This window comes from Streptomyces cucumeris (genome assembly GCF_024295805.1).
Classification (GTDB): Bacteria; Actinomycetota; Actinomycetes; order Streptomycetales; family Streptomycetaceae; genus Streptomyces; species Streptomyces cucumeris.
This window is the reverse complement of the sequence record NZ_JANCLX010000006.1, coordinates 183,325-237,409: the sequence shown is the minus strand read 5'-3', so window position 1 is coordinate 237,409 and position 54,085 is coordinate 183,325. Positions and strand designations below refer to the sequence as shown.

Sequence of the window (54,085 nt, the reverse complement as noted above, 5' to 3'; positions counted from 1 at the left end):
AGGCCGAGCGCGTTCTGCACGGGCTGTGCGAAACCCTCGCGACGGCCGGGACCACCGCCGGGGGCGGTGAGACCGCCGGACTCGCCCGCGCCCTGGCCGAGCTGCGGTCCGCGTACGCCGGGGCCCGTGAGGCGGCGGCGGACGGTCATCCCGCCCGCGAGGCGCTGGACCGGGCCGGGCGCGAGTACGAGCGGCGGCTCGCCCAGCGTCAGGAGGCCGAACGGCGGGCCTCCGCACGCACCTCGCACCGCGAGGCGCTGCTGCGCGAACGTTCCGCGCTGCGCACCGAGCTGGAGCGGGCCCGGGGTGGCGCCGCCACCGTGGCGGAGCGCGCGGAGCGGCTGGAGCGGCAGGCCGCCCTGCTGGCGCGTACCGCCGAGGCGGCCCTCGCGGCCGAGTCCGCCGCGCGGCGGCTGAAGGACGCCGACGCCCGGCTCGCCGACGCCGCCTACCGCGCGGGCTTCGACACGCCCCAGGCCGCCGCGGCCGCCGTGCTGCCGCCCGAGCGGCAGCGTGAGGCGCGGCTGCGCGTCGAGCGGTGGCAGTCGGAGTCCGCGGCCGTCGCGGCGGAACTGGCCGATGAGCGCGTGCGCGCCGCCGCGCGGACACCGCCCGCCGACCCCGACGGCGCGCGCGCCGCCGCAGAGACGGCCACGAGGGCGCTGCGCGACGCCTCGGCCGCGGATGCCGCGGCCCGCGCCCGCTGCACGGACCTGGACGCGCTGTCGCGGCAGGCGGTCGCCGACGCCCACCGCGTCGCCCCGCTGCGCGAGGAGTACGACCGGGTGGCCCGCCTCGCCACGCTCACGGCGGGCACCGCGACCGACAACGAGCGCAGGATGCGGCTCGAGGCGTATGTGCTGGCCGCCCGGCTGGAACAGGTCGCCGCCGCGGCGAGCGTCCGGCTGGCGCGGATGTCCTCGGGCCGCTACACCCTGGTGCACTCCGACGCCCGCGCCGGCGGCCGCGGCCGCTCCGGCCTCGGACTGCATGTCATCGACGCCTGGACCGGCCGCGAGCGCGACACCGCCACCCTCTCCGGCGGGGAGACCTTCTTCGCCTCGCTCGCGCTGGCCCTGGGCCTGTCCGACGTGGTCACGGACGAGGCGGGCGGGGTCCGCCTGGACACCCTCTTCATCGACGAGGGCTTCGGCAGCCTGGACGAGCAGACCCTCGACGAGGTCCTGGACGTCCTGGACTCGCTGCGCGAGCGGGACCGCACGGTCGGGATCGTCAGCCACGTCGCGGATCTGCGTCAGCGGATCCCGGCCCAACTGGAGGTTCTCAAGGCCCGTCAGGGCTCGACGGTCCGCCACCGCCTGACGACGGGGACCTGAGCCCCCCCCCGCGTCGGCACCGGCCCTGGCGGCTGCCGGGGGCGTCGGTCAGCGGGCGGCGGCCGCCGCCAGCGACATGAACAGCGGGCGTGGATCGGTGTCCCGGGGCAGACCGCTGACCTGTCCGTCGCCGACCTCCACCACGCGCCACCGGCCGTCCTCCCGGAGCGCCAGGTCCGTGGTGATGAAGCGGCAGCCCAACTCCCTTACCGCCGGGCCGATATCGGTCAGATCCGGTACGGGACGGAGGGCGGGTGAGTCGGGGTGGGGGCCGATATGCACCGGTTCACCGTCGAGCCACCAGACCCGTGCCTCGCCCACCGGCCGGAAGCGTTCGAAGCGGCGCAGCACCACGCCCCCGGTGAGGAAGTCGTCCTGGAGCTCGACGAAACGGGCGGCGACCGCCGCGAGGTGCTTGGTGTCGGCCAGGTCGGGGATGTAACACGCCTCGTCCCACTCGTGTTTGCGGGATTTGACCCAGTCCTTCACCACGGCCGGACCGGTACCGCCGAGCCGGGCCGCCGTCCCGGCGAGCGCCGCTTCCACCAGGGCCCGGCCCGGGGCGGTGGGCAGCCAGGCGCTGGGCGGGGTCAGGGGCGCGAACACCGCGTACCAGCCGGGGAGTTCATGGGCGCTGCGGTAGCGCTCGGGCGAGGTGAGCAGGGTGCGGCCGCGCCCGGCCAGCGCGGTGGCCAGCTCGGCGTAGCGGTCGCCCGGCAGCATCCAGCCGCGGTACCAGGCGGGCCCGCTCTCCCGCGGCACCCGGGCCACCGCGCCCGCCGTGTCGCCGGAGACCAGGGCCTCGTGGTCGATCAGGGCGACTGCGGCTCCGGCCGTGCGCACGGCCCGCGCCTCGTCGGCGAATTCGGGGTCGACCCGGCGCGGTACGAGCGGATCGCGGGAGAAGAGGAAGACGGGGCCCATGGGCGGACCCTAGTGCCGCGTCAGCCAAGGTTCGCCCCGCTCGCCGCCCTGGCACGGCCGCCCCCGGCTACCGCCGGGAGGTGCCCCCTGCGGCGTTGCCGAACCGGCCGAGTAGGCCCGCCCCCAGACTTCGTCCGGGGGTGCCCCCGCGAGGCCGATCCGGCGCCTTGCAGCTGACCGCACCAGGACGCCTCGCTATCGGGCAAACCCCGGCTGACGCGGCACTAGGAAGCGGGGCGGCCCGGCCACAAGCCGGTTTCCCGGCCGGGCCGCCCCCGTGCGCCTACGCGCCCGCCGCGTCCGTGGAGCCCTCGGGGCTCACAGCGCCGACAGCTCCTCGACCAGGTCGTCCAGCCCCAGTGACCCCTGCGAGAGCGCGGCCATATGCCACTTCTTGGCGTCGAAGGCGTCGCCGTGGGCCTTACGGGCGGCCTCACGGCCGGTCAGCCAGGCGCGTTCGCCCAGCTTGTAGCCGATGGCCTGGCCCGGCATCCCGAGGTAGCGGACCAGCTCGCTGTCGAGGAACTCGGCGGGGCGGCCGCAGTGCAGGCCGAAGAACTCCCGGGCCAGCTCCGGGGTCCAGCGCTCACCGGGGTGGAACGGGGAGTCGCCGGGGATCTCCATCTCCAGGTGCATCCCGATGTCGACGATCACCCGCAGCGCCCGCATCATCTGGGCGTCCAGATAGCCCAGCCGCCGCTCCGCGTCGGAGAGGTAGCCCAGCTCGTCCATCAGCCGCTCCGCGTACAGCGCCCAGCCCTCGGCGTTGGCGCTGACCATGCCGACGGTGGCCTGATAGCGGGAGAGCCGGTCGGCGACATGGGCCCACTGGGCGAGCTGGAGGTGGTGGCCGGGTACGCCCTCGTGGTACCAGGTGGAGACCAGGTCGTAGACCGGGAAGCGGGTCTCGCCCATGGTCGGCAGCCAGGTGCGGCCGGGCCGGGAGAAGTCCACCGAGGGCTGGGTGTAGTACGGCGCGGCGGCGCCACCGGGCGGGGCGATCATCGACTCGACCCGCTTGACCCGCTCGGCCAGGTCGAAGTGGGTGCCGTCGAGCTGCTCGATGGCCTCGTCCATCAGCTCCTGGAGCCAGACCCGGGTCTCCTCCACGCCCTCGATATGGGTGCCGTGCTGATCGAGGTGGCGCAGTGCCTCCCAGGGGGTGGCACCGGGGAGGATCTTCTCGGCCTCGGTGCGCATCTCGGCGTGGATGCGGTGGAACTCCGACCAGCCGTAGGCGTACGCCTCGTCCAGGTCGAGATCGGTGCCGTTCCACATCCGGACCCAGCGCCGGTAGCGCTCGCGCCCGACGACGTCCGGGGCGTCCTCGACGGCGGGCGCGTAGGTGTCGCGCAGCCAGTCGCGGAAGGTGACCAGCGCCCCGGTGGCCACCTTCGCGGCCTCGTCCAGCTCCTCGCGCAGGTCCTTCGGACCGCCCGCGGCGAACTCGGCGAACCAGCCGCCGTCGGTGCCGATCCACTCCGCGAGCTGCTCCAGCACGGTGGCCACCTGCCGGGGCCCGGCGGGCAGCTCCCGGCGCAGCCCCTCGGCGAGCGCGGCGCGGTAGCCCTCGAGCGCGGCCGGTACGGCGCGCAGCCGGGCCGCGATGGCCGCCCAGTCCTCGTCGGACCCGGTGGGCATCACGGTGAAGATGCCGCGCACCGAGTGCAGCGGGGAGTGCAGATTGCTGACGGCCCGCAGTTCCTCATGGGCGTCGTGGACCGCGAGCTCTGCGGTCAGCCGCTCCCGCAGCAGCCGGGCGCAGCGCCGCTCGGCGTCGCTGTCCGCGCCGGGCCGTGCCTCGGCCTCGGTCAGCCGGTCCAGGGTGGTGCGGGCCAGCTCGGCGAGGGCGCCGGCACCGGCCGGGGAGAAGTCCGGGAGGCGGCGGGAGCTCTCCGGAACGCCCATGTAGGTGCCGGTGATCGGGTCGAGTTCGATGAGGGCGTCGACATAGGCATCGGCGACGTCACGGGGCAGCGGAGCGTTCTTGGTGTCGGACATGCGGCCATCCTCGTACGCACGGGGCCACTGCGTCAGCAGCATATCCGGTGACGTACCTGAACCCGCCGGTCACGGTGGCCGGAAGCGGCGGCAGGACAGGGCCTAGCCGACCGGTGCGCCACCGTGGGCAGGGGGCAGCATGGGCCCGCAGGCCCACTGCTGGAAGATCAGCCGGGTCTCCACCCGGGTCACCTCACGGCGTGAGGTGAACTCGTCCAGCACCAGCCGCTGGAGATCGGCGGTGTCGGCGACCGCGACATGCACCAGGTAGTCATCGGGTCCGGCGAGGTGGAACAGCGACCGGGACTCCGGCAGCGCCCGGATCCGTTCGACGAACGGTCCGACCAGCTCACGGCGGTGCGGCCGGAGCTGCACCGAGAGCAGCGCCTCCAGACCGCGCCCCATCTTGGCGGGGTCGAGCCGGAGCTCATGGCCGAGAATGACTCCCGAGCGGCGCAGCCGGGTGACCCGGTCCAGGCAGGTCGAGGGCGCCACACCCACCTGGGCTGCGAGGTCCCGATAGGTGGTCCGGGCGTCGTTCTGCAAGAGCCGCAGAATCTGGAGATCCACCGGATCGAGAGCGACTGTTTCGGCCATCGGCCGAACGTAGCACGAACATCAGTCGTATTGAATCGGTGCTTGTTCACCCTTCACCCATGGACTTCACGGAGAGCACGGAGACCACGGAGAGCACGCGGTACGGCGGGAGCCACGCACTCGCCACCGAGGCCGTCCACGCCGGTCGCGAGGACCTCGCGGCCATGGGACTGCACGCCGTGCCACTGGACCTGTCGACGACCTACCCCTCGTACGACAGCCGCCAGGAGGCCGCCCGGATCGACGACTTCGCCACCACCGGGGCCCGGCCGGACGGCCCGCCCGTCTACGCCCGCCTCGACAATCCGACCGTCGGCCGTTTCGAGACCGCCCTCGCCCGGCTGGAGGGCACCGAGAGCGCCGTCGCCTTCGCCAGCGGGATGGCCGCGCTCAGCGCCTGTCTGCTGGTGCGGGTGGCCCAGGGGCTGCGGCATGTGGTCGCGGTCCGTCCGCTGTACGGATGCAGCGACCATCTGCTGGACGCCGGACTCCTGGGCACCGAGGTGACCTGGGTGGACCCGGCCGGGGTGGCCGACGCCATCCGCCCGGACACCGGTCTGGTGGTGGTCGAGTCCCCGGCCAACCCGACCCTGCGCGAGCTCGATCTGCGGGCCATCGCCCACTCCTGTGGCACGGTGCCGCTGCTCGCCGACAACACCTTCGCCACCCCGGTCCTCCAGCGCCCGGCCGAACAGGGTGCGAACGTGGTCCTGCACAGCGCCACGAAGTACCTCGGCGGCCACGGCGACGTCCTGGGCGGTGTCGTCGCCTGTGACGAGGGCTTCGCCCGGTCGCTGCGCCAGGTGCGGTTCGCGACCGGCGGGGTGCTCCACCCGCTCGCGGGCTATCTGCTGCTGCGCGGGCTGTCCACGCTGCCGGTGCGGATGCGGGCCGCCTCGGCGACCGCGGCGGAGCTGGTCCGGCGGCTGGAAGCCGACCCGCGGGTGGCGCGGGTCCACTATCCGCGGCTGGGCGGCGCCATGGTGGCCTTCGAGACCCACGGCGATCCGCACGAGGTGATCGCCGGGGTCCGGCTGATCACCCCCGCGGTCAGCCTCGGCAGCGTCGACACCCTGATCCAGCACCCCGCCTCCATCAGCCACCGCATCGTGGCCGAGGGCGACCGGCACTCCCATGGCATCAGCGACCGGCTGCTGCGGATGTCGGTCGGTCTGGAGGACGTCGAGGACCTGTGGGGCGACCTGGACCGGGCGCTCAGTGCCCGTGCGGCCGGGCCGGTGACGGAAGCGGTGCCGCAGCAGCGGCGGGCGCCGGTGCCGGGCTGAGCCGGGCGGTGATCACGAGGGTGCCCTGTTCGATCTGGTAGTCCAGCGGCAGTTCGAGGGCGCGCATGGCCGCGACCATGCCGGTGTTGGCCGACTGGGTCACGGCGTAGACGCTCTCGCAGCCGGTCTCGGCGGCCATCGCCACCAGCCGCCGCAGCAGCCGGCCGCCGACACCGCGCCGCTGCCAGTCGTCCTCGACGATCAGCGCGACCTCGGTCTCGTCGCCGTCCCACAGCAGATGGCCGAGGGCCACCAGCCGCCCGGAGGCGGTGTAGGCGGCCAGTGTCCGGCCGAAGCGGGGGCTGAGCAGATGGCCGAGGTAGCGGTCCGCGTCGCCGATCGGGCCGTGGTAGCGCAGACCGAGCGTCGCGGGGGAGCAGCGGCCGTGCATCGCGCGGGCGGCGGGCAGATCGCCGGTGCCCGCGCGGCGCACGGTGATCTCGTTGCCCTCGGGCAGGGTCAGCACATCGCTGCGGTGCGGTATGCGCGGACCGAGCCGGGCGTCCAGCTCCACCAGGGCCCGGGCCCGGGCGAACTCGGTGGGGGTGAACGGCAGATGCGGCCGTTCGATGGTGATCGCGCCACCGGACGGGTCGCGCAGCCGCATCACGGTCTCCTCCAGTACGCCCTCGACCGGCGGGGTGCCGTCCAGCCGGCGGCCGGTGAGGGACTTCGCGGGCAGTGAGTGGATCGTGCAGCGGCCCAGGAGCTGCCGCAGCGCCAGCGGGAGTTCGGCGCCGTCCAGCGCGGTGCGGGTGGCCAGGTTCAGCACCCGGGTGGGGGCGTCCACCAGATCGTGGGCGTCGGCCCGTTCCAGCCAGGTGTCGCTGCCGCCCCCGGCCCCGACCGCGCGGGTCAGCTCGGCCGCGGCCACGGACTCCGGGGCGCGCAGCAGGAACTCGTCCACCGTGCCGTCCGCGAGCGGATGGGTCTGGAGCGCCAGGATGTCCACCCGGTACCCGGCCAGCGCCGCGCACAGGGCGGCCAGGGTGCCGGGCTGGTCCCGGACGGTGGTGCGCATCCGCCACAGCGCGGTGGTCTCGGGGTGCTCGGTCGCCGGGGCGCCCGCGGGGGCGGCGGTGGGCCCGCCGCCCGCGGGCGAGGGCGAGCCGTCCGGTGGCCGGTGACCGTTGCGTCGTGACCACCGCACGGGCAGGGCGGCCGCCACCGCGCCGAACGGGGCGGCCAGTTCGGCCCGGGTGCGCCGCCAGTTGCGGCGGAGGCGGGACTCGTGCGGGGAGTTCGCTCGTGAGGTCATGGAAAACACCTTCGCGCAGGGGTGTTGCCTGATCACGAACACCATGTGTCCGGAGGGTTAAGTAAGGCTTTGCCGTGAGAAGTTCGCTTTGTCCGGCATGCAATCATTGAAGATGGAATCTCCGATTCCTGGAAGGGTCGTCGTGCTGGGTGGCAAGCCGCCGCAGCACCAGGCCGCAGCGCCGTGCGTAGGCCCGCTGGAAGACCGGTACCAGTGGCCCCACCAGACGCGTGTACCACTCTGCCGGGCGACTGAACGCCGTCACCGTCAGGATCACGGAATCGTCCGATTCCCGACCCACCACGAACGATTCCTCGCCGCGCTCCGGATGGCCCGGCAGCGTGCCGTAGGCGAAGCCGGTGCGGGTTGCGTCCGTGACCGTCCACACCACCTCGCACGGCGCCCGCAGCCGCAGCCGCCCGATGCCCAGACCCACCACGACCGGCCGCCCCGCGGTGGCTTCCGGGTCCCAGGAGCGGACGGAGACCCCGACCGCCCGGTGCATCCGCCAGTCCAGCACCGCCCGCCCGGCCCGCTCGAACACCGCGGGCCCGTGGCCGAGGACGGTGCGCACCCGCAGATGGTGATAGCCGTCCGGCAGCGGCCACCGCCGGGTGGCGCCCACCTCCGGATAGGTGAGCCGGGTGACGGGGGCGCCGGGACCGCCGGGGGTCGTCATGCCCGTACCGTACGCCGCGCGGCGGGCGGCCGCGCGGCGTACCCCGGGGTGGTTACTGGCCGACCAGGCCCGGCCGCAGCACCTTGGTGTAGAGCACCGCTCCGCCGTCCTCGCACAGCCGGACGGTCATCTCGCCGCTGTCCCCGTCGATGTCCACCTCGCCGTAGAACTGGAAGCCCTCGGCGGGTCCGACGTTGGCGCGGGGCGGAGCCTTGACGAAGGGCTGCTCGGGTCCGAAGGTGCCGTCCAGCTTCAGCGCGGGGTAGGCACCCGCGTTGAGCGGCCCGGAGACGAACTCCCAGAACGGGGCGAAGTCCTTGAACGCCGCCCGCGCGGGGTCGTAGTGCTGGGCCGAGGTGTAGTGCACATCGGCCGTCAGCCACACCGTGCCGGTGATCTTCCCGTGCTTGATGTGCCGCAGCAGTTCGGCCAGTTGGAGCTCCCGGCCCAGCGGTGCGCCGGGGTCGCCCTGCGCCACGCCCTCGATGGCGGTGGTGCCGTCCGGGACCACCAGGCCCAGCGGCATATCGCAGGCGATCACCTTCCACACCGCGCGCGACCGCGACAGCTCCCGTTTGAGCCAGGCCAGTTGTTCCGCGCCCAGGATGCCCTGGGTGTTCTCCGGTTGGCGGCCGGGCGAGTTGGCGTCCCGGTAGGTGCGGCAGTCCAGGACGAAGACGTCCAGCAGCGGACCGTGGCGCAGCACCCGGTAGACCCGGCCCTGAGCGTCCGGGCGCAGGGTGCCGACGGGGGAGTACTCGGCGAACGCCCGCCGGGCGCGGGCCGCCAGTACGTCCACGTTCTTCTCGGTGTAGCGGGCGTCGGTGAGGATCTCGCCCGGGTACCAGTTGTTGAGGACCTCGTGGTCGTCCCACTGGCTGATCACCGGCACCTGGGAGTGGAACCGGCGCAGGGCGGTGTCCAGCAGGTTGTAGCGGAAGGCACCGCGGAACTCGTCCAGGCTCTCGGCCACCTTGGTCTTCTCCGGGGTGACCACGTTCCGCCAGGTGGAGCCGTCGGGCAGGGTGACGCTCTCGGCCAGCGGGCCGTCGGCGTAGATGTTGTCACCGCTGCACAGGAAGAAGTCGGGGTCCCTGCGGCGCATCTCCTCGAAGATGCGGAAGCCGCCGTGATCGGGGTTGATGCCCCAGCCCTGGCCCGCCAGATCGCCGGACCACACGAACCGCACCCCCTCGCGGCGGCGGGCGGAGACGGTGCGGAACGTGCCGTACACCGGCTCTCCGGTGCGGCGCGGGTCATCGGGGTCGGCCAGCAGCACCCGGTAGTGCACCTGGCTGCCGGAGGGCAGTCCGCGCAGTGCCGTACGGCCGGTGAAGTCGGTGCCGGGGCCCACCACCGGGCCGTGCCAGCGGTGCGGGCGGGAGAAGGACTCGGTCGCGGCGGTCTCGACGATCATCCGGGCCGGGCGGTCGGAGCGCACCCACACCAGCCCGGACGAGGTCGTCACATCGCCCACCTGGACGCCCCACCGGGCGTTCGGCCGCCCGGACAGCGCCTGCGCGGGCGCGGCCGGTGTCACGGAGGGCAGGGTGAGCGCGGCCGAGGCGGCCGCCGAACCCCGCAGTACCGCCCGCCGCCCCATCCGCCTGCCGGAATCCCGCGCCATGTGGAACCTCCCGTGAGAATCGAAGAACCGCCGTACCGTGCGTGGCCGCTGTGCTGCCGTACCCCTGTCGTTGCTATCGGTGCGAGATGCCCCGCGCCCGAACGGACAGTGAACAACCGGCCGCGGTGCCGGGGGAAGTGGGCTGCGCCGGCGATTCCCCCGGCCGCCGGACACCGCCCGCCCCGGCCGGCGGCATCCGGCGAGCGGTCATGGATCAGCGGCTGCCGTCCAGGATCACGCGGGCCACCAGCGCGGGGTCGTCGTTCATCGGGACATGGCCGCAGCCGGGCAGCCGCACCAGCCGTGCTGCGGGGATCACCTGCTTGGCCCGCACGCCCTGACGGCGCAGCAGCAGCCGGTCGCGCGACCCCCAGCCGATGGTGACCGGCACATCGGGTACGTCCTCGGTGAACAGCCCGGTGCCCCCGGCCGCGAGCGTCGCCTCGAACCCCACCGCCTCCCGCATCGCCCGGGTCTCGGCCACCACGGCCTGGGGCGAACGCCGCCCGGGGCGGGCGTAGATGGTGCCGGTGAGCGCCGCCCGCCCGGCCGCGCTGCGGGCCAGCCGCTCCACCAGTGAGGGCGGCAGCCGCCGCGCGCCCACCCGCATCGCGTTCAGCACCCCGAAGGCGTAGCGGCGCTCGGCCTCGTTCCAGAACCGGGCCGGGGAGAGCGCGGTGACGGACCGTACGAGACCGACCCGGCCCAGCTCCAGGGCGAGCAGTCCGCCCAGCGAGTTCCCGGCGACGTCCGGGCGCTCGACCTCCAGCGCCTCGAAGAGCGCCCCGAGCACCGGCACCACACCGTCCAGGTTGTAGGGGACGCCCTCCGGCAGCGCGGGTGAGGCGCCGAACCCCGGTAGGTCGACGGCGATGACCTCGCGCTCCACGGCGAGGATGTCGAGCACCGGCTCCCATGCCTGCCAGTGGTGGCCGATCCCGTGCAGCAGCACCAGCGGACGTCCCGTGCCGCGCCGTTCGTGGACCATCCGCGCGGTGCGGGGGCCGCCGGGGGTGTCGACGGGGAAGGAGATGGTCGCGGCCATGGGAGGGCTCCTCGGGTCGGTTCGTCATGATCTGCCGGGCAGACGTATGAGACAGCATGTCAGCAAGAGTTACCGCCGGGTAGACCTGTTGGGGCACCGGGTCGGAACCGCCTGGACAACGCGCCGGGCGTCGGGTGGGATGGGGCCGTGGCCACCGATACCGCGAGCGACGTCTTCGAGACACACCGATCCCTGCTGACCGGAGTGGCCTACCGGATGCTGGGCCGGGTCGCCGACGCCGAGGATGTCGTCCAGGAGAGCTGGCTGCGCTGGTCCGGCACCGATCGCGAGCGGGTCCGCGATCCGCGCGCCTTCCTGGTGCGCGTCACCACCCGGCTGGCCATCGACCGGCTGCGCCAGATCACCTCCCGCCGGGAGTCCTATGTCGGCCCGTGGCTGCCCGAGCCGATCGCCACCGACCTCGGCCGCACCACCCCGGACGCCGCCGAGCGTGCCCTGCTCTCCGAGACCGTCTCGCTCGCGGTGCTGGTCGTCCTGGAGTCGCTGTCGCCGCTGGAGCGCGCGGTGTTCGTGCTGCGCGAGGCGTTCGGCTTCCCGTACGGCGAGATCGCCGAGACGCTGGACCGCAGCGAGGCGGCGGTGCGGCAGCTCTCCGGCCGGGCCCGGCGCCATGTGGAGGAGCGCAAACCGCGTTTCGAGGTGGACCAGCGGCAGCGCCGGGAACTGACCGAGAAGTTCCTCGCCGCCTCCACCGGCGGCGACCTCGGACAGCTCCTCGCACTGCTCGCCCCCGACGCCCGCCTGATCGGCGACAGCGGCGGCAAGGCCAAGGCGCCGCTGCGGGTGCTGGAGACGGCCGACAAGGTCGGACGCTTCCTGCACGGGGTGGCCCAGCGGCCCGTCGAGGAGGCGGAGTTGCGGATCACGGAGATCAACGGCGGGCCCGGGCTGCTGATCCTCTCGCGCGGGGTGCCGGACTCGGTGATGAGCCTGGACGTGGCGGACGGCCGCGTCCAGGCGGTCTACATCGTGCGCAACCCCGACAAGCTGGCCGCGTTCGCCCGCTGAGGCCGAGACCGCTCACCCGGGGTGGCGCGGACTCACATCCCGCCCGCGACCCGCAGCACCGCACCGGTGGTGTACGACGCCTCCGGCGAGAGCAGCCACGCCACCGCGCCCGCGATCTCCTCCGGTTCACCCGGCCGCCCCAGCGGCACCCGGCCCGCACCCTTCCAGGGCCGCTCCGGGTCCCCCATCTGCGCATGGATGTCGGTCACCGTCATCCCGGGCTGGACCGAGTTGACCCGGACGCCCTCCGCGGCGAGTTCCTTGGACAGCCCCACGGTCATGGTGTCCACGGCCGCCTTGCTGGCCGCGTAGTGGACGTACTCCCCGGGGCTGCCGGTGGTCGCCGCGCCCGAGGAGATATTGACGATGGCGCCGCCCCGGCCGCCGTGGCGCGTGGACATCTCGCGCGCCGCCCGTCGTGCGCACAGCAGCGCGCCGGTCACATTGACGTCCACCACCCGGCGCATCACCTCGGGCGAGGTCTCGGTGAACCGGCCCAGACGCCCGGTGATCCCGGCGTTGTTGACCAGTCCGGTGATCGGGCCCAGCTCGGCGGCTGCGGTGTCGAACAGCGTCTCGACCTGCTCCTCGACGCTGGTGTCCAACTGGACGACGACCGCGCGGACCCCCTCGGCGCGCACCGCCTCCGCGCTGCGCTCGGCCGCGTCCCGCGCGCGCTCGTAGCCGATGGCGATGTGGTGTCCGGCGCGGGCGAGCCGCACGGCCACCGCCGCCCCGATGCCTCGACTGCCGCCGGTGACCACCGTGACCTGGTCCATCGATCCACTCCCGCCCCTAGTCGCCCTCCGCTCCGGCTCGGTGCCGGCTGCAAAGACTAGTGATCACTGACCCTAGCTGACCATGGATTGGTCTTGACCAACCAGGCAGGCCGCCTTATCGTCGCATTGATACTGCAACAACCTTTAATAAAGAAGCACGCAGAACCAAGCACACATGACCGGTGCGGGAACAGGGGGACAGGGTGGGGACCACGGAGCTGGAATCGGTGCCGGAGCCCAAGTACTGGCACCTGAAGACCGTGCTGACCGACGCGCTCGACACCGAGTTCGCCGTCGGGGAGATCCTGCCCAACGAGCGTGAGCTCGCGGCCCGTTTCGGAGTCGCCCGCGCCACCCTCCGGCAGGCCCTGGAACAGCTCGAGCTGGAGGGCAGGCTCCAGCGCCGCCGCGGCGTCGGCACCACTGTCGCCCCGCCCCGCGTCGGGGTGGCCGTCGGCGACTCCACCCACGGCTGGACCGACGGCGGCGCGGACGCCTGGCAGTCGGTCGACAGCGTCGAGGCGGTCCCCCCGGCCGCCGTCGCCCGGCTGCTCGAGACCGACCCCGACACTCCCGTGCACCGCGTCCGCCGCACCCGGATCAGCCAGGGCCAGCCGCTCGCCGCCGAACTGCTCTACGTCCCGGCCGAGTCGGTGCCCGGTCTCGCCGCCATCGACACCACCAGCGGGCTGGCCCGCGCCCGCGCCGTGCTGCGTGAGCTGCGCCGCCTGGAGCTGGAGGGCAATGACCAGTCGGTCGAGCTCGGTTCGGCCCGCGCCGACGACGCCAAGGAGCTGGACCGGCTGCCCGGCGCCCCCGTACTCGTGGTCACCACCCGCTATGTCGCGGCCGGACGCACCGCCGCCGTCGCCGTGGCCACCTACCGGGCCGACACCTGCCGCCTCACCTTCGGCGAATCGCACGACTCCGGGGAACTGCTGGCGGGCTGAGCGGGCCCGCCGACGGTCATCGGCCCGCGCGGCGGGCCGTGACCGTGCCCTCCACCGCGAACAGCTCCGCCTCCACATGGTCCAGGGCCAGCCGCAGCGCGCCCGTGCTCACCGCCGCCTCACCCAGCACCGACAGCGCCACTTGCGGCGGCCGCAGACAGTAGCGGGCCAGCTCCTCGCGCAACGGCTCCAGCATCCCGTCGAGCCCCGCGGCCCAGCCGCCCACCACCACGACCTCGGGATCCAGCGCCAGCACCAGCGCCGCCACGTCGTGCACCAGCCGCCGGACGAACCGGTCCACGGCGGCGCGCGCCCGCGCGTCCCCCTCCCGGGCCAGCGCGAAGACCCGGGCGACCTGCTCCTCGTCCAGCGGGTTCAGCGGCTCCCCGGTGGTGGACAGCACCTCTTCCGGAGTCGCCTCCCGGCCCAGCAGATGCAGTGCCCCGATCTCCCCGGCCGCGCCCCCGAACCCCCGGTGCAGCCGCCCCCCGATCAGCGAACCCGCGCCCGGACTCAGCCCGGCCAGCACGAACACCACATCGTCCGAGCCGAGCGCCGCGCCCTTCCAGTGTTCGGCCACCGCGGCCGTGTTGGCGTCGTTCTCCACCAGCACCGGACAGCGGAACGACCGCCGCAGCCGCTCCCCGAGCCGCAGCCCGGTCCACCCGGGCAGTGCGGTGCACAGATGCACCGCGCCGTCGTCCTCGACCACCCCCGGGCTGCCCACCCCGACCGCGCGCAGCGAGTGGCGTGCCACCCCGGCCCGTCGCAGCAGATCGGCGACGGCACCGCGCACCCGCTCCAGCCGCTCGTCCGCCGACGCCTTCTCGGACACCTCGCGCACCGTCGAGCCCAGCAACCGGCCGTCGAGGTCCGACAGCAGCGCGGCGATCCGGTGCGCGCCTATCTCGATGCCCAGCAGATGTCCGGCCTCGGCCCGGAAGCGGAAGCGGCGTGCGGGACGGCCCTGGCGGCGCACCCCGCCCTCCTCGGCGGGCACATCCGCCGCCAGCCCGATGCCGATCAGCCCGTCGATCACGCCCTCGACGGTGGGGCGGGACAGTCCGGTGACCCGGGTGAGGTCGGTGAGGGTCGCGGCCCCCGGGCCGCGGGCGGCGTCCTGGGATCCGGCCGCCGTCGCGGCGCGCAGCGCGTGCAGCACCACCGCGGAGTTGATACGCCGCAGCAGGGACGGGTCCCCGCCGGTGAGCCGCCCCACGTCGTCGGCCTCCCTCGCTGTCCGTGTCTGGCGGATCGTATCCGCTGGGGACGTACGCGGCGAGTGGCCGGGGCACCGGGCCGGGAGGGCGAGCCCGCGCGCGGGGGCGCGGGGCGGGAGGTCCGTTCCCTGACGGAGGGCCACATGTCCGACCCGCGTTGTTTACTGACAGCATGACCAGCAGCACCACCGCCCGCCATCTGGCCACGATCGACCGGCTGCGCGCCGATGCCCTGCCCGCGCAGCGCGGTTCCGGGTGCCGTGTCGCCGACCTCCGGGTGAGCGAGGAGTTCTGGGAGGCGGACGCGGTCCGGATACGGGAGGCGGAGGAGGAGTTCGAGGCCGAGCTGTACGCCCTCGTCCGGGTCCTGTCCTTACGGTGGGGCGATCCCGAGGTGCTGGACCTCACCGGGCACCTGGAGCGTTCGGCCATGGGCGAGCCGGTGCCGCCCCCGCTGGACGTCCTGTGCGGCTATGTCCCCCAGCTGTGCGTCTGGCGGGTGGACGGGCGGTGGGTCGCGCTGGGGGTGGGACAGGCGGGCCGGGAGCTGCCGTTCCAGCTCGTGGTGGCCATGGCGGAGGATCCGGACCTGGGCGCGGATCCGCGCTGAGCGCCCCGCCGGGCGCTCAGCCCTCCGCCTCCGCCGCTGCCCGCAGCCTGCCGAACTCCTCGGCCATGGTCGCCAGGGTCCAGTGCGCGTTCAGCCCGCTCGGATTGGGCAGGGCCCAGATCCTGGTCTCCCCGATGGTCCGCGTCTGGGGACCTATGGCCGCTCGCTTGTCCCCGAAGGCGACCCGGTAGGCGGTCACTCCGGCCACCGCCAGCCAGCGGGGCCGCAGCCGCAGCACCTTCTCCTCCAGGACCCGGCCGCCCCGGCGGTACTCCTCGTCGCTCAGCTCGTCCGCGCGGGCGCTGGCCCGGGCCACGACATTGGTGATGCCAAGACCGTACTCCACCAGCTCCGCCTGCTCGGACGGGGCCAGCCGCCTCGGGGTGAACCCCGAGGCGTGCAGAACGGGCCAGAAGCGGTTGCCGGGACGGGCGAAGTGGTGGCCCGTCGCGGCCGTCATCAGCCCGGGGTTGATCCCGCAGAACAGCACCCGCAGACCGTCCGCGACCACGTCCGGCACCAGACGGTCGCGGGCGGCCTCCAGCTCCTCGGGCGTCAGCGAAGGGGACACCGGGTCGCCGCCGGGGTCAGAGGATGGACCCGGGCGTGTACGCCGCGGCCTCCGGATGCCGCTTGGCGATTTCCTCGATCCGGGCGACCACCGCACCGACCTGGTCGGCCGCGGCGCCGGTGAAGGACAGCTTGTCCGCCATCAGCCCGTCCAGCGCGGCCCGGTCCAGCGGGATCCGCTCATCGGCGGCGAGGGAGTCCAGCAGCTCGTTGCGTTCGGCGCCGCGCTCGCGCATCGCCAGCGCCGCGGCGACCGCGTGCTCCTTGATCGCCTCATGCGCCACCTCGCGGCCCACCCCGGCCCGCACGGCGCCCATCAGCACCTTCGTCGTCGCGAGGAAGGGCAGATAGCGGTCCAGCTCACGGGCGACCACCGCGGGGAAGGCACCGAACTCGTCGAGCACGGTCAGGAAGGTCTCCAGCAGACCGTCGAAGGCGAAGAACGCGTCCGGCAGCGCGACCCGGCGCACCACCGAGCAGGACACATCGCCCTCGTTCCACTGGTCGCCCGCCAGCTCCCCGGCCATCGAGGCATAGCCGCGCAGGATCACCGCGAGGCCGTTGACGCGCTCGCAGGAGCGGGTGTTCATCTTGTGCGGCATCGCGGACGAGCCGACCTGGCCGGGCTTGAAGCCCTCGGTCACCAGCTCGTGCCCGGCCATCAGCCGGATCGTCTTGGCCAGCGAGGACGGCGCGGCGGCGAGCTGCACCAGGGTGGTCACCACGTCGTAGTCCAGCGACCGCGGGTAGACCTGGCCGACCGAGGTGAACGCCTGCGCGAAGCCCAGGTGACCGGCGATCCGCCGCTCCAGCTCGGCCAGCTTCCCGGCGTCCCCGCCCAACAGGTCCAGCATGTCCTGCGCCGTGCCCACCGGGCCCTTGATACCGCGCAGCGGATAGCGGCCGAGCAGCTCCTCCAGCCGCGCGTAGGCCACCAGCAGCTCGTCCGCGCCGGTCGCGAACCGCTTGCCGAGCGTCGTGGCCTGCGCCGCGACATTGTGCGAACGGCCCGCCATCACCAGCTCGGCGTGCTCGGCGGCCAGCTTCCCCAGCCGGGCCAGCACGGCCACCGTGCGGTTGCGCACCAGCTCCAGGGAGAGCCGGATCTGGAGCTGCTCAACATTCTCGGTGAGGTCGCGGGAGGTCATGCCCTTGTGCACATGCTCATGACCGGCGAGGGCGTTGAACTCCTCGATCCGGGCCTTCACATCGTGGCGGGTGACCTTCTCGCGCTCGGCGATCGAGGCCAGGTCCACATCCTCCAGGACCCGCTCGTAGTCGGCGAGGGCGGCCTCCGGCACCTCGATCCCGAGGTCCTTCTGGGCGCGGAGCACGGCGAGCCACAGCCGCCGCTCCAGTGTCACCTTGTACTCGGGGGACCACAGGACGGCCAGCTCCGTGGAGGCGTAGCGGCCGGCCAGGACGTTCGGGATGCGCGGCTTAGCAGTCACGTGCACAGAGTCTACTGGCGATCCGCGCAGGCCAGACCGGTCCCCCGGTCGGCCGTGGGGTCAGCCCTCGTCCGGCGCCGGGTAGGGGAGCAGCTCCGCCCGCTTGGGAAGGCGTCCGTCACCCGAGGAACGGCCCGTCAGCCGCCGCACGATCCAGGGTCCGAGGTGCTCCCGGGCGAACCGTGCGTCGGAGGTGCGCCGGGCGACCCAGCCGGGCCGGACCGGGGGCCGCAGCGGGGCGTTCCAGTCGGCCTCGGGTTCGTGCCCCAGCGCCTGCCACACGGCCTCGGCCACCCGGCGGTGCCCCTCGGCGTTGAGGTGCAGCCGGTCATCGGCCCACAGCCGGGAGTCGCCCAGCGCCTCGGAGGCATAGAGGTCCACCACGGTCGCGTCATGCCGCGCGGCCAGGTCGTCGATGAAGGAGAAGAGCTGCTCCATGCGCGGCTGGAACCGCGCCAGCACCGGTCCGCGCCGCCCCGGGCTGCGCATCAGCACCAGCCGCTTGCAGCTCGGTGCCAGGCGCTCGGCCGCCTCCTCCAGCAGCGCGCACACCCGGTCCACGTCGCACGTGGGCCGCAGGACGTCGTTCAGTCCGCCGACCAGTGTCACCAGGTCGGCGCCCATGGCGGCCGCGGGACCGGTCTGCTCGTCGACGATCTGGCCGATCAGCTTGCCGCGCACCGCGAGGTTGGCGTAGCGGAAGCCGGGGGTGCGGGCGGCGAGCCGCCCGGCGAGGAGGTCCGCCCAGCCGCGGTAGGCGCCGCCCGGGAGCTCATCGGACATGCCTTCGGTGAAGGAGTCGCCCAGCGCGGCGAAGCTGGTGTACGTGAGGTTCGTCTGCATGGCGCGACGATCCTATCCGGATCTCCAGACCGCCCGGTCGGTACCCACCTTGCCCGGGTGTTCCCGTGCCGGTGTGCTGCGCGGGCGGCCGGGCGCGAGCATGATGAGCCGCATGGCGATGACCCACATCTACTTCGAGGGCGGCGCGCGGAACGGGACGACCGTCAGCTGGAATGTGGAGCCCGGCGCGGACATCTTCGACGACAACATCTTCCGGCCGCCCGAGCTGTACCGGCGTACGACCAGGGTCAAGGTGCTCGGCCGGATCGAGTACGTCGTCTTCCGCTACGACCCCTCCGCCCGCCGCCCCGGGCCGCGCCCCCAGGGGTGATACCCCGGTTGGACCGGGTGGGGTTCCGCCCGGGGTCCGGCGGGGCAGGGTGCTCGGCGTGGATGCCTTCGAATGCGACCGTACGACCATGGCCATCGTCGCCGCCGCGCTCGCCGACGACGGGGAGGGCGCGGCGGCCCTGCTGGAGCCGCTGGAGAGACGTGATGTGAGCCGGGTCGCGGTGCGGCTGGCCGCGATGGCCGCCGACGCGCTGCTGGCGGTCGCCGAGGAGAGCGGCGGCGGCCGGGCCGAGGCACTGGCGCACTGGCAGGCGTGCATCATCGCCCATGAGTCCAGACGCACCGACGAGTGAGGGGGCGGGGCCATGACCGACGCCCCCGCCCGTACCGGGCGTGGTACGACCTAGGCGACCAGCTCGCGCAGCACGTCCTCCATGGTCACCAGCCCCTCCAGCCGCCCTTCGGCACCGATCACCGCCGCGAGGTGGGTACCGCTGTCACGCATCGCGGTGAGCACGTCGTCCAGTGCCGTCTGGGACCGCACCCGGGGGATCGGCCGCAGCTGGTCGGGGCGGAACGGGACATCGCGCGGCCGGGCGTCCAGCGCGTCCTTCACATGGAGGTAGCCCACGATCCGCCCGGAGTCGTCGACCACCGGGAACCGGGAGAAGCGCGAGCTGGCCGACAGCTCCTCCAGCTCCTCGGGGGTCACCCCGAGCCGGGCGGAGACCACCCGGTCCATGGGCAGCACCACGTCCCGCACCCGGCGGCGGCCCAGCTCCAGGGCCTCCCGCAGCCGCTCGGTGGCCCGGTCGTCCAGCAGTCCGGCCTCACTGGAGTCCGCGACCATCCGGGCCAGTTCGGTGTCGGAGAAGGTGGCCGCGACCTCGTCCTTGGGCTCCACCCGCAACAGCTTCAGCAGACCGTTGGCGAAGGCGTTGATCGTGAAGATCACCGGACGCAGCGCACGGGCGAGCCCCACCAGCGGCGGGCCCAGCACCAGCGCGGTGCGGACCGGCGCGGCCAGGGCCACGTTCTTCGGCACCATCTCGCCGAAGAGCATGTGCAGATAGGTCGCCAGGCTCAGCGCGATCACGAACGACACCGGGTGGATCAGACCCAGCGGCAGCCCCACCGCGTGGAAGACCGGCTCCAGGAGATGGGCGATGGCCGGTTCCGCGACGGCACCGAGCACCAGCGTGCACAGCGTGATGCCGAGCTGTGCCGCCGCCAGCAGCGCGGAGACGTGCTCCAGACCCCACAGCACCGCGCGTGCCCGGCGGTCGCCCTGTTCGGCATGGGGCTCGATCTGACTGCGCCGGACCGAGATCAGGGCGAACTCGGCGCCGACGAAGAACGCGTTGACGACCAGGGTCAGCAGACCGATGATCAACTGGATCGCGGTCATCGGCCCGCCCCCTTCTCGCCCTTGGTGTGACCGGCGCCCCTGCGGCCCCGGCCGTGCATCCGGCAGCCGGCGCCGCCGTCCTCGGCCGCCCCGGCGTCCCCGGCGTTCTCGTCCTCATCGGGCAGCGGGGCCCGCAGCCGGACCCGGGCGGCCCGGTGACCCGCCGCGTTGACCACCTCCGAGCGCCAGCCCGCCAGCTCGACGGTGTCGCCCGCGGCCGGGATCCGGCCCAGTTCGGTCGCGATCAGCCCGGCCAGCGTCTCGTACGGTCCCGGCGGCACCCGCAGTCCGACCTGCTCCAGCTGGTCGACGCGGACCGAGCCGTCCACGTCGTACAGCGCGTGGCCTTCCGCGTCCTCGCCCGCCGGGGCCAGGTCGGGGGTCTCCTGCGGATCGTGCTCATCGCGGACGTCACCGACCACCTCCTCGACGATGTCCTCCAGCGTCACCACACCGGCCGTGCCGCCGTACTCGTCGATGACCACGGCCATGCTGCGCTTCGCGGACAGCCGGTCCAGCAGCCGGTCCACGGTGAGCGACTCCGGGACGAACAGCGGCTCGCGCATCAGCCGGGAGACCGGATGCCGCATCCGCTCGTCGGCGCGGATCGCCAGCACGTCCTTGATGTGGACCACTCCGCCGACGGTGTCCAGACTGCCCCGGTAGACGGGGAAGCGGGACAGCCCGGTGGCGCGGGTCGCGTTCGCCACGTCCTCGGCGGAGGCCCGTTCGTCCAGCGCGATCACCTGCACCCGCGGGGTCATCACGCTCTGTGCGGTGAGTCCGGCCAGGCTCAGGGTACGGACGAACAGCTCGGCGGTGTCCTCCTCCAGCGCCCCCTCCTTCGCGGAGTGCCGGGCGAGCGCCACCAGCTCCTGCGGTCCGCGCGCGGAGGCCAGCTCCTCAGCGGGCTCAAGACCCATCCGGCGGACGGTGCGGTTCGCCGTGTTGTTGAGGTGGGTGATCAGCGGCCGGAAGGCCGCGCTGAAGATCCGCTGCGGAGTGGCCACGGCCTTGGCGACCGGCAGCGGCCGGGAGATCGCCCAGTTCTTCGGGACCAGCTCACCGATGACCATCAGCACCACGGTCGACAGGGCGGTGCCGGTCACCAGGGCGACCGAGGAGACCGCGGACTCCGGGACGCCGATGGCGGTGAGCGGCCCGGCCAGCAGGACGGCCACCGACGGTTCGGCGAGCATACCGACGATCAGGTTGGTGACGGTGATACCGAGCTGGGCGCCGGAGAGCTGGTAGGTCAGGCTCCGCACGGCCTTCAGGGCGCTCCCCGCACCCCGTTCCCCGCGCTCCACCGCCCGCTCGAGCTCGCCGCGCTCGACCGTGGTCAACGAGAACTCCGCCGCGACGAAGGCGCCGCAGGCGAGCGCCAGCAGGAGCGCCACGACCAGGAGGAGGACTTCGGTCATCGGTTCACCTCCGTCCCATGATCCAGCAGGGAGGGAAGGAACGCGCGATGTCGGGTCCGGGGACTACTGGGAGGCTCGCCCATGGGCGGACGCTCACACCTTTCGACGGGAGGGGTGGAAGTCCACGGCGCACCGGGGCGCCGTGTCCTGCATCCATGGTAAAGGGTCGGCAAAGTGCCCGGTGCGGGTGGCCGGGCTCGTTACGAGTCCAGTGGTTTGACCCAGCGGCTCCACTGGGGCTGGGGGCTGTAGCCGGCCGCCTGCCACGCGCTGTGGGCCGGCGCGTTCTCCTTGAGCACCATGGCGTCCCCACGGCGTCCGCCCAGGGCTGTGAACCGCTCCTCGGCCGCCGTCAGCAGCGCCGTCGCCACGCCTCGCCGGCGCTGGGCGGGGTGGACGGCCAGCCGGTACAGATGGCAGCGCCAGCCGTCGAAACCCGCGATCACGGTTCCGGCGAGCATCCCGTTCCGCTCGGCCAGCAGCAGCGACTCCGGGTCCCGGCGGAGGAGCCGGGCCACCCCGTCCCGGTCGTCGCTGATGCTCGTCCCCTCGGCCGCCTGCCGCCAGAAGGTGAGCACACGGTCGAGGTCGTCGGGGGTCGCGGCCCGTATCCGAAGGTCGTCCATATCCCGCATCCCATCACCGGACGGCCCGCGGGTCGACGGGTTTCCCGTCGTCCGGGGGCTGATGGTGGGTCAGCCCAGCGGGTCCGGCGCCGCCCCGGTCGCGGAGGTCTGGCTGAAGATCTGCATCCGTTCCAGCACCGCTTCGGCCGTGGGCCGCTCCATCCGGTCCACGATCCGGCCGTCGCCGAGGAAGATCACCAGATCGGAGTGGGCGGCGGCGCCGGGGTCATGGGTCACCATCACCACCGTCTGCCCGAGTTCGTCGACCGCCTCCCGCAGGAACCCCAGCACATCGAGGCCGGACCGCGAATCCAGGTTGCCGGTCGGTTCGTCGGCGAAGATCAGGTCGGGGCGGGAGGCCAGTGCGCGGGCGCAGGCCACCCGTTGCTGCTGACCGCCGGAGAGCTGCGCGGGACGGTGCTTCAGCCGGTCCCGCAGCCCCAGGGTGTCGATCACCCGGTCCAGCCACGCGGGATCGGGCTTCTGCCCCGCGATGTCCATCGGCAGCGTGATGTTCTCGGCCGCGTTCAGCGTGGGCAGCAGATTGAACGACTGGAACACAAAGCCCACCCGGTCCCGCCGAAGCTGGGTGAGCTGCCGGTCGTCCAGGCCCGTGATCTCGGTGTCGCCCAGCCACACCTGCCCCGAGGAGACGGTGTCGAGCCCCGCGAGACAGTGCATCAGGGTGGACTTGCCGGAGCCGGACGGGCCCATCACCGCGGTGAATCTGCCCTGTTCGATCTCCACGTCCACCGCGTCCAGGGCGATCACGGCCGTCTCGCCGGTGCCGTACGCCTTGGTGAGGGAGCGTGTGCGGGCCGCCGTGCGGGCTCCGCCCTCCGCCGATCCGTCCGTCTTCGTCGCCGCCGGTGTGGACACCCTGCCTCCCGTGTCGGAACGGTTCAGACCTCGATGGTAGGGATCCGGCCGCTCCGGCGCGCCCTTGAATGCGCTAGCAAATCTGCGCTAGCGTGACCGTGTGGCGAAGACACAGCTGAATGTGCGGGTCGACGAGACCACCGCCGAGAAGGCCCGGGAGCGCGCCCTCCAGCGGGGAATGAGCATGAACCGCTATATCGAGGAGCTGGTCCGGCAGGACGCGGGCGAGGCGGGCCACACCTTCGTGGAGGCCGCCGCCGACTTCATGAAGCAGTACCGGGCCGTGTTCGACGAGGAGTTCGGCAAGGAGGGCGAGCCCCGCCCTTGACCGTGCGTATCGACCTCGCCTGGCTGCTGATGATCGCCGAGCATCACACCCCCGGCGATCCGCGCGTCACCGACTACGGTGCGCTGGTGGCCGCCGTGAGCCGCCATGAGGCGGAGATATTCGGCATCCCCGTCTACACCGACCCCCAGGAGCGGGCCGCGGCCCTGCTCCAACTGCTGCTCCTGGTCCCGGCGCTGGAGCGGGGCAACGCGCTGTTCGCCTCCGCCGTCGCCTACGCCTATCTCGTGGCCAGCGGGCTGAAGATCACCACCTCGCCGGAGCGGGTGCGGGACCTGGCCCGGCTGGTCCGGGACGGCCGCGCCGACGTCCGTGCCATCGCCGACGAACTGCGCCGCTGGAGCGTCTAGGCCGGGCCCGTCCCCGCCCCGGGGTCCGGAAGCGGCGGACGGCGGACCGTGCCCAGCACACAGGAGGAGGTCGGCATCGGCAGCCCCCGCTCGGGCACCCGCAGCAGCCGGTGCCCGACCGGTTCGAAGCCCGCCGCCGCCAGCTCCGCCCGAACCTCCCGCGCGGTGTGACAGCCGCCGAACACCAGCGGCCACATGGTGCGGTCCAGCACCCGCTGCGTGGTGGCCATCATCCGGCCGTCCGCCCGGCCGTGCTCCAGGAAGCGCAGTTCGCCGCCGGGTTTGAGCACCCGCGTCAGCTCGGCCAGCGCGCGCCGCACATCGCGCACCGAACACAGCACCAGACACGCCACCGCCGCGTCGAACGCCTCGCTCTTGACCGGCAGCGCCTCCGCGACCCCCGGCACCACGTCCACCGGAACCGCCGCCCGCAGCCCGGCCCGCGCGGCCAGCCGCCGCAGATGGCGCTCCGGCTCGATGGCGACGACCTCGGAGACGGTCTCGGGATAGTGCGGGAAGTTGCGGCCGTTGCCCGCCCCGATCTCGATCACCCGGCCGGACAGCCCGGTCAGCAGTTCACTGCGCAGCTCCGCCACCCCGGCCCGCTCGTCGGCCACCGCGGAGAGCCGGTCCCAGCAGCGGGCGAAGAGCGGGTGGTGCACGGCGTCGGGCGGTGCGGTGCGGCGGCGTACGGGCATGGGGGACCCCCTCGGATACGAACGACACGGTCCAGGACCGGTACCGGGAGTCTGCCCAGGGCGAGGGTGCGGCTACGCCGGGAAGGCCGCCGCGTTCCAGACGCCGTCCAGCTCCGGGGCCAGCCAGCCGGGAGCCGCGGCGCGGAAGGCCGCCGGGCCGAGGGCGGCGGCCCGCTCCGGGAGGGCGCCCAGCAGCGGTACACCCGCCGACGCGGGCAGATCGCCGACGTTGCAGAGGGAGGCGAGATCGGGCTCGGCGGGCCAGCTCCCGATGACGATCCCCGGGCAGTCCAGCCCGCGGGCGGTCAGCGCCTCGGTGGTCAGCGTGGCCATGTTCAGGGTGCCGAGGCCCGGGTGCGCGACGACCAGGACGGGGGCCGCCAGCAGCCGGGCCGCGTCGGCGAGCGTCGAGCCCTCCTCGTCGAAGCGCACCAGCAGTCCGCCCGCGCCCTCGACGAGCACCAGATCGTGCTCGGCGGCCAGTTTCCCGGCCGCCTCCGCCACCTCGTACGGACGGACCGTCGGCAGCCCGGAGCGGCGGGCCGCGGTGTCCGGGGCCAGCGGCTCGGGATAGCGGGCGAGTTCGAGGGTGGTGATCTCTCCGGCGAGCCGGGCCACCTCGGCGGCATCGCCCGCCTCCTCCGCGCCGACGCCGGTCTGCGCGGGTTTGAGCACCGCCACCGACCGGCCGCGGGCCAGGGCACAGGCGGCGACGGCAGCCGTGGTCACGGTCTTGCCGATCTCGGTGCCGGTGCCCGAGACGACCAGTACTGACATGGTGTTTCCGTGCCTTTCGCTGGGTTCCGCGGGCCGCTGCCCGAGGGTGGTCCCCCGGACGGCGGCCCGCGGCCTTCGGTTCAGCGGCCCGCCGCGGCGGCGGCCGCCCGCACCGCCGTGCAGATCCGGGCCAGGTCGTCATCGCCGGTGATGTACGGCGGCATGACGTACAGCAGATCGCGGAACGGCCGCAGCCAGACGCCCTCGCGGACCGCGGCCCGCGAGGCCGCGGACATGCCCGCCGCGTCGAGCGGACGGTCGAGCTGGACCACGCCGATCGCGCCCAGCACCCGTACCTCCCGGACGTTCGGCAGTTCGAGCGCTTCGGCGAGACCGTCGCGCAGCCCCGCCTCGATCCGCTTGACCTCCTGCCGCCAGTCGTAGCCGAGCAGCAGCTCGATCGAGGCGTTGGCGACCGCCGCGGCCAGCGGATTGCCCATGAAGGTCGGGCCGTGGGCCAGCACCGGCACCTCGCCGCGCGAAATGCCCTCCGCCACCCGCGTGGTGCACAAGGTGGCCGACATGGTGAGGTATCCACCGGTCAGCGCCTTGCCCAGACACATCACATCCGGGCTCACGGCCGCGTGACCGGCCGCGAAGAGCTCGCCCGAGCGGCCGAAGCCGGTGGCGATCTCGTCGAACACCAGCAGCACGTCGTGCTCGTCGCACACCTCGCGCAGCAGCCGCAGCAGCGCGGGGGAGTGGAAGCGCATCCCGCCCGCGCCCTGGACCACCGGCTCCACGATCACTCCGGCCAGCTCATGGGCGTGCCGGGCCATCAGCTCGCGCACATGGGCCTCGTAGGCCGGGTCGGCACCGGCGTCGAATCCGGCCGGCGGGGCGTCCGCGAAGACCTGTTCGGGGAGCACCCCCGACCACAGCTGGTGCATTCCGCCCTGCGGGTCGCACACCGCCATCGGCTGCCAGGTGTCGCCGTGGTAGCCACCGCGCCAGGTCAGCATCCGGCGCTTCTCCGGACGGCCGAGCGACCGCCAGTACTGGAGGCACATCTTCACCGCCACCTCGACCGACACCGAACCGGAGTCGGCGAGGAAGACATGGCGCAGCGGTTCGGGGGTGATCTCCACCAGCTTGGCGGCCAGCCGTACGGCGGGCTCATGGGTGAGTCCGCCGAACATCACATGGCTCATCCGCCCCAGCTGGCCGCGTACGGCCTCATTGAGCACCGGGTGGTTGTAGCCGTGGATCGCGGACCACCACGACGACATGCCGTCGACCAGTTCCCGGACGCCCTCGACCGGTTCGGCCAACCGCAGCCGGACCCCGGACGCGGACTCCACCACCAGCGGGTCCTCGCGTCCGGGCATCGGACCGTACGGGTGCCAGACGTGCTGGCGGTCCAGCTCCCGCAGCTCACCGGGGGTCAGCGGCTCAGGCATTGGGCGGCAGGTCCGTCCCCACGCCCCGACGGCGCACCGCGACCAGATCGGCGTGCGAGTCCTCGCGCGCCGCCACCGCCGCGGGCTGCGGCTCGGCCCCGGCCTCCGCCTCGGGCGCGGTGTCGCCGCCGCACGGACCGCAGCCGCCGCCCTCCGCACCGTGCGAACCGCAGCCGCCGGCCGCTCCGGTGTGTGAACCGCAGCCCCCGGCCGCCGCGGCGAGCGCGTCGGCGCGGTGCTCGGGCAGGGTGGTGGTGTCGGTGCCCTCCACCTCGAAGCCCGCGTCGGCGATCATCGCCAGGTCGTCCTTGCCGGCCTGGCCCTCGGTGGTCAGATAGTCGCCGAGGAAGATGGAGTTCGCCAGGTTCAGGGCCAGCGGCTGGAGGGTCCGCAGATGGATCTCCCGTCCGCCCGCGAGTCGCACCTCCACATCGGGGCAGACGAACCGGACCATGGCCAGGATCCGCAGACAGCGCTGCGGGGTGAGGTTCCAGTCCCCGGACAGCGGGGTGCCCTCGATGGGGATCAGGAAGTTGACCGGCACCGAGTCCGGGTCCAGCTCGCGCAGCGAGAAGACCACATCGACCAGGTCCTCGTCCGACTCGCCCATGCCCGCGATCAGCCCGGAGCAGGCGGACATGCCCGCCGCCTGCGCCTGCTGCACCGTGGAGACGCGGTCGGCGTAGGTGTGGGTGGTGGTGATGTCGCCGTAGGTGGCCTCGGAGGTGTTGAGGTTGTGGTTGTAGGCGTTGGCGCCGGCGTCCCGCAGCCGCTCCGCCTGACCTTCGGACAGCAGTCCCAGACAGGCGCAGATCTCCACGTCCTGGTGCTGGTCCTTGATGGCGGCGATGGTCTTGGAGACCCGGTCCACGTCCCGGTCCGTCGGGCCGCGTCCGCTGGCCACCAGGCACACCCGCTTGGCGCCGCCCGCCACCCCCGCGGTGGCGGCGGCCGCCGCCTGGTCGGGCTTCAGCCAGGTGTACTTCAGGATCTCCGAGGTCGAGCCGAGCCGCTGCGAACAGTACGAGCAGTCCTCGGGGCACAGGCCCGACTTGAGGTTGACCAGGTAGTTGAGCTTCACCCGCCGCCCGAACCAGTGGCGGCGCACCTTGCCCGCGGCGGCCACCACATCGAGCACATCGTCATCGGAGGTCGCCAGTACGGCGAGCGCCTCTTCGCGGGTCGGCGATTCGCGCCGCAGCCCCTTGTCCACCAGCGTGTTCAGCAGGTCCATGGCGCCGATCCTGTCCTACGCCGCCGCTCCCGGCAAAGGAGGAACCGTACAAGACCGCGATGTGAGGGTGTGGGTATCGCCACACCCTGCCCCTGCATGGAGAGGACTACGTTCTATCCGGACCCCACAGTTGGTACCCCGTGGAAGGCGAGGACAGCGCATGGCCGAGGACCGGCAGGACGACCCGTTCGGGTGGATCGACGGCGAGCGGGAGCGGCGTTCGCGCGCCGGACTGGTCCGCCGGCTGAGCCCCCGCCCCGCCGACTCCCCGCTGCTGGACCTCGCGAGCAACGACTATCTCGGACTGGCCCGGCATCCACAGGTCACGGCCGCCGCGGCGGATGCGGCGCGGCACTGGGGCGCGGGGGCCACCGGCTCCCGGCTGGTCACCGGCTCCACCGAGCTGCACGCGGCGCTGGAGGAGGAACTCGCGGCGTTCTGCGGTTTCGAGGCGGCTTTGGTCTTCTCGTCCGGCTATGCCGCGAATCTGGCCGCCGTCTCCGCGCTCAGCGACCGTGATGCGCTGGTGGTCTCCGACGCGGGCAACCACGCCTCGCTCATCGACGGCTGCCGGCTCTCCCGCGCCGATGTCGAGGTGGTGCCGCACGCGGACCCCGCCGCCGTGCGCAAGGTCCTCGACGCCGAGGGGCGCGAGTCCGGCGGTGGCCGGGGCCGCCGCGCCCTGGTGGTCACCGACTCGGTCTTCTCGGTCGACGGGGACGCCGCCCCGCTGCCCGCCCTCGCCGCGGCCTGCCGGTCGCACGGCGCGGCGCTGGTGGTGGACGACGCCCATGGGCTGGGGGTGCTCGGCGAGGGCGGACGCGGGGCGGTGCACGCGGTCGGACTCGCGGGCGCGCCGCAGGTGGTGGTCACCGCCACGCTGTCCAAATCGCTTGGCAGCCAGGGCGGGGCGGTGCTGGGGCCCGCCCGGGTGATCGAGCACCTGGTCAACGCCGCCCGTACCTTCATCTTCGACACCGGTCTGAACCCGGCCGCGGTGGGCGCGGCGCTGGCGAGTCTGCGGCTGCTGGCCGCGGAGCCGGAGCGGGCGGTCCGTGCCCGCGCGGTCGCCACCGCGCTGCACGGGCGGCTGACCGCCGCCGGGCTGTCCGCGGTGCGGCCGGACGCGTCGGTGGTGTCGGTGCGGGCGCCGTCACCGGAGCAGGCGGTGCGCTGGGCCGCCGACTGCCGCGCGGCCGGGCTTCAGGTGGGCTGCTTCCGCCCGCCGTCCGTCCCCGACGGCATCTCCCGGCTGCGGCTGACCGCACGCGCGGATCTGACGGACGAGCAGATCGAGCGGGCGGTCGGCGTGATCGTGGGGACCGCGCCGACCGCCTGAGCGGATCAGCTCCCGGTGGTGTGGGACCTGCCGGGGCCGAACCCGCCGCCGGTCAGGCCGTCGAGGAACGAGGCCCAGCCGGACGGGGTGAACCGCAGGACGGGACCTGCCGTGTTCTTGGAGTCGCGCACGGCGAGCAGCCCGGAACCGAGCCGGGCGGTCTCGACGCAGTTGTTCATCCCGACGCTGTAGCTGCTGCGCAGCCAGCCGCCGGGTCCGACGGATGGGGTGGAAAGAGCGGTCACGGCCGATGCGGCCGGCAGTGCGGACATGGAGCCCCCTCAGGCGCCGCCCCCGATTTCGCTGATGAAGGTGAGTGATTCCTCAGGTGCCAGGGCGTGGGTGCGCAGCACGTCGAAGGCCGCGCTGTACGCCCGGAGGTCTTCTTTCCGCTCCAGATAGAGGCTACTCGTCAAGTGGTCGAGAACTACCACGTCGAGGTCAGTAATGTGCGGAAAAGAGAAGATAATGAAAGGACTGGTAATGCCAATGGGCATTCCAGCGGAATATGGCAGCACCTGCAAGCACACCTGAGGGAGCTCTCCCAGTGCGGCCAGATGTCTGAGCTGGGCCGCCATCACCTCCGGTCCGCCGACCGCGCGGCGGAGCACCGCCTCGTCCAGCACCGCGTGCAGCCGCAGCGGTTGCGCGCCGTGCAGCACCGACTGCCGGGCGATGCGCACCTCCACCAGCGCGTCCACCCGCGCCTGCGGCAGATCGGCCAGCGCCGCCCGGGTGACCGTCCGGGCGTAGTCCGGGGTCTGGAGGAGTCCGGGCACCACCGTGGTCTCCAGGGTGCACGCCCCGGACGCCTCCGCCTCCAGGCTGATGAAGTCCCGGTAGGCGGGCGGCAGGAGATCGCGGTAGGCGTGCCACCAGCCGCGCCGTGACCCCTCCGGATCCGAGGCACCTCCGCCGCACAGCGCCTCCAGCAGCGCCCGCAGCTCCGGGTCGGCGACCTTGTACAGATCCAGCAGCCGGGTCACATCCGCGGGTCTGGCCCCGCTGCGGCCGGTCTCGATCCGGCTCACCTTCGACTGGTGCCACCCCAGCAGCCGTGCGGTCTCACCACTGGTGAGCCCGGCCAGATCGCGCTGACGGCGGAGCTCCGCGCCCAGCTTGCGGCGGCGCACCGCCGGGCCGTACCGCATCCGTTTCTCCCTCCTGCCCGCGCGCCCCCGCGCGCGCCCTCTGCCGCGCTTCGCTCCCCAGTCTGCCGCCCAAATCCGGTCTTCCGTAGCAGAGTTCACCGCTTCGGGCGACAGATATATGCATAACCCGGTGGATCGGCCCCGTCACGGAGGGCATCGATGGCACTCTGACGCTGAGCCCGCCGAAGCCGCCGGGAAACCCCCGGCTGCGCGGCACCACCCCGACGCGTCCGCGCCGCGCCCCCGGCGGAAAGGGACAGGCCGCCATGGCAGACCAGCAGGAAGCATCCGTCACTCTGCCGAGCGCCCCGGCCTCGGTCCCCGCGGCCCGTGCCTATGTGACGGACGTACTGGCCGAATGGGGGCTCGGCGCTCGGGCGGAGGCCGCCGACACCGTCCGGCTCATCGTCTCCGAACTGGCCACCAACGCGGTCCAGCACACCGTGGGACGGTCGCCCACCTTCACCGTCGACCTCCGGCTCGACCACACCCGGCGGCTGGAGATCGGCGTCACCGACAGCCACCCCCGGTGGCCGGTCCGGCCGCCCGCCGCCACCCAGCAGGACCACGGCCGTGACCACGGCCGCGGTCTGGTCATCATCCGTTCCCTGGCCGCCGAATCCGGCGGTGACGTCTTCATCATGCCCACCGCCGACGGCGGCAAGACCGTCTGGATCGCGCTGCCGTGGACCGCCGGGGTCAACTGACCCGCGCCCCGGCTACAGCACCCGCTCGACCCGCCCCGTGGCCGAACGCGCCCCGGCCAGCTCCCGGATGCGGGTGAACACCCGCCCCGCGGCCGGGCCGATCAGATAGTGCGGCATGTCCCCGCGCTCGATCACCCCGTACGGACTCGCGCCCATGAGGTACGAGGAGTAGAGGATCAGCCCGTCGGCACGGCCCAGATCGATCCCCAGCGCCGAGAACCCCGGGAACCCGTCGGTCTGGTAGACCAGCAGCCCGTCCGCCTCCGCGCCGTAGCGCTCCTTGAACCGGCCGAACCGCTCCAGCGAGTCCTTGATCTTCCGCGCCATGTCCTCCTCGTACTGGCGCGAAAGGGTGTCCGCCGCTTCCGAGGACGGGTCCAGCAGATAGCAGCGGTAGGTGACGCCCCGGCGCAACAGCCCCAGCACCGCGTCCCGGTAGCGGGCCGGACGCTCGGTGGTCACCAGACGGCTGGAGGAGGTGCGCAGCGCCGTCCCCATGTCGAGGACCTCCTCGGCGGCCGCGTCCAGCAGCCGAGCCTTCTCCTGTGAACTCGGCCGCTCGGGATAGGCGTGCACCGGTGTGCCCTCGGCCAGCCCCCGGCCCGCGAGCCACGCCTTGGCCGCCACCTCCGGTCCGCCGTCGCCCGCCATCAGATAGACGTCCTTGCCCTCATGGCGTCCCACGGGCGCGAACAGCTCCGCGTACGGACCGGCTGTGCGGTAGACGTCCTCCGACACCGCCAGACAGTCCGGCGGGGTCACCTTCTCCAGATGGGCGGCGAGATTGATGTCGGGGGAGTGGATCGCACCGGTCCGGCCCTCGGCGCTGTGCCGGATCGCCCCCTTGTGCACCGCCATCCGCACATGCAGCTCACCGTCCACCCCGGCCTGCGCGAACTCGTCCCGCAGATGGCGCAGATCGAGGGTGAGGAAGGTCCGCGCGGCCTCCAGCGCCACATCGCGGGCCACACTCTCGCTCTCGTCGTGGACCGCGAAGAACCCGCCGTCACCGCGCCAGCTCCACAGATCGCTGCGCGCGCACCGGTACTGCGCGGAGAGCTGGGCGATCCGCGCCCGCATCCGCTCCCGGAGCAGGTCGAAGGCGTGGGCGGCCCGGTCCCTGGGGTTGGAGCGCACGATCGTCGAATACCCGGAGGTGTCGACGAAGACGAGATACACCTGGTCGTAGGTCCGGTCCGGCTGGAACTGCTCGGTCACCACGCGCCCCCTCCCGGTGCCGGCCCGCGCACGGCCGGCACCGGTTCACGCTAGCGCCTGGTCCCGATCGGCTCCAGACGGCGGAGGGCCATGGCTCCCGGCCGGGGAGACGGCCTAGGAGCCCACCAGACCGCGCTCCACCGCGCTGCGCTCCACACAGAACTCATTGCCCTCGGGGTCGGACATCACCACCCAGCCCATGCCGTCGTCCGTGCGCCGGTCGTCCACGACCTTCGCGCCCAGTCCGATGAGCCGGTCCACCTCGGCGTCCCGGGTGCCCGACGGCGGCTGGATGTCGAGGTGGACCCGGTTCTTGACGGTCTTGGCGTCCGGCACCCGCAGGAACAGCAGACCCGGGACACCGGGCTGGTCCGGCGCGATCAGCACCTCGTCATCGCCCGGGTCCGAGTCCTCCAGCGGATAGCCGGTCAGCCGCGACCAGAACTGCGCGAGCTGGTACGGATCATGGGCGTCGAAGGTGATGTGCCGGACCGGGTTGAGGTAGGACATGCGGTCTCCGAAGGTCGACGGGGTGGTGCCCCTGCCCCGTCAACCTACCCCCGGCCCCCGACGTAGCGGGGGCCGCCGGCCCCGGGGCGGGGGCCGCCAACCCGGCCCGGATCAGCGGACCTTGCCGTAGGAGACCTGGCGGGTCCAGATCCGCTCCAGCCGCACCACGGTGCCGGTCTTGGGCGCATGCCAGATCCGGCCGCCGCCCGCGTACAGACCGACGTGGTAGACACCGCCGCTGCCATGGAAGAACACCAGGTCACCATGGGTGCGAGCGGAAGCCTTGATGGGGCGCGCGCGGTTGTACTGCGCCGCCGCGGTCCGCGGCAGCCGCTTCCCGGCCCGCTTGTACGCGTACTGCGTCAGCCCCGAGCAGTCGAAGCGGTGCGGGCCCGCCGCGCCCCAGACGTACGGCGCGCCCTTCTTCGACGCGGCGATCCGGAGCGCCTTGACCGCGACGGTCGCCGCTTCCGCCTCCGGGGTCGCCCCCGGCACCGCGACGGTCGAGCCGACAGCGGCGACGGTGAGAGCGGAGACGGCACTCGCCCGGGAGACCATCCTGGGGATCCGAATGTGCGCAGTCATCGCGCACCCCCTTCATCTGCCGACCCCACCCCGGATGCTGCGGCGGGGTCCTGTCGTCCCCGAGATCGTCACGCATCGCGGCGGCCGGTTCCGCGTCGGGACGCCCCGGTGTGACGGTGCTCACGGATGGTCCGTTCGGGTGACAGGACCTCTCTGACGCCAGAGCTCTGACCAGCGACGATCCCCGCTTCACCGAGCTGCGGCGGTGCTCGGCGCAAGTGGGCGGCACGTCCTCCTGCCGGGAGCGGTTACGCCGGTCGGGGGACACACCGCGACCCGGCCGCCGGGGACCGGCGACCGGGTCGCAAAGGGCGCACTACGGGACCGGCGCGCGGCCGGTCCCGTACGGGCCTAGGAGCTGAGCGTCCAGATCGCGTTGGCGATCGCGTCGGTGTTCAGGTCCAGGGCCTTGTCGTCGATGTTCGACGTCTTGTCGCACGCGGAGTGGTAGCACGGGTCGAACGGCTCGCCCGCCTTGCCGCCCCACTTGTCCGCCTGCTCCTGGCTCTTGGTGGCCTCGGCGCCGGTGAACAGACCGCCGACCCGCACGCCCGCGTCCTTGAACGGCGCGTGGTCCGAGCGGCCGTCGCCCTCGGTCTCCGGGTCGGTCTTGATGTCCTTGGCCGCGAACCAGTCGGTGAAGACCTTCTCCAGCTCGGTGTCGTCGTCGTAGACGAAGTACCCCGGGTTGGGGGAGCCGAGCATGTCGAAGTTCAGATACGAGTCGATCTTCGACTTGTCGCCGGACTCCAGCTTCTCCACGTAGTTGGTGGAGCCGACCATGCCGTCCTCCTCATCGCCCCACCAGGCGAAGCGCAGGTGCTTGGCGGGCTTGAGGTCGGCCTTGGCCGCGGCGAGCGCGACCTCCAGGATCGCGGCGGAGCCCGATCCGTTGTCGTTGATTCCGGGACCCTCGGAGACCGAGTCCAGGTGGGCGCCGGCCATGACGACCTTGTCCTCGCTGCCGCCCGGCCAGTCGGCGATGAGGTTGTAGCCCTTCGCCCCGCCGCTGTCGAACTCCTGGATGGCGGTCTTGAACCCGGCGTCGTCGAGCTTCTTCTTGATGTAGTCCACGGACGCCTTGTAACCGGGCTGGCCGTGGGCACGGTTGCCGCCGTTACTGTCCGCTATGGACTGGAGTTCCTTCAGATCTCCCTTGACCGCCTCGACGTCGATGTCGGGCGCCGCCACGGTGGCGGTGTCGGAGATGTTGGCCTGGGCCATCGACGCGCCGGACAGCAGGGCGGCGGCGAGGGCGGCACTGGCGCCCGCCGCGAGAACTCCACGGCGGACGGGCACTATTCGCTTCACAGTTTGGCTCCGTGTGATGTGGGGGGATGTTGCGGAGCGGTGGATCATTTGTGCGCACATGAGAATCGACGTTCAACAGGGCCTCCGTCAAGGGCAAATATCGGACGGCGTGCTCCGCCGAGCGGAGCAACCCCCTCCCACCTGCGACAACGCATCGCCATACGGATGTTGGTGTGGGGCGAACACAGGGCCGGGAGACACCTGGGGCGGCTGGGCTGATGTTCACGTGTTGATAAAGAAACGGTGGTTTGCCCTGTACTTGGCGGTAAGCCAGACACAAGAATCCTCCTGACACTCTGTGACCATCGCCGCCACGAGCGGCGCAACCATGCAGGGGGATAACTACGTGAGACGCACAGCACTCTTCGGCGTGGCCGGTGGTGTGATGACCGGTGCGCTGATAACCGGGGCGCTCGTCGCCCCGACCGCGGGAGCCTCGGAGCCGGTGCCGGGTGGCGCCGCCGAGGCCCGCGGTGTCGCCATCGCCGCGGCCAAGGCCGCGAAGAAGGGCATCGACTGGAAGGACTGCCCGGCCGACTGGGGTCTGGCCAAGCCCATCCAGTGCGGTTACGTCACCGTGCCGCTGAACTACGCCAAGCCCGAAGGCCGCAAGATCAAGATCGCGGTGGACCGTATCGGCAACACGGGGTCGCCCTCGGAGCGCCAGGGTTCGCTGGTCTACAACCCGGGCGGTCCGGGCGGTTCGGGTATGCGCTTCCCGACCCGCGTCACCAACAAGAACCCGGTGTGGGCGAACGCCGCGAAGGCGTATGACTTCGTCGGTTTCGACCCTCGCGGCGTCGGCCACTCCGCCCCGATCTCCTGCGTGGACCCGCAGGAGTTCGTCAAGGCACCCAAGATGGACCCGGTGCCCGACAGCGAGGCGGACAAGCGCGTTCAGCGCAAGCTCGCCAAGGCGTACGCACAGGGCTGCAAGGAGCGCAGCGGCCGGATGCTGCCCCATATGACGACGCCGAACACCGCGCGTGACATCGACGTCATCCGGGCCGCCCTGGGCGACAAGAAGCTCAACTACCTCGGCGTTTCCTACGGAACGTACATCGGCGGCGTCTACGCGACGCTGTTCCCGAACCATGTGCGCCGTCTGATCGTCGACAGCGTGGTCAACCCCTCGCGGGAGAAGATCTGGTACCAGGCCAACCTGGACCAGGACGTCGCCTTCGAGATGCGCTGGAACGACTGGAAGGCGTGGGTCGCCAAGAACGACGCCGCCTACCACATCGGCAACACCTCGGCCAAGGTCCAGAAGCAGTGGAACACGCTGCGTGCGGCCGCCAAGAAGAGCCCGATCGGCGGGGTCGTCGGCCCCTCCGAGCTGCTCGGATTCTTCCAGAGCGCCCCGTACTACGACTCCGCGTGGACCCAGGTCGCGGAGGTGTGGAGCGCCTACCTCGCCGGTGACGACAAGCCGCTGATCGAGGCCGCGGGCCCGGACATGTCCGACACCGCGGGCAACATCGCCTCGGAGAACGGCAACGCCGTCTACACCGCCGTCGAGTGCGCCGACACCAAGTGGCCGACGAGCTGGGCCAAGTGGGACCGGGACAACACCCGTCTCCACCGGGACTACCCGTTCCTGACCTGGTCCAACGCCTGGATGAACCTGCCCTGCGCCACCTGGGGTGCCAAGCAGCACACCCCGCTGGAGGTCGGCGCGTCCAAGGGCCTGCCCAAGACCCTCATCGTGCAGAGCACCCGCGACGCCGCCACCCCGTACGACGGTGCCGTGGAACTGCACAAGCGGCTCAAGGGCTCGCGTCTGATCACCGAGAAGGACGCCGGTTCGCACGGTGTCACCGGACTGGTGAACGGCTGCATCAACGAGCGGGTGGACGCCTACCTGCTCAAGGGCACGGTGGACGCCAAGGACGTGACGTGCGCCCCGCACGCCACGCCGGTGCCCGCGAAGTCCGACTCGGCCGCCAAGGCGGCCAAGGCGGCGAAGGTCGCGAAGGCCACCGCCGTCAAGTGACGGCCGCCGGGCCCGGTTCCGTACGTGTCGGCGCGTACGGAACCGGGCCCGGTCCGTTTCCGGGGTGGTGGTCAGCGAGCCCGGCCGCCGGTGCCCAGCCACGCGTCCTCGGCCGCGTAGTCGAACAGATCGACCCTCGGGCCGTAGGCCGCGGCCATCTCCGGGAACGCGGCGGGCCAGCCCCCGCCGTCGGTGAGCCGCCGGGCCAGCCACTCCACCGTCCGCGGCAGTGACTCGGCGTAGCCGGTCACCGGGCGGTAGCCCAACTCCCGCTCCGCCGCCGTCATGTCGTAGACCACGGGGTGGGGGAGGCTCCACGGGGTGACGCCCACGTTCGGGCGCGGCGGCGGGCCGTCGATCAGTACCAGCTCCGAGCGCTCCGCCAGCACGGCGTCCACCGCGGCGGCGATGTCGGCCACCGTCGGTGCCTGCGGATCGCCCGCGTTGAGCACCCGGGAACCGGGCCGGCGGGCGGCCAGCCGCACCAGCTCGGCGAGGTTGTCCACGTGCACCGGGTGGAACCGGCTGCCGCCGCCGTAGGCCAGCACCCGCACCGGCCGCCGGTCGAGCGCCCGCTTGACGAAGTACAGCTCCCGCGGGGTGCGGCAGTGCGGTCCGTGGATCGCCCCGGCCCGCAGCAGGGTCACCGGCAGCCGGTCGCCCGCGGCCAGCAGCTCCCGCTCCAGTGCGACCTTGCGGTTCCCGGCGGTGTCCCCCGGGGGCACGGTGCGCTGGGACTCGGGGATCGGCACCGGGTACTCGGGTGCGCCGTCCGGCTGGTCCTGGGTGTGGAAGCCGCGGCCCCGGTCGTCCTCGTACACCGCGCCGGTGGAGATCACCACCGCCGAGCCGATCCGGTCCGCCAGAGCGGTCAACTGCCGTGCGTGCGCCCGGCCGTTGGCCACGCAGTCCAGCAGCACCTCGCAGCCGTCCCCGACCAGCGCGGCCACCGCCGCGCCGTCCTCCCGGTCCAGGGCCATGCACTCCACGTCCCCGGGCCAGCGCTCGTCACGGCCCCCGCCGCGGGAGGCCGCGCGCACCCGCAGGCCCTCCTCGGCCAGCACGCGCACCGCCGCCCGGCCGATCTGTCCGGTCGCCCCGATCACACATACGTCTGCTGTGGTCATGCCGGGACGCTACGGTCCGCCGGCCGGGCGGACCAGGGCATTCGGCCGGTGGCAGATTCGCCGTCAGCGTGGCGTCCGGGAGCGGCGCCGGGACTGCCCGGCCTTCACATCCGAGGCGTAGGCGTCGACGTACTCCTGTCCGGACAGCCGCAGGATCTCGTACATGATCTCGTCGGTGACGGCCCGCAGCACGGTGCGCTCCTCCTCCAGCCCGGCGTAGCGCGAGAAGTCCAGCGGTGCGCCGAAGCGGATGGTCACCCGGCGGATCCGGGGCACCACACGGCCGGGCGGCTGGATCTCGAAGGTGCCCACCATGGCGCACGGGACGACCGGGGCCCCGGCGGTGAGAGCCATCGCCGCCACCCCGGTCCGCCCCTTGTAGAGCCGTCCGTCGTGCGAGCGGGTGCCCTCCGGGTAGATCCCCAGCAACCGGCCCTTGCGCAGCACCGCGAGCCCCGAACGCAGCGCCGCCTCGGCCGCCTTGCCGCCCGCGCGGTCCACCGGGATCTGTCCGGCACCGCGGAAGAATGCCGCGGTCAGCCGCCCTTTGAGACCCCGTCCGGTGAAGTACTCCGCCTTCGCCAGGAACGTGATGCGGCGCGGCACGATCGCGGGCATCAGGAAATGATCGGAGAACGACAGATGATTCCCGGCGACGATGGCGGCCCCCTCGGCGGGGATGTGCTCCAGCCCCTCGACCCGGGGCCGGAAGAGAAGTCTCAGCAACGGCCCCAACAGTACATATTTGAGCACCTGGTAGAACACGTGACCGCCCTCCACGCCGTTGTGGTCAACCGACTGACTCTACAACCCGGGTACCCCATCGGGGAGTCACCGCACAATGTCCGCAATCACCGTGAATCAACCAGCTTTTGCGGGTGTGGGGTTTCGGAGCGCAGAGGGAATTGAATGAATCTGATCGATTCCCTACGTTGAATGAATTCGCTCGCCAGTGCAATTCCGAGAAAAAAGCATATTCGTCTTGGTGTCCGGTGAAACCGCTAAGCTCCAGGGCCCATAGCGAGCTCCTCGCACGCATTTTCTTCCGCTCTTCTTAAGGAAGCCAATGGTTTTCGCTGGCGCCTCACCCGGAGGCCGACGGCCCGCCTCCGCGCTCGTATGGGTCCTCCCTCCCGCCGCCATGGCGGTCTGCGCGGCCCTCGCCGTGACGGCCGTCCCGGCCGCGGCACGGGCGGCGGTCGCCTGGTGCGGGGTGGTGGCGACGCTGATGGTGACCGCGGCGGCGGCCGAGTCGAGGCGCCGCGGCCGGCTGATCGCCACACTGCGCGAACGGCACGGCGCCCAGGAGGACGTCCTTCGCCGCCGGCTGGTGGAGCAGGAGGAGGAGACCCGGCGGCTGGCCCGCGATCTGCTGCCCGCCGCGGTGGCACGGTTGCAGCGCGGCAGCATGGTCGACGAGGTCATGAAGGACATCGACCACACACCCGCCCTCGACCCGGACTTCGAATCCGCACACCGGGCGCTGCTGCGGGCGGTGCTGGAGACCGTGCGGGCCGAGGAGGACCTGCGGGACGCCGCGCAGCGCGCGTTCGTCAACATCGCCCGCCGGGTGCAGGCCATCGTCCACCAGCAGGCCCAGGATCTGCGGGAGCTGGAGGACAAACACGGCGCGGACCCCGAGGTCTTCGAGGACCTGCTGCATATCGACCACGGCAATGCGCTGGTCGGCAGGCTGGCGGACAGCATCGCGGTGCTCGGCGGATCCCGCCCGGGACGCCAGTGGCAGAAGGAGGTGCCGCTGTTCAACGTGCTCCGCGGCGCCATGTCGCGCATCCTCGAGTACCAGCGGGTGGACCTGCACTCGGTGGCGGACGTCGCCATCGTCGGCCCCTCGGTCGAGCCGCTGATCCACGCCCTGGCCGAACTGCTCGACAACGCCACCCGCTACTCCCCGCCCAAGACCCGGGTGCACCTCACCGCGATCGAGGTCCAGTCCGGTATCGCGATCGAGATCGAGGACGCGGGCGTCGGACTCTCCGCGGAGGCCCGCCGCCGCACCGAACTGGTGCTGGCCCAGGCGTCGACCGGACTGGACCTCAACGATCTGGGCGAGACGCCCCGGCTGGGCCTCGCCGTGGTCGGGCGGCTCGCGCTGAGGTACCGGTTCCAGATCTCCCTGCGGCCCTCGGCCTACGGCGGGGTGCGCGCCGTGCTGGTCGTACCGCAGGACATCACCTGCCCCACCCCCGCGCCCGGCGGGGCCATCGCCCGCGCGGCCAAACTGCCCCCGCCCAAACCGGTCAGGCGCGCGACGCCGACACCGATGCCCGCGCGGGCCCCCAAACCCGCCCCGGACCACCCCGGGTTCCGCCAGAACACCGCCGGGCTGCCGCAGCGCCGCCGTCGGATGCCGGTGGTCACCCCGCCCATCCGGATCGACGCGGAACCCCCGGCCGCGGCGCCCGCCGCCGACCGGCCCACCGCACCGGTCACCCCGCCGGTACAGCCCGGGATGTGGCTGGCCGCGTTCCACAAGGGCCTCTCCGGTGAGTCCCCGGACCCGGACTGCACCGCCGTCTTCGACACCACGTCACACCCCTCGAAACACTCAGACCACTCGGACCCCTCGAACAAGGATGAATAGCCAAGTGAGGCAAGCGCGGTTCAACATGGACTGGATGCTCCGGGACCTGGCGTCCAGCGTTCCCCAGACCCGCCACGTGGTCCTGCTCTCCTCGGACGGCCTGTGCATGGCACAGGTCGGCACCGACGAGGACACCGCCGACCGGCTGGCCGCCGCCTGTGCGGGATTACAGAGCCTGTCGACGGCGATCGCCGCCGAATTCCCCGAAGGCGACGGGCGGATGCGGCTGGTGGTGATCGAGGTCGGCGGCGGGTTCTTCTATCTGATGGCGGCCGGAGTCAGCTCGTATCTGGCGGTGCTCGCCGAGGAGAGCGTGGACGCGGGGCTGATGGGCCAGTGCATGAGAGACCTGGTCGCCCGGCTCGGAGAACATCTGAGCAGCGCGCCCCGCGCCGACGGACTGACATGAGCGGGCAGGGCAGCGGCGGACCGGCCACGCCCTGGGACGAGGGCGGTCCCGAGCGGCTGTACACGGTCAGCCGTGGCCGTGCCGGCCGACACGACCGGACCTCCGTCGAACTGGTCACCCTGATCGTCGCGCGGACCGAGCCGGAGCCGGGCATGCAGCCCGAGATCGCCGCTGTGCTGAGGATGTGTCAGTTCCCGCTCTCCGTCGCCGAGATCTCCGCGTATCTGGTGCTGCCGGTCTCCACCGTCTCGGTGATCCTCGCGGGACTGCTCAAGGAACGCCGGGTGGAGGCGCGGGCGCCGGTCCCCGCCGCCGTACTGCCCGACACCGAACTGCTGCAGGCGGTGATGCATGGACTACAGAATCTCTGATGACGACGGCGGCACCAGCGGTGTCGGTGGGGTCGGTGGGATCACCGGACCGCGCCGCGAGGACGTCCTCCCCGCCTCCGCCGCGGCGGCCGTCAAGGTGGTGATCGTCGGGGGGTTCGGCGTCGGCAAGACCACCATGGTCGGCTCGGTGAGCGAGATCCGTCCGCTGACCACCGAGGAGACCATGACCCAGGCCGGGGTCGGCGTGGACGACCTGGCCGGGGTGGAGCGCAAGACCGAGACCACCGTGGCGATGGACTTCGGCCGGATCAGCCTCAACGAACGGCTGGTGCTCTACCTCTTCGGCACCCCGGGCCAGGAGCGCTTCTGGTTCCTGTGGAACGGCCTCTTCGAGGGCGCGCTCGGCGCGGTGGTCCTGCTCGACACCCGCAGGCTCGAGGTCAGCTTCGACGTGGTCGGCCGGCTCGAGGAGCGCGGGGTGCCGTTCGTGGTGGCGGTCAACGCCTTCCCGGGGGCGCCCGCTTACCCCCTGCAGGAGCTGCGCGCCGCCCTGGACCTGCCCGACGCCGTCCCGTTGATCGACTGCGACGCCCGGGACCGCGGCTCCAGCCGCGACACCCTCATCACCCTCGTCAGCTATCTGCAGGCCCTCACCATGACCCCGGAGACATCGTGACCCCTCCAGCCGACCACCCCGGCAGCGGCGCCGGGCACCCGGCCGCGCCCCCCGCCGCCTGCCCCGCCCACGCCCTGATGTCCGAGGGTGCCACGACGGATCTCTTCGGGCCGGAGAACGCCAGGGACCCGATGGCGCTGTACGAGCGGCTGCGCGCCGAGCACGGCGCGGTGGCCCCGGTCCGGCTCGACGGGGACGTCCCGGCCTGGCTGCTGCTCGGCTACCGCGAGAACCTGGAGGTGACCCGCACTCCCTCCCGCTTCTCCCGTGACTCCCGGCACTGGTACGCCTGGAAGGAGGGGACGCTGCCCCCCGATTCCCCGCTGCTGCCCGTCGTCGGCTGGCAGCCCATGTGCACCTTCGCCGACGGCGAGGAGCACGAACGGCTGCGGGCCGCGCTCACCGGGTCCATGGGCCGCTTCGACCGGCGCGGCATCCGCCGCCACATCACCCGTCTGACCCACCAGCTCGTCAATGAGTTCTGTGCGGACGGCGAGGCCGATCTGGTGGCCGGTTTCGCCCAGCAGCTTCCCATGCTGGTCCTCACCCATCTCCTCGGTATGCCCGACGAGTACGGCCCGCGGCTGGTCGCCGCCACCCGGGACCTGATGCAGGGCACCGACACCGCGCTGCGCAGCGACGCCTATGTCACCGAGGCCATCCAGAGCCTGGTGGACCGCAGACGCGCCGCGCCCGCCGAGGACCTGGCGTCCTGGCTGCTGGCGCACCCCTCGGAGCTCACCGAGGAGGAGGTGGTCCAGCATCTGCGGCTGGTGCTGCTCACCGGGAACGAGACCACGACCAACCTGATGGCCAACACCCTGCGCATGGTCCTCACCGACCCGCGCTTCCGCGCCTCGCTCGCGGGCGGCCATATGACCCTGCCGGACGCCATCGAGCATGTGCTGTGGAACGAACCGCCGCTGACCGTCATCCCCGGCCGCTGGGCCACCGGCGACACCGAACTGGGCGGTCAGCAGATCAGGGCCGGGGACATGCTGCTGCTGGGACTGGCCGCCGGGAACGTGGACCCGGCCATCCGCCCCGACATCGGCGCCCCCATGTACGGCAACCGCTCCCATCTGTCCTTCAGCGGCGGCCCCCATGAGTGCCCCGGACAGGACATCGGCCGGGCCATCACCGACACCGCCATCGACACCCTGCTGCTGCGGCTGCCCGACCTCCGGCTGGCCGTGCCGGAGTCCGAGCTGAGCTGGCACGCCACCTGGATCTCCCGGAGGCTGGAGGCGCTGCCCGCCGAGTTCGCCCCGCGCCGGGCCCGGCCGGACATCATGGAGGACACCTCGGGCACGACGCTCTCGCCCGAGATCCGGGCACGCTGGCTGCGCGCGGAGGAACCGCCCGCGGTGCCGCGGCCGGTGGTGGCCGACGCACCCGAGGCACCGGCGTCCGTGCCGTGGTGGCGCGCGCTGTGGCGGTGGCTGGTGGGCCGCCCCGCGGATCCGGCGCATGAGGCGGGCCCGGCGCATACCGCGGATCCGGCGAGTGTCGCGGATCCGGGCCGCCCCGCGGACCCGGAGCAGCCCCCTGCCGACCGTGCCTGACGCCGGAAGGCGACCGCCGGCTCAGCTCCGCGCCAGCATCACCCCTACGGTCAGCAGACCCAGCACCACCCAGCCGAACCAGAGCCAGCCATTGCTTTCCAGGGTCACGGTGTAGGCCGTCACCAGCACCAGGCCCCCCACCGTGCACACCGTCATCGCCTTCGCGGATCCGGGCATCCCCGACCTCCTCACGGCGGTTCTGACGACCCATCGTCAGGACCACGGCCCGTCCACGGGCCGGCCCATATCGTCTCGCGGCCGGGCCCCGGCCGCCAGCATCCCGCTAGCGGCCGCGGCCCTGGAGCGAGGCGAGATAGGCGTTGTACGCCGCGAGCTCCTGGTCGCCGTCCCGGTCCGCGGTGCGGTCCGCCCGCCGCGCCTGGCGCTGATCGGACTTGTACCACTGGTAGACCAGGGCGACCAGGACGATCACCGACGGGATCTCGCTGAACGCCCAGGCGATGCCGCCCGCCGCGTTCTGGTCCGAGAGCGCGTCGATGCCCAGCGAGGCGGGCGGGTGCTCATAGGTGCCGATCATGGGCTCGGTCGCCATCATCAGCGCGATCCCGAAGAACGCGTGGAACGGCATACCCGCGAACAGCTCCAGCATCCGCATCACATAGCCCGGCCGGTGCGGCCCCGGGTCCACGCCCATGATCGGCCAGAAGAACACCAGGCCCACCGCGAGGAAGTGGATCATCATCGCCACATGACCGGGCTTGCTCTCCATGAGGAAGTCGAAGAGCGGGGTGAAGTAGAGCGCGTACAGGCTCGCGATGAACAGCGGGATCGTGAACGCCGGATGCGTGATGATCCGCATATAGCGGCTGTGCAACAGCGCCACCAGCAGCTCCCGCGGCCCCTTGCGGCCACGCCCGGCTGCGGGCAGGGCACGCAGCGCCAGTGTCACCGGCGCGCCCAGCAGCAGCAGGATCGGGGAGACCATGCTGATGATCATGTGCTGGACCATATGGACGCTGAACATGACCATGCCGTAGTCGTTCAGCCCGGTGCACATCGCGATCGCGATGGTCAGCACCCCGAGGGCGAACGAGACCAGCCGTCCGACCGGCCAGGCGTCACCGCGCCGCCACAGCCGCGCCGCGCCCCAGCCGTAGAGACCGAGCGCCACCACACAGCCGACCAGGAAGACCGGATCGCCGCCGAACTCCAGCCCACGCGACAAGGTGAACGGCGGCAGATCCATGTTCATGCCGTGCCCGCCGTGATCCATTGACTCTCCCCGGCCTTCCCTGTTCTCCCGCTGTGCACCGATGTGCCCGCACCAGCGTAGAACCGGTCAGTTCAGAGCACGCACTCGGCCTCGGCGTAGCGCTCGTCCGGGACCGTCTTGAGCCGCTCCACGGCCTCCGCAAGCGGCACCAGCGTGATCTCCGTACCGCGCAGCGCCGTCATCCGGCCGAAGTCGCCGCGGTGCGCCGCCTCGACCGCGTGCCAGCCGAAGCGGGTGGCCAGCACCCGGTCGTACGCCGTCGGCGTCCCACCGCGCTGCACATGGCCCAGGATCACCGGACGCGCCTCCTTGCCGAGCCGGTGCTCCAGCTCGACGGAGAGCTGACGGGCGATCCCGGCGAACCGCTCATGCCCGTAGACGTCCTTGCCGCCCGACTCGTATGTCATCGTGCCCTCGACCGGCTTGGCGCCCTCCGCGGCGACCACGATGGCGAACTTCTTGCCCGCCTCGAAGCGCTGTCCGACGGTCCGCGTCAGCTCGTCGATGTGGAACGGGCGCTCCGGCACCACGATCGCGTGGGCGCCCGCGGCCATCCCCGAGTGCAGCGCGATCCAGCCGGTGTGGCGGCCCATGACCTCGACGATCAGCACCCGCTGATGCGATTCGGCGGTGGTCTTCAGCCGGTCCAGGGCCTCGGTGGCGACCCCGACCGCGGTGTCGAACCCGAAGGTCACATCGGTCGAGGCGATGTCGTTGTCGATGGTCTTCGGCACCCCGACGATGGGCAGCCCGGCGTCCGAGAGCAGCCGCGCCGCCTTGAGGGTGCCCTCCCCGCCGATCGGGATGACCGCGTCCAGGCCCAGATCGGCGACATGGCCCTTGGCCCGCTCCACACCGTCCCGCAGATGGGCGGGCTGCACCCGGGTGGAGCCCAGGATGGTGCCGCCGCGGGCCAGGATGCCGCCCACGGCGTCCAGGTCCAGCTTGCGGTAGTCGCCCTCCAGCAGACCCTTCCACCCGTCGTGGAAGCCGATCACCTCATCGCCGTGATCGGCGACGGCCCGGTGGACGACGGACCTGATGACGGCGTTCAGACCGGGGCAGTCGCCGCCGGACGTGAGCACACCAATGCGCATGGCACGGATTCCTCTGTTCGCGAGGGGTCGAGGACCGGACCGCGCTGTCCGGCGGAAGACCCCGCCACCCTACAAGCGCGAGGGTGGCGGGGTCGCGGCCGTCCGCCATGTGTCCAGCATTCGGGCGGGATCCGTACCGGGGCGGCTCACCTGGGCCGCAGGCCGCTCAGGCGGGCTGGCTGGCGGCCGCGATCCGCTCGTTGCGCAGCGCCTCGTACCACTGGTCGTCCACCGGCGGCAGCGCGTTCACATCGAGCGCCAGCTTCAGCAGCAGATCGGCGATGTGCGGGTTCCGCGCCATCACCGGACCGTGCATATAGGTGCCGAAGACGGTCTCGTTGTACGCACCCTCGAAGCCGTCGCCGGTGCCGTTGCCGTTGCCGAAGCGGACCCGGGCGAAGGGGCGCGCGGTCGGGCCGAGGTGGGTGACGCCCTGGTGGTTCTCGAAACCGGTCAGCGGCGGCAGCCCCAGCCGCTCGTCGATGTCGGCCAGCACGTCCCCGACGCAGCGCGCGCCCTCGCCACGGGTGCTGATCACGTCCAGCAGCCCCAGACCGGGCTGGCGCTGGCCGAGGTCGTTGATGAACTCGTGGCCGAGGATCTGGTAGCCCGCGCACACCGAGAAGACGATCGCCCCGTTCGCGACGGCGCGGTTCAGTCCGCCGTCCCGGATCAGCCGCTCGGCGGCGAGCCGCTGCGGACGGTCCTCACCGCCGCCGATCAGGTAGATGTCCCCGGAGGTGGGGATCTGCTGGTCGGAACGGACATCCAGCCGGGAGACGTCCAGCCCGCGCTGACGGGCCCGCCGCTCCACCACCAGCGCATTGCCCTGGTCACCGTACGTGCTCAGCAGGTCGGGGTAGACCCACACCAGGCGCAGGCCGTTCTGGCTCGTGCTACGCATGTCTTGTGCCTCTCGTACGGGGTCAGTTGCCGACGCGGCGGCGCAGGTCCTGGAACGCGGTGTAGTTGGCGATGGTCTCGATCCGGCCCGGGGGCGCGATCCGTACCGCCTCGTCCACATCGGCGCAGACCCGGAAGTCCAGCCCGGCGACCTCCAGCCGGACCGCCAGGTCCAGCTTGCGGTCACCGATCACGCAGATCGGGTGCCCGGCGAGCCGGGTGTAGTCCACGTCCCACAGCCAGGAGGTGTCGGTGCCGTCCGCGCCGCGCGCGTTCACCGAGAGGATCACCGGGGTGGGCGGTGGGTCGATCAGCGAGAAGGTCTCCAGCCAGCCGGCCGGGTTCTTCGCCAGCAGCAGCCGCATCTGGCGCTCCTGGAAGGTGACCACGTCATACCGTCCGGCGACCGCCTGGACCTGGTACATCCGCTCCAGCGCGACCTGCGGGGGCACCCCGAAGGTCGCCGCGACCGCCGCGGAGGTGGCCGCGTTGGCCTTGTTGGCGCGGCCGGGCAGCTGGAGGTGGATCGGCCATGCGGCACCGTGCGGGTCGAGGACGTAGTCGCCGTTCAGCGCCCAGCTGGGCACCGGGCGGCGGAAGCCGCACTCGGCACAGACCCAGTCGTCACCGGGGCGCTGGAGCACCCCGCCGCAGGACGGGCAGGACCAGGCGTCGTCCTTCCACTCCTGGCCCGCGGCGACCCACACCACATTGGGGCTGGAGGAGGCGGCCCAGACGATCAGCGGATCGTCGGCGTTGGCGATCACCACGGCCTTGGTGCCGGTCAGCCCCTCCCGCCACTTCTCCGCGAGCATACGGGTCTCGGCGGCGCGGTCGAGCTGGTCACGCGAGAGGTTGAGCAGCGCGATGGCCTTGGGCTCGGTGTCCCGGGCCACACCGGCGAGGTACTTCTCGTCGACCTCGATGACCCCGTAACGGGAGTCCGAGCCCCCCGCCAGGGCCGAGGTGATACCGGCCGGCATATTGGCGCCCAGCGCGTTGGAGACGACCGGTCCGGCCGCCCGCAGCGCCTCGGCGATCAGCCGGGTGGTCGTGGTCTTGCCGTTGGTCGCCGACACCAGGATCACGTCCAGGTGCTGTGCCAGCCTGCCCAGCAGATCGGGGTCGAGCCGCAGGGCCACCTTGCCGCCGATCACCGATCCGCTGCCGCGGCCCGCCGCCCGCGACACCGCGGCCGCGGCCTTGCCCGCTGTCACGGCCAGTTTGGCCCGCGGCGACAGCGGATCCGAGTTGCCTGCCATCGTCCTAGATCCTCCTCGCATACCGGCGCCGCTCCTGCCCCCCGAGCACCGGTGGTACGCCCCCTCCGAGCCGAATCTCCAGCCGGGAGGCCACGGTCGGGGATCAGCCTATCGAGATCCTGCCGCTGGCCCGAATTCCGTGACCCCTACAGGCTCCAACCGGGTGGCCCGTACCCTTGGCTCTCATGCGAAACGGCGTGATCCCCGGCAGCAGTGGAGCGGTACGGCCGATGAGGCTGCTCGGCGATCCGGTGCTCGGCGCGCCCTGCGCGGAGGTCACGGAGTTCGGCGTCGAGCTGATCCGGCTGGTCGAGGACATGTACGCCACCATGTACGCGGCGCACGGCGTCGGTCTCGCCGCCAACCAGATCGGGGTGGCCCGCCGGGTCTTCGTCTACGACTGCCCGGACGACGAGGACCGCCGCCACCTGGGCCATGTGGTCAATCCCCGGCTGGTGGAGGCCGACGGGGTGCTGGTGCGCGGCCCGGAGGGCTGTCTGTCGCTGCCGGGCATCGAGGCGGGCACCCCGCGCCACGACCGTGCGGTGGTGGAGGGGGTGACCGCGACCGGGGAGCCGGTGCGGGTCGAGGGCACCGGGTTTTTCGCGCGCTGTCTCCAGCACGAGTGCGACCACCTGGACGGGGCGCTCTTCACCGACCGGCTCACCGGACTGCGGCGGCGCCGGGCGCTGCGGGCGGCCCGGCGGGCGCCCTGGGCCCGCGACGAGGCGTGACGCGGCCCGGAGGTGTGCGCGCCGAGCGTCTGACGCGCTGAGGTGTGATGTGTCCCACGCCACCGGCAGGCCCCGGCCGCGCGCGGCCCGGCGGGCGGCCTCAGAAGGTGGGGCCGCCGACGCGGTCGTCCGCCACCGCCAGCCGTCCCCACATCAGCTCCGCGAGGTGGCTCACCAACTGCTCCCGTGAGCACGGGCGTTCCCGCAGCCACCAGTCACCGGCGGCGTGCATCATGCCGACGATCCCGTGGCCCCAGACCCGCGCCTGCTCCTCGCCGCCGGGGCCCAGCTCGACCCGCTCGACGATCACCTTCGCCAGCTCCTCGCCGAGGCGGCGCAGCAGCGGGGCGGAGTGGTGGCCGACGTCGAAGCCCTGTTCCTGCTGCTGGCCGTGGTCGGCGGGGTGCATCAGGAAGCGGTAGACCTGGGGCCGGGCCTCGATCGCCGAGAGATAGGTGTCGAGGGTGGCCTCCACCCGCCGGCGCCGGTCGGGCGCGGGGGCGTCCAGGGCGGCCCGCAGCGAGAACAACAGCGCGTCGGTGTGGCGCTTGGCGAGCGCGCGGTAGAGCCCGCCCTTGTCGCCGAAGTGGCGGTAGAGGATGGGCTTGGTGATGCCCGCCTCGGCGGCGATGGCGTTCATCGAGGCTTCGGGGCCGTCGCGGAGCACCACACGGTCCGCGGCCTCGAGCAGTTCCCTGCGCCGCCGCTCGGCCGCTTGCCGCTGATCATCCCGCTGGCTGGTCCCGGTCTCCATCGCGCTTCCTCCCCGCCCCCTGACGTCCGCACACGTCCAGGCCGTCTGTGCTCTGCGCAACGTAACACCAGTGTGGTGCGTCCGGCGCGGGCGGCCAGGGGAGTTGACACGGTCTACTCGTGAGTAACACACTCTTGTTACCGCAGGTAACAAGCAGGTGGAGGGGCCATGGCGGAGTTCTCGTTCGAACTCGACGACGAGCAGAAGGCAGTGCGGGACTGGATTCACGGGTTCGCCGCGGATGTGATGCGCCCGGCCGCCGCGGAGTGGGACGAGCGCGAGGAGACCCCCTGGCCGATTATTCAGGAGGCCGCCAAGATAGGGCTGTACTCGCTGGATTTCTACGCCCAGCAGTACTTCGACCCCACCGGTCTCGGCATCCCCATGGCCATGGAGGAGCTGTTCTGGGGTGACGCGGGTATCGCCCTGTCCATCGTCGGTACCGGTCTGGCCGCCGTCGGCGTCCTCGCCAACGGCACCGAGGAGCAGATCGGCACCTGGGTTCCGCAGATGTACGGCGACGCGAACGATGTGAAGGTCGCCGCCTTCTGCTCCTCCGAGCCCGACGCGGGCTCCGACGTGGCCTCCATGCGCACCCGCGCCGTCTACGACGAGGCCAAGGACGAGTGGGTGCTGAACGGCACCAAGACCTGGGCCACCAACGGCGGTATCGCCAATGTCCACGTGGTGGTCGCGGTGGTCGACCCCGGACTGGGCTCCAAGGGCCATGCCTCGTTCATCATCCCGCCCGGCACACCCGGTCTGTCCCAGGGCCAGAAGTTCAAGAAGCACGGCATCCGCGCCTCGCACACCGCCGAAGTGGTCCTGGACGGCGTCCGGGTGCCCGGCCACTGCCTGCTCGGCGGCAAGGAGAAGCTGGACGAGCGCCTCGCGCGCGCCCGGGAGCGGGCCAAGGAGGGCGGCGAGCGGCTGAAGAACGCCGCGATGGCCACCTTCGAGGCGTCCCGCCCGGCCGTCGGCGCCATGGCGGTCGGCACCGCCCGCGCCGCGTACGAGGTCGCACTCGACTACGCCAGGACCCGGCAGCAGTTCGGCCGCCCCATCATCGACAACCAGGGCATCGCCTTCCAGCTCTCCGATATGCGCACCCGGATCGACGCCGCGCGGCTGCTGGTCTGGCGCGCCTCGTGGATGGCGGTGAGCGGCAAGCCCTTCGATTCGGCCGAGGGCTCCATGTCCAAGCTGTTCGCCAGCGAGACCGCCAAGGAGGTCACCGCTCAGGCGGTACAGATCCTCGGCGGCAACGGCTTCACCCGTGAGTACCCGGTCGAGCGGATGCACCGCGACGCGGCGATCTACACCATCTTCGAAGGCACCAGTGAGATCCAGCGTCTGGTGATCGCCCGCACCCTGTCGGGCATGCCGATCCGCTAGCGGTGGCCGTGAAGGGCCCTCCCGGCCTCGGGGGAGGGCCCTGGGCCCCTGGGGCCTACGGCTTACTCCCAGCCGCCGGAGAAGTCTCCGTTGAGTTGGGCGGAGCAGATGTTGTAACCGCCGCGTGCATGCCCGGACTTGGTCTCCCCGTCGATGGTGACGGAGCATTTGACGTCGCCACCACCCATGAGCTGCGCGCTGATGTGGTAGTAGAGGGAGTCGTCCTTGATCCGGAGCGTTTTGGTCAGCGGCAGCCCGTGCCCGTCGAGGTTCTCGCTGTCGCTGCCGTAGGTGATGTCGACGCCGGAGGGGGCCGACCCCCACACCTTGAAGACGGCGGTTCCCGCCGGTGCCTCGTCGGCGGGCTTCGGCTTGGGCTTGGGCTTCGCTTTCGGCTTGGCCGTCACCGTCCTGGTGACCGTGACGGTCGGCGTCGGCTCGGCCTTGGCCCGGTTGGACGGCGGTTCGGCGGTGACGGTGACGGTGACCTTCGGTGTGGGCTTCTTGCTCTCGGTGCCGCCCTCTTCGCCGTTCGCGCTGCCGACGCCGACACCGGCGAGGAACAGGGCGCCGGCGACCGGGAGGAGAATGCGCTTGCGCGCCCACTTGGGGCGGGGCGGCGCCGGAGCGGACGCAGGCGGCTGCGGTGTGTGGTGACCATCCCAGGACATGGGCCCCCCTTGGCTGATACGTGAGGAGATGACCGTATCGGCGATGGTTGAAATGTGAAGGGGATGTGCGTGAATAGTGGTTCAGTTGTGATGAAGTCGTGGTGGTGGGACCCTCGATGGACCGGTGGCCCGTCCCGAGCCCTGGGCCGTGTCTTGTGGTTCAGCTCGGATCAGCCCGCGGCGTCTGGTGCAGGGGGCACCTCCCAGCGGTAGCTGGGGGCGGATCGCAAGGCGGAGGAGCTTCCTTGTAGTGGGCCTACTCGGATGTTCCGACAACGCAGCGAGGTGCCGTGCCAGGCGTCGTGGGCCCGAGGTGATCCACAAGACACGGCCCAGGGGCGGGTCACCCCACATCGGCGCCGAAGCGCCGTTTGCGGGTCGTGAACGCCTCCAGCAGCGCGCGCAGTTCCTCACCGGTGAAGTCGGGCCACAAGGTGTCCACGAAGAACAGCTCGGCGTAAGCGGCCCGCCAGAGCATGAAGTTGGAGATGCGCTGTTCGCCCGAGGTGCGCACCAGCATGTCCAGATCCGGCAGATCGGCATGGGGCAGATGCCGGGTGAACAGGGCCTCGTCGATCGTCCCGGGATCCAGCGCACCGTCCGCCGAGGCACGCGCCAGTGAGCTCGCGGTACGGGCGATCTCCTCCCGGCCGCCGTGGTTGAAGCAGAACGCCAGCGTCATGACGCGGTTGTCGCGGGTCTCGGCCTCCGCGCGGCGCAGGGCGGTGAGGGTGGCGGCGGGCAGCCGGGCCTCCGAGCCGAGCCAGCGCAGCCGTACGCCGCGCTCGCCGTAGCCCCGGAAGACATCGGCGAGTTGGGCGGTCAGCCGCATCAGGGCGGCCACCTCACCGCGCGGCCGGTTCCAGTTCTCGGTCGAGAAGAAGAACAGCGACAGATGCTCGACGCCCTCCTCCAGCGCGGTGTCCACCACACGGGGGAGGGCCCGGATCCCGGCCTCGTGGCCCCGGGTGCGGGGCAGCCCGCGGGAGGCCGCCCACCGCCCGTTGCCGTCCATGATGATCCCCACGTGCCGGGGCCGGTCCCGTCCGGTCTCCTCCTCGCGCGGACCGCGGCGCTGCCGCACGACGGCGGGCATCTCACCGGGCGGGTGCTCCGCCCCGCGCAGCAAGCGCCTGACGGAGGGCACCCTCCAGGCTCCGACCTCGAACACCCCGCGTCCCTCCGCCCTCGCCCTCGGCTTTCCGGCGCTGTGTCTGACGAGGGCGCGGGGGCGGGGGTTACCTGCCCGCCGGCCGAACCATTCGTTATGGCTACCGCCAGTCGGGGCAGTGGGGGGCGAGCCGGCGTCAGGGCTTGCGCGCCACCCCGCCGTGGACATCGGTGGTCTCGATGGCGGTCTCGGTGGGACCGGGCCGCCACAGCGGACAGGACACGATACCGGGTTCGATCACCTCAAGACCCTCGTAGAGCCGGGTGATCTGCTCATAGCTGCGCAGGACGTAGGGCACCGCGCCGGTGTCGTCATAGCCCTGCTGGGCCTTCTTCAGCGCCTGGTCGGTGTCGGTGCTGTCGTAGTGCACGAAATAGCTGCCGGAGGGCAGGGCGTCCTGGAGCCGCCGGGTGATCGACACGGCCTCCTCGAAGTCCTGGACGTGGCCGAGGATGCCCATGAGCATCAGCGCGATCGGCCGCTCGAAGTCCAGGGTCTTGGCCGCGGCCTCCAGGATCCGGTCCGGGTCGTGGAGATCGGCGTCGATGTAGTCGGTCACCCCTTCGGGGGTGCTGGTCAGCAGGGCCTGGGCGTGGCGCAGCACCATGGGGTCGTTGTCCACGTAGACGATGCGGGCCTCGGGTGCCACCCGCTGTGCGACCTGGTGGGTGTTGTCGTAGGTCGGCAGTCCGGTGCCGATGTCCAGGAACTGGCGGATCCCGCACTCGCCCGCCACATGGGTGACGGTACGGATCAGATAGGCGCGCGAGGCGCGGGCCATGACCTCGATATTGGGGGCGATCTCGCGGTACTGGTCCCCGGCCACCCGGTCGACCTCGTAGTTGTCCTTGCCGCCCATCCAGTAGTTCCAGATCCGGGCCGAATGCGGCACGGAGGTGTCGATCTTCGTTAAGGCCCGCGGGTCGGGGGTGGACGCTGCGTCTGCCATGGGGAGGGTCTCCTGCCGTACGACTGCCTGTGCCGGGCGCCAACGCGGGGGTGCCGTCCGGTGGTTCAGTGAGGTTGTGCGAAGAGCGGGACGGGGGAGCGGATCCTCGGCAGCCGCCGGGCCAGCGAGCTCACCGGCAGTGCGACGGAGAGATCGGACGGGCCGCTGCCGGGGCCGGTCAGCGGAGTCTCGTCGACCGTGACCACCGGGACATGCTGGGCGAGGGTGCGCAGTGCGCTCTCGAAGGCCGCCACCGCGGCGGCGATCTCCGGGAGGTCGGCCGCCGGGCCGCCGCGGGCGGCCAGCCGGTCCTCCAGGACCGTGACCGGTGCCCGGACGTGGACGAGGGCGCCGCGCCGTTCGGCCAGCGCGTCGGCGAAGTCGAACGCCTGGATCCAGGTCACCCGGGAATGGCCGCGCCGCAGCGGTCCGTAGACCAGCTCACCGACCAGATGGGCGTCCACCGCGAGTGCGCCGCCCTGTTGGAGGACGTCGCGGTAGGGCCGGACCGGGTCGAGGTGCGGCAGCTCCCGGGGAGCGCGGCTGACGGCGTATCCGTGGTGCTCGGTGAGCGAGCCCAGCAGCCGGTCCCTGATGACCCCGTCGCAGCCCTCGACGACGAGCGTGCGGCGCTTCGCGGCCAGCTGGTGAAGGTTCATCCTGTCGTCCCGTCGTCCCATGCGTCCCGCACTCGGTTCAGGGGGACGACACCGCCGCCCGCCACGGCCCCTCCAGTGTGCGTGGCGTA

General features: G+C 72.3%; 57 protein-coding genes (1 of these 57 cut by a window edge). 19 read left to right on the top strand and 38 right to left on the bottom strand.

What is annotated here, in order from left to right:
• Positions 1-1,337, top strand: the 3' end of a protein-coding gene (locus tag NMK44_RS11810) for an AAA family ATPase (RefSeq protein ID WP_254741390.1). The gene continues 2,086 nt to the left of window position 1, outside the view; 1,337 of the gene's 3,423 nt are visible here — the last part of the coding sequence; its start codon lies beyond the left edge, outside the window; it ends in the stop codon at positions 1,335-1,337.
• Between the two features lie 48 nt (positions 1,338-1,385).
• On the opposite strand, the gene NMK44_RS11805 is transcribed toward NMK44_RS11810, so the two are convergent.
• From NMK44_RS11805 to NMK44_RS11795, 3 genes are all read right to left on the bottom strand, one after another.
• Positions 1,386-2,261: an ATP-grasp domain-containing protein gene (locus NMK44_RS11805; protein WP_254741387.1), complete on the bottom strand. Its 876-nt coding sequence runs from the start codon at positions 2,259-2,261 to the stop codon at positions 1,386-1,388.
• Positions 2,262-2,579: 318 nt separating this feature from the next.
• A complete protein-coding gene (locus tag NMK44_RS11800; protein ID WP_254741384.1) occupies positions 2,580-4,262 on the bottom strand; it encodes a DUF885 domain-containing protein in 1,683 nt (560 codons plus the stop codon).
• 102 nt (positions 4,263-4,364) lie between these two features.
• Positions 4,365-4,859: an Lrp/AsnC family transcriptional regulator gene (locus NMK44_RS11795; protein WP_254741381.1), complete on the bottom strand. Its 495-nt coding sequence runs from the start codon at positions 4,857-4,859 to the stop codon at positions 4,365-4,367.
• A 59-nt stretch (positions 4,860-4,918) separates the two neighbouring features.
• Here NMK44_RS11795 and NMK44_RS11790 point away from each other — a divergent pair, with 59 nt between their 5' ends.
• Positions 4,919-6,145 (top strand): trans-sulfuration enzyme family protein, encoded by a 1,227-nt coding sequence (locus NMK44_RS11790; RefSeq protein WP_254741378.1) that lies wholly within the window; start codon positions 4,919-4,921, stop codon positions 6,143-6,145.
• Here NMK44_RS11790 and NMK44_RS11785 read toward each other — a convergent pair.
• From NMK44_RS11785 to NMK44_RS11770, 4 genes are all read right to left on the bottom strand, one after another.
• Positions 6,075-7,403, bottom strand: a complete 1,329-nt coding sequence (locus NMK44_RS11785; protein WP_254741375.1) for a GNAT family N-acetyltransferase — start codon at positions 7,401-7,403, stop codon at positions 6,075-6,077. The genes NMK44_RS11790 and NMK44_RS11785 overlap by 71 nt on opposite strands.
• Positions 7,404-7,506: 103 nt before the next feature.
• Positions 7,507-8,082 carry a DUF1990 domain-containing protein gene (locus tag NMK44_RS11780; RefSeq protein WP_254741372.1) on the bottom strand — a complete coding sequence of 192 codons (576 nt, stop codon included), beginning with the start codon at positions 8,080-8,082 and terminating at the stop codon, positions 7,507-7,509.
• Between the two features lie 52 nt (positions 8,083-8,134).
• The gene (locus NMK44_RS11775; RefSeq protein ID WP_254741369.1) at positions 8,135-9,709 is read right to left on the bottom strand and encodes an alkaline phosphatase D family protein; all 1,575 of its coding nucleotides are present in this window, start codon (positions 9,707-9,709) and stop codon (positions 8,135-8,137) included.
• Positions 9,710-9,923: 214 nt separating this feature from the next.
• On the bottom strand, positions 9,924-10,754 hold the full coding sequence (locus NMK44_RS11770; RefSeq protein WP_254741366.1) for an alpha/beta fold hydrolase: 831 nt from the start codon (positions 10,752-10,754) through the stop codon (positions 9,924-9,926).
• A gap of 147 nt (positions 10,755-10,901) precedes the next feature.
• On the opposite strand from NMK44_RS11770, the gene NMK44_RS11765 reads away from it, so the two are divergent.
• Complete coding sequence (locus NMK44_RS11765) at positions 10,902-11,783, top strand: RNA polymerase sigma-70 factor (RefSeq protein ID WP_254741364.1); 882 nt, start codon at positions 10,902-10,904, stop codon at positions 11,781-11,783.
• A 32-nt stretch (positions 11,784-11,815) separates the two neighbouring features.
• On the opposite strand, the gene NMK44_RS11760 is transcribed toward NMK44_RS11765, so the two are convergent.
• Positions 11,816-12,562: an SDR family oxidoreductase gene (locus NMK44_RS11760; RefSeq protein ID WP_254741362.1), complete on the bottom strand. Its 747-nt coding sequence runs from the start codon at positions 12,560-12,562 to the stop codon at positions 11,816-11,818.
• A 203-nt stretch (positions 12,563-12,765) separates the two neighbouring features.
• Here NMK44_RS11760 and NMK44_RS11755 point away from each other — a divergent pair, with 203 nt between their 5' ends.
• Positions 12,766-13,512, top strand: coding sequence for a GntR family transcriptional regulator (locus NMK44_RS11755; RefSeq protein ID WP_254741360.1), 747 nt, complete (start codon positions 12,766-12,768; stop codon positions 13,510-13,512).
• A 16-nt stretch (positions 13,513-13,528) separates the two neighbouring features.
• On the opposite strand, the gene NMK44_RS11750 is transcribed toward NMK44_RS11755, so the two are convergent.
• Positions 13,529-14,731: an ROK family protein gene (locus NMK44_RS11750; RefSeq protein ID WP_254741358.1), complete on the bottom strand. Its 1,203-nt coding sequence runs from the start codon at positions 14,729-14,731 to the stop codon at positions 13,529-13,531.
• A 173-nt stretch (positions 14,732-14,904) separates the two neighbouring features.
• On the opposite strand from NMK44_RS11750, the gene NMK44_RS11745 reads away from it, so the two are divergent.
• Positions 14,905-15,342 (top strand): hypothetical protein, encoded by a 438-nt coding sequence (locus tag NMK44_RS11745; RefSeq protein ID WP_254741356.1) that lies wholly within the window; start codon positions 14,905-14,907, stop codon positions 15,340-15,342.
• Positions 15,343-15,358: 16 nt separating this feature from the next.
• Here the strand turns inward: NMK44_RS11745 and mug are convergent, their stop codons facing one another.
• From mug to NMK44_RS11730, 3 genes are read right to left on the bottom strand one after another with little or no spacing between them, the layout of a single operon-like run.
• A complete protein-coding gene (gene mug / locus NMK44_RS11740) occupies positions 15,359-15,901 on the bottom strand; it encodes a G/U mismatch-specific DNA glycosylase (RefSeq protein WP_254741754.1) in 543 nt (180 codons plus the stop codon).
• Positions 15,902-15,929: 28 nt separating this feature from the next.
• Positions 15,930-17,363, bottom strand: coding sequence for an adenylosuccinate lyase (gene purB / locus NMK44_RS11735; protein ID WP_254741354.1), 1,434 nt, complete (start codon positions 17,361-17,363; stop codon positions 15,930-15,932).
• A 60-nt stretch (positions 17,364-17,423) separates the two neighbouring features.
• Entirely contained in the window at positions 17,424-18,206 is a 783-nt protein-coding gene (locus NMK44_RS11730; protein WP_254741352.1) for an SGNH/GDSL hydrolase family protein, read from the bottom strand.
• A gap of 112 nt (positions 18,207-18,318) precedes the next feature.
• On the opposite strand from NMK44_RS11730, the gene NMK44_RS11725 reads away from it, so the two are divergent.
• Together NMK44_RS11725 and NMK44_RS11720 are read left to right on the top strand one after the other, a co-directional pair.
• A complete protein-coding gene (locus NMK44_RS11725) occupies positions 18,319-18,537 on the top strand; it encodes a hypothetical protein (protein WP_254741350.1) in 219 nt (72 codons plus the stop codon).
• An 88-nt stretch (positions 18,538-18,625) separates the two neighbouring features.
• A complete protein-coding gene (locus NMK44_RS11720; protein WP_254741752.1) occupies positions 18,626-18,850 on the top strand; it encodes a hypothetical protein in 225 nt (74 codons plus the stop codon).
• A gap of 50 nt (positions 18,851-18,900) precedes the next feature.
• Here NMK44_RS11720 and NMK44_RS11715 read toward each other — a convergent pair whose 3' ends face one another.
• From NMK44_RS11715 to NMK44_RS11700, 4 genes are all read right to left on the bottom strand, one after another.
• Positions 18,901-19,905, bottom strand: coding sequence for a hemolysin family protein (locus NMK44_RS11715; RefSeq protein ID WP_254741348.1), 1,005 nt, complete (start codon positions 19,903-19,905; stop codon positions 18,901-18,903).
• Positions 19,902-21,329, bottom strand: a complete 1,428-nt coding sequence (locus NMK44_RS11710) for a hemolysin family protein (RefSeq protein WP_254741345.1) — start codon at positions 21,327-21,329, stop codon at positions 19,902-19,904. Before NMK44_RS11710 ends, NMK44_RS11715 begins: the two co-directional genes overlap by 4 nt.
• Before the next feature lie 200 nt (positions 21,330-21,529).
• Positions 21,530-21,964, bottom strand: a complete 435-nt coding sequence (locus NMK44_RS11705) for a GNAT family N-acetyltransferase (protein ID WP_254741342.1) — start codon at positions 21,962-21,964, stop codon at positions 21,530-21,532.
• Between the two features lie 60 nt (positions 21,965-22,024).
• On the bottom strand, positions 22,025-22,834 hold the full coding sequence (locus NMK44_RS11700; protein WP_254741339.1) for an ABC transporter ATP-binding protein: 810 nt from the start codon (positions 22,832-22,834) through the stop codon (positions 22,025-22,027).
• A 100-nt stretch (positions 22,835-22,934) separates the two neighbouring features.
• On the opposite strand from NMK44_RS11700, the gene NMK44_RS11695 reads away from it, so the two are divergent.
• A complete protein-coding gene (locus NMK44_RS11695; protein WP_254741336.1) occupies positions 22,935-23,162 on the top strand; it encodes an antitoxin in 228 nt (75 codons plus the stop codon).
• A complete protein-coding gene (locus NMK44_RS11690) occupies positions 23,159-23,530 on the top strand; it encodes a fic family toxin-antitoxin system, toxin component (protein ID WP_254741333.1) in 372 nt (123 codons plus the stop codon). Before NMK44_RS11695 ends, NMK44_RS11690 begins: the two co-directional genes overlap by 4 nt.
• Here the strand turns inward: NMK44_RS11690 and NMK44_RS11685 are convergent.
• The 4 genes from NMK44_RS11685 to bioB all read right to left on the bottom strand — a co-directional run bounded on the left by NMK44_RS11685 (position 23,527) and on the right by bioB (position 27,639).
• Positions 23,527-24,228 (bottom strand): class I SAM-dependent methyltransferase, encoded by a 702-nt coding sequence (locus NMK44_RS11685; protein ID WP_254741330.1) that lies wholly within the window; start codon positions 24,226-24,228, stop codon positions 23,527-23,529. The genes NMK44_RS11690 and NMK44_RS11685 overlap by 4 nt on opposite strands.
• 72 nt (positions 24,229-24,300) lie before the next feature.
• Entirely contained in the window at positions 24,301-25,005 is a 705-nt protein-coding gene (bioD, locus tag NMK44_RS11680) for a dethiobiotin synthase (protein WP_254741327.1), read from the bottom strand.
• Between the two features lie 80 nt (positions 25,006-25,085).
• Positions 25,086-26,405: an adenosylmethionine--8-amino-7-oxononanoate transaminase gene (locus tag NMK44_RS11675; RefSeq protein ID WP_254741325.1), complete on the bottom strand. Its 1,320-nt coding sequence runs from the start codon at positions 26,403-26,405 to the stop codon at positions 25,086-25,088.
• The gene (gene bioB, locus NMK44_RS11670; RefSeq protein ID WP_254741323.1) at positions 26,398-27,639 is read right to left on the bottom strand and encodes a biotin synthase BioB; all 1,242 of its coding nucleotides are present in this window, start codon (positions 27,637-27,639) and stop codon (positions 26,398-26,400) included. The genes NMK44_RS11675 and bioB overlap by 8 nt, the downstream gene beginning before the upstream one ends.
• 160 nt (positions 27,640-27,799) lie before the next feature.
• Here bioB and NMK44_RS11665 point away from each other — a divergent pair, with 160 nt between their 5' ends.
• A complete protein-coding gene (locus tag NMK44_RS11665; RefSeq protein WP_254741321.1) occupies positions 27,800-28,978 on the top strand; it encodes an 8-amino-7-oxononanoate synthase in 1,179 nt (392 codons plus the stop codon).
• A 5-nt stretch (positions 28,979-28,983) separates the two neighbouring features.
• Here NMK44_RS11665 and NMK44_RS11660 read toward each other — a convergent pair whose 3' ends face one another.
• Positions 28,984-29,250, bottom strand: a complete 267-nt coding sequence (locus NMK44_RS11660; protein ID WP_302888072.1) for a DUF397 domain-containing protein — start codon at positions 29,248-29,250, stop codon at positions 28,984-28,986.
• Positions 29,251-29,259: 9 nt separating this feature from the next.
• Entirely contained in the window at positions 29,260-30,129 is an 870-nt protein-coding gene (locus NMK44_RS11655) for a helix-turn-helix domain-containing protein (protein ID WP_254741319.1), read from the bottom strand.
• 266 nt (positions 30,130-30,395) lie between these two features.
• On the opposite strand from NMK44_RS11655, the gene NMK44_RS11650 reads away from it, so the two are divergent.
• Positions 30,396-30,836, top strand: a complete 441-nt coding sequence (locus NMK44_RS11650) for an ATP-binding protein (RefSeq protein ID WP_254741317.1) — start codon at positions 30,396-30,398, stop codon at positions 30,834-30,836.
• A 12-nt stretch (positions 30,837-30,848) separates the two neighbouring features.
• On the opposite strand, the gene NMK44_RS11645 is transcribed toward NMK44_RS11650, so the two are convergent.
• The 4 genes from NMK44_RS11645 to NMK44_RS11630 form a co-directional block, all read right to left on the bottom strand.
• Complete coding sequence (locus NMK44_RS11645; protein WP_254741315.1) at positions 30,849-32,054, bottom strand: nucleotidyl cyclase domain-containing protein; 1,206 nt, start codon at positions 32,052-32,054, stop codon at positions 30,849-30,851.
• A gap of 114 nt (positions 32,055-32,168) precedes the next feature.
• Entirely contained in the window at positions 32,169-32,564 is a 396-nt protein-coding gene (locus NMK44_RS11640) for a VOC family protein (RefSeq protein WP_254741312.1), read from the bottom strand.
• Between the two features lie 111 nt (positions 32,565-32,675).
• The gene (locus NMK44_RS11635) at positions 32,676-33,149 is read right to left on the bottom strand and encodes a C40 family peptidase (RefSeq protein ID WP_254741309.1); all 474 of its coding nucleotides are present in this window, start codon (positions 33,147-33,149) and stop codon (positions 32,676-32,678) included.
• Between the two features lie 351 nt (positions 33,150-33,500).
• Positions 33,501-34,460: a M28 family metallopeptidase gene (locus NMK44_RS11630; protein WP_254741306.1), complete on the bottom strand. Its 960-nt coding sequence runs from the start codon at positions 34,458-34,460 to the stop codon at positions 33,501-33,503.
• A 385-nt stretch (positions 34,461-34,845) separates the two neighbouring features.
• Here NMK44_RS11630 and NMK44_RS11625 point away from each other — a divergent pair, with 385 nt between their 5' ends.
• Positions 34,846-36,453, top strand: coding sequence for an alpha/beta hydrolase (locus tag NMK44_RS11625; protein ID WP_254741748.1), 1,608 nt, complete (start codon positions 34,846-34,848; stop codon positions 36,451-36,453).
• 71 nt (positions 36,454-36,524) lie between these two features.
• On the opposite strand, the gene NMK44_RS11620 is transcribed toward NMK44_RS11625, so the two are convergent.
• On the bottom strand, positions 36,525-37,580 hold the full coding sequence (locus NMK44_RS11620) for an NAD-dependent epimerase/dehydratase family protein (protein WP_254741303.1): 1,056 nt from the start codon (positions 37,578-37,580) through the stop codon (positions 36,525-36,527).
• A gap of 63 nt (positions 37,581-37,643) precedes the next feature.
• The gene (locus NMK44_RS11615; protein ID WP_254741746.1) at positions 37,644-38,345 is read right to left on the bottom strand and encodes a lysophospholipid acyltransferase family protein; all 702 of its coding nucleotides are present in this window, start codon (positions 38,343-38,345) and stop codon (positions 37,644-37,646) included.
• Between the two features lie 301 nt (positions 38,346-38,646).
• On the opposite strand from NMK44_RS11615, the gene NMK44_RS11610 reads away from it, so the two are divergent.
• From NMK44_RS11610 to NMK44_RS11590, 5 genes are read left to right on the top strand one after another with little or no spacing between them, the layout of a single operon-like run.
• Positions 38,647-40,185, top strand: coding sequence for an ATP-binding protein (locus NMK44_RS11610; protein ID WP_254741300.1), 1,539 nt, complete (start codon positions 38,647-38,649; stop codon positions 40,183-40,185).
• Complete coding sequence (locus NMK44_RS11605) at positions 40,178-40,594, top strand: roadblock/LC7 domain-containing protein (RefSeq protein WP_254741297.1); 417 nt, start codon at positions 40,178-40,180, stop codon at positions 40,592-40,594. The genes NMK44_RS11610 and NMK44_RS11605 overlap by 8 nt, the downstream gene beginning before the upstream one ends.
• Positions 40,591-40,965, top strand: coding sequence for a DUF742 domain-containing protein (locus NMK44_RS11600; protein ID WP_254741294.1), 375 nt, complete (start codon positions 40,591-40,593; stop codon positions 40,963-40,965). The genes NMK44_RS11605 and NMK44_RS11600 overlap by 4 nt, the downstream gene beginning before the upstream one ends.
• Positions 40,946-41,602: a GTP-binding protein gene (locus tag NMK44_RS11595; RefSeq protein WP_254741291.1), complete on the top strand. Its 657-nt coding sequence runs from the start codon at positions 40,946-40,948 to the stop codon at positions 41,600-41,602. The genes NMK44_RS11600 and NMK44_RS11595 overlap by 20 nt, the downstream gene beginning before the upstream one ends.
• On the top strand, positions 41,599-43,167 hold the full coding sequence (locus NMK44_RS11590) for a cytochrome P450 (protein WP_374215257.1): 1,569 nt from the start codon (positions 41,599-41,601) through the stop codon (positions 43,165-43,167). Before NMK44_RS11595 ends, NMK44_RS11590 begins: the two co-directional genes overlap by 4 nt.
• A gap of 21 nt (positions 43,168-43,188) precedes the next feature.
• Here the strand turns inward: NMK44_RS11590 and NMK44_RS11585 are convergent, their stop codons facing one another.
• From NMK44_RS11585 to NMK44_RS11565, 5 genes are all read right to left on the bottom strand, one after another.
• A complete protein-coding gene (locus tag NMK44_RS11585) occupies positions 43,189-43,344 on the bottom strand; it encodes a hypothetical protein (RefSeq protein ID WP_254741288.1) in 156 nt (51 codons plus the stop codon).
• Positions 43,345-43,450: 106 nt separating this feature from the next.
• Entirely contained in the window at positions 43,451-44,401 is a 951-nt protein-coding gene (locus NMK44_RS11580) for a cytochrome c oxidase assembly protein (protein WP_254741285.1), read from the bottom strand.
• Between the two features lie 71 nt (positions 44,402-44,472).
• Positions 44,473-45,498 (bottom strand): 6-phosphofructokinase, encoded by a 1,026-nt coding sequence (locus NMK44_RS11575; protein WP_254741282.1) that lies wholly within the window; start codon positions 45,496-45,498, stop codon positions 44,473-44,475.
• Positions 45,499-45,664: 166 nt separating this feature from the next.
• A complete protein-coding gene (locus NMK44_RS11570; protein ID WP_254741279.1) occupies positions 45,665-46,402 on the bottom strand; it encodes a type 1 glutamine amidotransferase in 738 nt (245 codons plus the stop codon).
• A 22-nt stretch (positions 46,403-46,424) separates the two neighbouring features.
• Positions 46,425-47,663, bottom strand: coding sequence for a Mur ligase family protein (locus NMK44_RS11565; protein WP_254741276.1), 1,239 nt, complete (start codon positions 47,661-47,663; stop codon positions 46,425-46,427).
• 185 nt (positions 47,664-47,848) lie between these two features.
• Between NMK44_RS11565 and def the strand changes: the two genes are divergently transcribed.
• Positions 47,849-48,397, top strand: coding sequence for a peptide deformylase (gene def, locus NMK44_RS11560; protein ID WP_254741273.1), 549 nt, complete (start codon positions 47,849-47,851; stop codon positions 48,395-48,397).
• Between the two features lie 100 nt (positions 48,398-48,497).
• Here the strand turns inward: def and NMK44_RS11555 are convergent, their stop codons facing one another.
• Positions 48,498-49,151, bottom strand: coding sequence for a TetR/AcrR family transcriptional regulator (locus tag NMK44_RS11555; RefSeq protein WP_254741270.1), 654 nt, complete (start codon positions 49,149-49,151; stop codon positions 48,498-48,500).
• Between the two features lie 168 nt (positions 49,152-49,319).
• On the opposite strand from NMK44_RS11555, the gene NMK44_RS11550 reads away from it, so the two are divergent.
• Positions 49,320-50,546, top strand: coding sequence for an acyl-CoA dehydrogenase family protein (locus NMK44_RS11550; protein ID WP_254741267.1), 1,227 nt, complete (start codon positions 49,320-49,322; stop codon positions 50,544-50,546).
• Between the two features lie 62 nt (positions 50,547-50,608).
• Here the strand turns inward: NMK44_RS11550 and NMK44_RS11545 are convergent, their stop codons facing one another.
• The 4 genes from NMK44_RS11545 to NMK44_RS11530 all read right to left on the bottom strand — a co-directional run bounded on the left by NMK44_RS11545 (position 50,609) and on the right by NMK44_RS11530 (position 53,996).
• A complete protein-coding gene (locus NMK44_RS11545) occupies positions 50,609-51,217 on the bottom strand; it encodes a hypothetical protein (protein ID WP_254741264.1) in 609 nt (202 codons plus the stop codon).
• Between the two features lie 343 nt (positions 51,218-51,560).
• Complete coding sequence (gene uppS / locus NMK44_RS11540) at positions 51,561-52,364, bottom strand: polyprenyl diphosphate synthase (RefSeq protein WP_254741261.1); 804 nt, start codon at positions 52,362-52,364, stop codon at positions 51,561-51,563.
• Positions 52,365-52,524: 160 nt separating this feature from the next.
• Positions 52,525-53,337, bottom strand: a complete 813-nt coding sequence (locus tag NMK44_RS11535; RefSeq protein ID WP_254741258.1) for an SAM-dependent methyltransferase — start codon at positions 53,335-53,337, stop codon at positions 52,525-52,527.
• 65 nt (positions 53,338-53,402) lie between these two features.
• Entirely contained in the window at positions 53,403-53,996 is a 594-nt protein-coding gene (locus NMK44_RS11530; RefSeq protein ID WP_254741255.1) for a hypothetical protein, read from the bottom strand.
• Between the last annotated feature and the right edge of the window lie 89 nt (positions 53,997-54,085).

What these genes read in the sequence shown, in the direction of transcription:
- NMK44_RS11555 (WP_254741270.1), bottom strand. Translation starts at nt 49,151, where the DNA reads ATGGAGACCGGGACCAGCCAGCGGGATGATCAGCGGCAAGCGGCCGAG.
- NMK44_RS11610 (WP_254741300.1), top strand. Translation starts at nt 38,647, where the DNA reads ATGGTTTTCGCTGGCGCCTCACCCGGAGGCCGACGGCCCGCCTCCGCG.
- NMK44_RS11655 (WP_254741319.1), bottom strand. Translation starts at nt 30,129, where the DNA reads ATGCGGTACGGCCCGGCGGTGCGCCGCCGCAAGCTGGGCGCGGAGCTC.
- NMK44_RS11705 (WP_254741342.1), bottom strand. Translation starts at nt 21,964, where the DNA reads ATGCGGGATATGGACGACCTTCGGATACGGGCCGCGACCCCCGACGAC.
- NMK44_RS11585 (WP_254741288.1), bottom strand. Translation starts at nt 43,344, where the DNA reads ATGCCCGGATCCGCGAAGGCGATGACGGTGTGCACGGTGGGGGGCCTG.
- NMK44_RS11570 (WP_254741279.1), bottom strand. Translation starts at nt 46,402, where the DNA reads ATGCGTAGCACGAGCCAGAACGGCCTGCGCCTGGTGTGGGTCTACCCC.
- NMK44_RS11685 (WP_254741330.1), bottom strand. Translation starts at nt 24,228, where the DNA reads ATGCCCGTACGCCGCCGCACCGCACCGCCCGACGCCGTGCACCACCCG.
- NMK44_RS11595 (WP_254741291.1), top strand. Translation starts at nt 40,946, where the DNA reads ATGGACTACAGAATCTCTGATGACGACGGCGGCACCAGCGGTGTCGGT.
- NMK44_RS11745 (WP_254741356.1), top strand. Translation starts at nt 14,905, where the DNA reads ATGACCAGCAGCACCACCGCCCGCCATCTGGCCACGATCGACCGGCTG.
- NMK44_RS11620 (WP_254741303.1), bottom strand. Translation starts at nt 37,580, where the DNA reads ATGACCACAGCAGACGTATGTGTGATCGGGGCGACCGGACAGATCGGC.
- NMK44_RS11760 (WP_254741362.1), bottom strand. Translation starts at nt 12,562, where the DNA reads ATGGACCAGGTCACGGTGGTCACCGGCGGCAGTCGAGGCATCGGGGCG.
- NMK44_RS11790 (WP_254741378.1), top strand. Translation starts at nt 4,919, where the DNA reads ATGGACTTCACGGAGAGCACGGAGACCACGGAGAGCACGCGGTACGGC.
- NMK44_RS11660 (WP_302888072.1), bottom strand. Translation starts at nt 29,250, where the DNA reads ATGTCCGCACTGCCGGCCGCATCGGCCGTGACCGCTCTTTCCACCCCA.
- bioD (WP_254741327.1), bottom strand. Translation starts at nt 25,005, where the DNA reads ATGTCAGTACTGGTCGTCTCGGGCACCGGCACCGAGATCGGCAAGACC.
- NMK44_RS11780 (WP_254741372.1), bottom strand. Translation starts at nt 8,082, where the DNA reads ATGACGACCCCCGGCGGTCCCGGCGCCCCCGTCACCCGGCTCACCTAT.
- NMK44_RS11805 (WP_254741387.1), bottom strand. Translation starts at nt 2,261, where the DNA reads ATGGGCCCCGTCTTCCTCTTCTCCCGCGATCCGCTCGTACCGCGCCGG.
- NMK44_RS11580 (WP_254741285.1), bottom strand. Translation starts at nt 44,401, where the DNA reads ATGGATCACGGCGGGCACGGCATGAACATGGATCTGCCGCCGTTCACC.
- def (WP_254741273.1), top strand. Translation starts at nt 47,849, where the DNA reads ATGCGAAACGGCGTGATCCCCGGCAGCAGTGGAGCGGTACGGCCGATG.
- NMK44_RS11640 (WP_254741312.1), bottom strand. Translation starts at nt 32,564, where the DNA reads ATGTCCTACCTCAACCCGGTCCGGCACATCACCTTCGACGCCCATGAT.
- NMK44_RS11605 (WP_254741297.1), top strand. Translation starts at nt 40,178, where the DNA reads ATGAATAGCCAAGTGAGGCAAGCGCGGTTCAACATGGACTGGATGCTC.
- NMK44_RS11675 (WP_254741325.1), bottom strand. Translation starts at nt 26,405, where the DNA reads ATGCCTGAGCCGCTGACCCCCGGTGAGCTGCGGGAGCTGGACCGCCAG.
- bioB (WP_254741323.1), bottom strand. Translation starts at nt 27,639, where the DNA reads ATGGACCTGCTGAACACGCTGGTGGACAAGGGGCTGCGGCGCGAATCG.
- NMK44_RS11625 (WP_254741748.1), top strand. Translation starts at nt 34,846, where the DNA reads ATGACCGGTGCGCTGATAACCGGGGCGCTCGTCGCCCCGACCGCGGGA.
- NMK44_RS11530 (WP_254741255.1), bottom strand. Translation starts at nt 53,996, where the DNA reads ATGAACCTTCACCAGCTGGCCGCGAAGCGCCGCACGCTCGTCGTCGAG.
- NMK44_RS11600 (WP_254741294.1), top strand. Translation starts at nt 40,591, where the DNA reads ATGAGCGGGCAGGGCAGCGGCGGACCGGCCACGCCCTGGGACGAGGGC.
- NMK44_RS11785 (WP_254741375.1), bottom strand. Translation starts at nt 7,403, where the DNA reads ATGACCTCACGAGCGAACTCCCCGCACGAGTCCCGCCTCCGCCGCAAC.
- NMK44_RS11650 (WP_254741317.1), top strand. Translation starts at nt 30,396, where the DNA reads ATGGCAGACCAGCAGGAAGCATCCGTCACTCTGCCGAGCGCCCCGGCC.
- NMK44_RS11550 (WP_254741267.1), top strand. Translation starts at nt 49,320, where the DNA reads ATGGCGGAGTTCTCGTTCGAACTCGACGACGAGCAGAAGGCAGTGCGG.
- NMK44_RS11545 (WP_254741264.1), bottom strand. Translation starts at nt 51,217, where the DNA reads ATGTCCTGGGATGGTCACCACACACCGCAGCCGCCTGCGTCCGCTCCG.
- NMK44_RS11725 (WP_254741350.1), top strand. Translation starts at nt 18,319, where the DNA reads ATGGCGATGACCCACATCTACTTCGAGGGCGGCGCGCGGAACGGGACG.
- NMK44_RS11635 (WP_254741309.1), bottom strand. Translation starts at nt 33,149, where the DNA reads ATGACTGCGCACATTCGGATCCCCAGGATGGTCTCCCGGGCGAGTGCC.
- NMK44_RS11535 (WP_254741258.1), bottom strand. Translation starts at nt 53,337, where the DNA reads ATGGCAGACGCAGCGTCCACCCCCGACCCGCGGGCCTTAACGAAGATC.
- NMK44_RS11800 (WP_254741384.1), bottom strand. Translation starts at nt 4,262, where the DNA reads ATGTCCGACACCAAGAACGCTCCGCTGCCCCGTGACGTCGCCGATGCC.
- NMK44_RS11710 (WP_254741345.1), bottom strand. Translation starts at nt 21,329, where the DNA reads ATGACCGAAGTCCTCCTCCTGGTCGTGGCGCTCCTGCTGGCGCTCGCC.
- NMK44_RS11775 (WP_254741369.1), bottom strand. Translation starts at nt 9,709, where the DNA reads ATGGCGCGGGATTCCGGCAGGCGGATGGGGCGGCGGGCGGTACTGCGG.
- NMK44_RS11575 (WP_254741282.1), bottom strand. Translation starts at nt 45,498, where the DNA reads ATGCGCATTGGTGTGCTCACGTCCGGCGGCGACTGCCCCGGTCTGAAC.
- NMK44_RS11565 (WP_254741276.1), bottom strand. Translation starts at nt 47,663, where the DNA reads ATGGCAGGCAACTCGGATCCGCTGTCGCCGCGGGCCAAACTGGCCGTG.
- NMK44_RS11770 (WP_254741366.1), bottom strand. Translation starts at nt 10,754, where the DNA reads ATGGCCGCGACCATCTCCTTCCCCGTCGACACCCCCGGCGGCCCCCGC.
- NMK44_RS11730 (WP_254741352.1), bottom strand. Translation starts at nt 18,206, where the DNA reads ATGCAGACGAACCTCACGTACACCAGCTTCGCCGCGCTGGGCGACTCC.
- NMK44_RS11795 (WP_254741381.1), bottom strand. Translation starts at nt 4,859, where the DNA reads ATGGCCGAAACAGTCGCTCTCGATCCGGTGGATCTCCAGATTCTGCGG.
- NMK44_RS11720 (WP_254741752.1), top strand. Translation starts at nt 18,626, where the DNA reads ATGGCCATCGTCGCCGCCGCGCTCGCCGACGACGGGGAGGGCGCGGCG.
- NMK44_RS11665 (WP_254741321.1), top strand. Translation starts at nt 27,800, where the DNA reads ATGGCCGAGGACCGGCAGGACGACCCGTTCGGGTGGATCGACGGCGAG.
- NMK44_RS11715 (WP_254741348.1), bottom strand. Translation starts at nt 19,905, where the DNA reads ATGACCGCGATCCAGTTGATCATCGGTCTGCTGACCCTGGTCGTCAAC.